The organism is Myroides pelagicus (assembly GCF_009711055.1).
GTDB lineage: Bacteria > Bacteroidota > Bacteroidia > Flavobacteriales > Flavobacteriaceae > Flavobacterium > Flavobacterium pelagicum.
Genome location: NZ_WMJY01000011.1, coordinates 1 through 57,671, shown reverse-complemented (window position 1 = coordinate 57,671; position 57,671 = coordinate 1). Strand labels below are relative to the sequence as shown.

The following is a 57,671-nucleotide window of genomic DNA, read 5'->3' as shown; positions in this document are numbered from 1 at the left end:
CCTAGCAAAAACACCAGAAGCAAATATTATTAAACTCCCTAATATATCTGCTTCTATTCCACAGTTAAATGAGGCAATAAAAGAATTACAAGCACATGGTTTTGCAGTACCAAACTATCCTGCAGATCCTAAAAATGATGAAGAAAAGGCAATCAAAGCTAAATATGCAAAAGTTCTTGGTTCAGCTGTAAACCCTGTTTTACGTGAAGGAAATTCAGATCGTAGAGCACCAAAAGCAGTAAAGAACTATGCAAAAAAACACCCTCACTCAATGGGAGCTTGGTCAGCAAATTCAATAACTAGTGTAGCGTCAATGCAAGAAGGTGATTTTTATGGTACTGAAAAATCAGTTACTGTAGCTGAAAACACTAATTTTAAAATTGAATTCGTTGCAAAAGATGGAAGTACTAAGTTGCTAAAAGATTACGCTCCTTTATTAGCAGGAGAAGTAATTGATTCATCAGTAATGACATTAAATAAATTAAAAGCTTTCGTTTCTGAATGTAAAGAAGAAGCAAAAGCAAAAGGAATATTGTTCTCTACACACTTAAAAGCTACCATGATGAAGGTGTCAGATCCTATTATTTTTGGAGCTGTTGTAGAAGGTTACTTTGCAGACGTATATGCTAAATATGCAGATGTCTTCGCTGAATTAGGAATCATACCAAACAATGGTCTAGGTGACTTATACGCTAAGATTGCAGGACACGTTAAAGAAGCAGAGATAAAGGCTGCTATTGATACTGCTATTGCTAATGGACCAGATATTGCAATGGTAAATTCTGATAAAGGAATTACAAACTTACACGTTCCTTCTGATGTAATCGTAGATGCTTCTATGCCTGCAATGATTCGTACTTCAGGACAAATGTGGAACAAAGAAGGTAAACAACAAGATACTTTAGCTATCATACCAGACCGTTGCTACGCTGGTGTTTACCAAACTGTAATCGAAGACTGTAAAGCTAATGGTGCATACAACCCTACTACAATGGGATCAGTTCCAAATGTAGGTTTAATGGCTCAAAAAGCTGAAGAATATGGTTCTCATGATAAAACATTCCAAGCAGAAGCCGCTGGTACTATACGCGTGTCTGATGATAAAGGAAACATCTTCTTCGAACAAAACGTAGAGTCAGGAGATATCTTCAGAATGTGTCAGACTAAAGATGCACCAATTCAAGATTGGGTTAAACTAGCTGTTAATCGTTCACGTTTATCTGATACTCCAGCAATTTTCTGGTTAGATGAAAACAGAGCACACGATAGAGAAATAATTGCTAAAGTAAAAAAATACTTACAAGATCACGACACAACTGGTTTAGACATTAGAATATTAAACCCTGTTGAAGCAACTAAAGTTTCAGTAGATAGAATTCGTCAAGGATTAGATACGATATCAGTTACAGGAAACGTTTTACGTGATTACTTAACTGATTTATTCCCTATCTTAGAAGTAGGTACTTCTGCAAAAATGCTTTCTATTGTTCCATTAATGAATGGTGGTGGGTTATTCGAAACGGGAGCAGGTGGATCAGCACCAAAACACATCGAACAATTTATTGAAGAAGGATACTTACGTTGGGACTCATTAGGTGAATTCTTGGCCTTAGGAGCATCTTTTGAGCACTTAAGTCAAACACAAAACAATGCAAAAGCATTAGTGCTAGCTGAAACTCTAGATGAAGCTACTGCTAAATTCTTAGACAATGATAAATCACCTGCTCGTAGAATTGGTTCTATTGACAATAGAGGTTCACACTTCTATTTAGCAATGTACTGGGCAGAAGCATTAGCCAATCAAGATAAAGATGCTGAATTAAAAGCTAAATTTACTCCTATCGCTAATGAAATGATTGCAAATGAAGTTGAAATAAATAAAGAACTTATTGAAGCACAAGGTAAGCACCAAGCTATTCAAGGCTATTATCAACCAAACCAAGAAGCTACTGCTAAAGCAATGAGACCTAGTTCAACATTGAATAAAATTGTTGATTCAATCGCTTAATAATTAAGCTTTACACAATACTAAAAAAGGAGGTTTGTATAAACCTCCTTTTTTCTTCTACTTACTACTTTGAATATATTTTATATATCTAACAATATCTGGTATTTACGCCCGATAGGTACTTCTTCATCATTATTCATAATTACTTTACTAGCTAAGCGTTTTTTAACTTGTTCCTTGTTAATCACAAATGAACGATGCACTTGAATAAAACTATCTCTTAAAAGTTCCGACTTGATTCCTATTAGTGAGCCATAGACAAAGTAACTCTTACGTCTACCTGTGGTAAACACTTTAATATAATTACCCGCACTTTCGATATATAAAATATCATCAAGATTAACTTTATAATCAACTCCATCTTCTTTAATACTAATAACAGAAGGTGCTTCTTGCTGTCCCCCTCTGTCTTTACAGAAAACTTTTGCTTTCTCTACTGCTTTCAGAAACTTTGCAAAAGAAATAGGTTTCAATAAGTAATCAACCGCATCATTCTGATAAGAATCTAATGCGTAGTCTGAATAGGCAGTAGTTACAATTGTAGTTGGCTTAACAGCAAGCATACCTAAAAACTCTATCCCTGATACTAAAGGCATATTGATATCAAGAAATAAAATATCAACTTCGTTCTCTTGTATAAAAGTTAATGCTTCTTTACCATTATAAGCATGTCCTACACAAATTAATTCAGCACACTGATTAATATGACTTAATAAAACCTGATGTGCAGGCTTCTCGTCATCTACAATTAAGCATTTATAGGTAATTCCCATAACTCTAGTTTGGTTTTATAATAGTTCTTAGTTTTGTTTCTTATAAATTTATAAGGCAATTTAGTTACTTCAAGACGTCGCTCCAAGTTTTTAATACCCACACCTGTACCATTCTGCACTAACTCATCAGAAAGGCAACTATTCTCTATTTCAAAAAACAATCGATTATTTCTTTCATAACAACGTAATTTCACATAAGGATTATCAGTCTGCAAACTAAACTTAATTGCATTCTCTACTAAACTAAAATACATCAATGGAGGAATCTTAAACTTACCTACAACTCCTTTGTAATCAATATCTACAATTAAATTATTACTTCGAAACTTGTAATAATTAAAATATTCATTAAGGAACTCTATTTCATCTTTTACATCAACAAACTCTTTCTTTGTAGCCTCTAACTGATAACGAAGTAAATGCGACAACTGCAAAATACGCTCTGGGGTCTCGTTAGGATTGGTTAATGCCTCCCCATAAAGATTATTCATTGCATTCAAGAGGAAATGGGGATTGAGTTGCATCTTTAAGAAATCTAGTTCTGCTACAGTACTCACTAGACGTTTTTCTCTGACTGTGATATCGTTAAACGTCCATAAATGGATAAAGTAAGCACCAGTACCCAGAAAAGCAAAAAACAATACATTAACTGTCTCTATCAACCAGGAATCAAAATCATGTGTGCGCATATTTACATACCCTTTACCAATAATAACCCCTGTCCAATAGCAAAAAGCTAATGGAAAAAACTTATCGTACTGTTTTGTTATGACATAGCGCTTAATCATCGTAAGGTTACTGACAATAATAGCACCATAAATAATAAAAAAGTCCGGTAGTAACTCTATCCATATCTGACTCAACGTACGTTCCCTTTTATCAGCAGATGCAGCAAATGTAAACACACAGACTAATAAAACGATAACGACTATATTCCTAAACCAAAAATTCGAATAAATCTTGCCTAATACTTTCATATATTCAAAAATACGAATCAAAAGACAATAATCAGCTACCAAATACTCCTAGTTATCTACAAACCATTAGTATAATTCTTTTCAAGAGCTAATACTTTAGCTTCTATTCAATTAATAAAGGTAAATCCCTGAAAGTAAATTAACTTGTAGATGCTACTATCCTATTACTTCTGCAAAAGTTCCTTTGCATGGAGTATTGCAGATTCAGATATATCAGCACCAGACAACATCTGAGCAATTTCGTTGACGCGTTTGTCATCTTTCAACTCTACTAGTTGCGATATTGTCCCTCCTTTGTCTTCTGACTTAAATACTTTGAAGTGAGTGTTACCTTTACAAGCTATTTGTGGTAAATGAGTAATAGCAAAAACCTGCATCTTTGAGCTCATATCCCTCATAATATTCCCCATTTTATCAGCAACTTCCCCAGATACACCAGTATCAATCTCATCAAAGATAATAGTTGGCAAATTAGAATAAACCGCCAACACCGATTTTATAGCTAACATTATACGCGACATTTCACCTCCAGAAGCTACCTTTTTGAGTAAACCAAAATCACTTCCTTTATTCGCAGAAAACATTAATTGAATTTGATCTTTACCATTTGATAGAAAATGTGCAGCTTCGATAAATTTAAATCTAAATCGTGACGCTGGCATTCCTACCAAACTAAGTATATCAATCAATTGCTTTTGCAAACTAGGAATCACATCTTTACGTGCTGTAGATATATTATTAGCTAACACACTCAAGCGGTCTTCTAAACGCTTGATATCCTTTTGAGCCTTTTCGATTTGTTCTTCTAAGCTATTTGCTTTAAAAACTTTAGAACTTAATTCTTCTTCGATTTTAAGCAGTTCTTCTACTGTAGATACTTGATGTTTCTTTTGTAACGCATATAACAATTGAAGGCGCTCATTGATTAACGTCATTTGTTCTGGATCTGAAATAACCGACTCGATTAAACTTTCCAAATCATTGGCTATATCACTTACTTCAATATCAACACTAATCACACGATCAGTTAATTCCTTATATTCTGCATCGAGACCTGAGATCTTTTGTAGTAAAGTACGTATTTCTCTTAAGTTTGAAATTACTCCTACTTGTTCCTCAGTAAACAAAGACGAAGCGTGAGTAAAACTTTCTCTAACATGTTCTACATTATTCAGTTTTTCATACTCTTGCTCTAACACTACTTGATTTAAACTAGTTAGATTAGCCTCTTCTAGCTCTTGTAATAAAAAGTTGTTATAATCTTGTTCTTTAACTAAAGAACTTTGTAATTCGATATAATCGGCTAATTCATTAACGCGTTGTTTGTACTCTTTTAAAGTTGTACTATATTCTTCAAGCAAGCTATGATTATCAGCAATTATATCAATAATTTGCAACTGGTAATTTTCATCTGACAATTCTCCCGTTTGATGCTGCGAATGAATATCTATTAAGTAACTACTTAAAACTTGTAAGTCAGATAAATTAACAGGACTATCGTTGACAAATGCACGGGATTTACCTGAAGGCAAAATCTCTCTACGAATAATTGTTATCTCTTCATAATCAACAGATAAACTATCAAACACCTCCTCTAAATTGTAATTAACTAGATTAAAGTGTCCTTCAACAATACACTTTTCTTCTTTATTTTTAAGCGAGGCTAAATCTGCTCTTTTACCTTGTAGTAATCCTAGAGCTCCAAGCAATATCGATTTACCAGCACCTGTCTCTCCAGTAATTATAGTAAAGCCTTCATCAAATGCCTGTTCCAACGACTCAATTAAAGCAAAATTCTTAATTGTTAATAAACTCAACATAACTTTTCCTTTTTTACTACAAATTATCCCATTTAGAAGTATTCAGAGGAGCTAGCTTTTTCAATAAACTAACTACTAGCTTTTTATTCTTATCCGTAATACCAGAATAGATACTATTTAACTCTTCTGTCTTTGCGTCAAAAAAAATGCGCATTAAAAAAGAATTAGGTCGTATTGCATGCAAAGCTTCCAATTGTTTAAGAGACTCATAGATACCATCACGTCCCATCTCTAGATTAGACGCCATCTGATCCAATCCTTTCAAATGATAAGTATACATTGCTTTTCGATACGCTTCACCTGTACCTGCAATAATATCATTTATCAAATAGTATCTATTTGCTGTACCATCTCCTTGTTTCCAACCTTTAGCTCCTGATTGTTGTGCTAATGATACTATACTAGCTGCAGCTTGCAAAGATTCGTTACCTCCATTCTGCTTAAAAGTATCTCCATCTAATCCAATTATAACATTGGCGTAAAATGCAATTAAACTAACCAAATTCGAATCAAACGAATTAGGGTTGTAAAACAAGTTCTCAAATTCAATATACGAAAATGAAATATCCTTATCATTAAAGTTTAAAATCGGTGTAGAATAAGATGAATTATAAACTGGTCGAGTCGCTTGTACTTGCAGACTACCACTCACTGTATTATTACTATAAGAGTTTACTGTAAGTATAAAAACGCAATCTATTTTCTCAATTGCCCCATATGACTCAGAAGACCAACGTGTATTATTAACAAACTCTTGTAAAGAGCGCTCTAATGTTTTAAAATAAGCCTGATTACTATTACCTACTTGACTATGATTGATATTTACAGTTGCTTGCAACTCTTGTCCATAAGAATTGATTAACAAGGATAAAAAAACGCATAGCCAAATTAGTTTATTCATAATGCTTTATTATTTTTTTCACAATATCGTTGGCGACTTCTTCCTTCGATTTCAAATCCATTGGTTGAATATTGAAATCCTTATCTATAAAGGTAACTTTATTTGTTGGTTTACCAAAACCAGCTCCTTTATCATTCAAAGAATTTAATACGATAAGATCTAAATTCTTTTTCTTAATCTTTTGCTTAGCGTATTCCTCCTCATTTTCGGTTTCTAAAGCAAAACCAACTAAAAACTGATGCTTTTTAATAGCCCCTAAAGAAGCTAGTATATCCGGATTCTTCTCTAATTCGATGACGAATTCTTCGCTATTCTTTTTAATCTTTTGATCTGCTACATACTTAGGTCTATAATCTGCTACTGCTGCTGCTGCAACCACAACATCTACTTCCCCAAATACACGATGACAAGCATCATACATCTCTAACGCTGACGTTACATGAATAATCCTAATACCAGCCTCTTTGGTAACAAGATGAGTCGGACCTGCAACTAAATATACTTCTGCACCGTACTTAGCTAAACTATTTGCAATATCAAATCCCATCTTTCCAGATGAGTGGTTACCAATAAAACGCACAGGGTCTATAGGTTCATAAGTTGGTCCCGCTGTTACAAGGACTTTCTTCCCTGATAGAGCTAACGATTTAGATAACTCCTCTTTAATGTAGTCGATAATATGTTCAGGCTCCGCCATTCTTCCTTTTCCTACTAAACCACTAGCCAACTCTCCTTCTTCAGCTGGTATAATTAAATTTCCATAAGACATTAAACGTTGTAAGTTCAATTCAGTTGATGGATGCGCATACATATCCAAGTCCATAGCAGGAGCTACATAAACCGGACACTTTGCAGACAAATACACTGCCATTAATAGATTATCGCAAATACCATTAGCCATTTTTCCCAATGTACTTGCAGTAGTTGGTGCAATAAGCATTAAGTCTGCCCATAGCGCTAAATCGACGTGATTATTCCAAGTCCCTCCTTCATCACCAGCATTGAAGAATTTGGTATAAACTGGTTTCTTTGATAAAGTAGATAAGGTATAAGGAGTGACAAATTGATGAGAAGCAGGTGTCATAAGTACTTGTACTTCTGCACCTGCTTTTATTAGTAGACGTACTAAGCTTGCCGATTTATAAGCGGCAATTCCTCCAGTGATACCCAGTATTACTTTTTTTCCGCTTAATACTGACATTTTCTTAGTATAAATTATTTAACTGCTTCTTTAAAAGTCACTTTTCCTTCTAACCATTCTTCAACAGCAAGTGCATGTGCTTTTGGAAGTTTCTCATAAAACTTAGATACTTCGATTTGTTCTTTATTTTCAAAAACTTCATCTAAACTATCATTATACGTAGCGAACTCCTCTAATTTCTCAATCAACTCTCCTTTAATCTCCGTGTTGATTTGACTAGCTCTCTTTGCAATAATTGTAATAGCTTTATAAACGTTACCTACCGGTTCCTCTATTGTATTCTTGTTATAAGTAACTGTGTTTACAGGAGCATTTGTTTTCTTTAAATCCATCTCGCTTAAAATTATTTTGAAAATTTTTCTAATTCTTTATTTATATCCTCTAGCATATCATCCGCCTCACTTCTATACTTCGTATCAGCATTAAAACGAATCAATCCTTCATACATAGTTTGTGCATTTATCAAACGCTCTTCCATCTTATACAATACACTATTCATTGCTAATTTATAGGCTGAATCTAACTTATAAAATAAAGCATCTTCTTTAAACTCTGTACCAGGAAAATCATATATGAAATTATCCAAAGCTATAATTGCCGCTGAATAGTTTCTAGTATATCCTCCAATAGTATTTAATTGCTTAGCATTCTCATAGGCTTTGCGTTCTAGCTTTTTATTCAAATCACTCATCAATGAATTAGCTTCAAACACAAAATCCGATGTTGGATACTGATCAATAAAACGTTGTAGCTTTTCAATTGTCTCATCAGTAATATACTGATCTAACGAGTATACTGGAGACAGTTTAATACCACACTTTATCTCTTTCAACAAGGCTTCTTCTCTCTTCTCACTACGTGGATAACTCGAAGCAAATATTCTAAATCTCGAACCTGCTGTCTCATAATCCTTTGTAATATATGTAGCCTCAGCAAAGTTAAAGTACATATCTTCAGCATCAGGACGCGCTCGATAAGCTGACTCTAGCTGCTCATATAAGCGTATAGCACGTCTATACTTCTTTTGTTCGTAATATTGGTTTGCTACCTCCTTTTTATATTCTAAATCCTCTGATTTCAATGCTTTTTGCATAGGACTACACCCAACCAGAAAAAGCATCAAAAGAGATAAACCGATATATCTTTTCATAAATAATTTTATAGTTTTTTAAACAAAAGTGCTTCTGCATACTTACTACAAAGCAATTGCAAATTTAGTTATTAATTGCATTATACAAAAACCTTTTTACATGAAAAAGAAAAGATGTCATTTTATAGACACCTTTTCTTAATATTCTAATTCTTAATAGACTACTAGATTGCCGTATTATTAGCTCCTTGTTGATTAAACCCTTTGATATCATTATCAAATAAGTATAATCCTCCCTTATCATCTCCAATCAAATTGATTTTGTCTAAGATTGTACGTGCAGTAGCCTCTTCTTCAATTTGTTCAGATACATACCACTGTAAAAAGTTATGTGTCGCATAATCTCTTTCTTCTAACGCAATATGAACTAACTCATTAATACTTTTAGATACAAATACTTCATGGTTAAACAATTGCTCGAATAATGTTTTGAATGAACTATGGTCTAATTCTGGTTTAGTAACCGCCGGTATTACAGCCTCTCCTCCTCTTTGATTAATGTATTTAACCAATTTCAACATATGTTGACGCTCTTCATCTGACTGTGCAAACATAAAAGTTGCAATTCCTTCAAAACCCTGAAGCTCAGCCCATGATGCCATTGCTAAATATATCTGAGAAGAATCCCCTTCTAATTTAACTTGTTCATTTAAAGCTTCTTGTAATTTATCTGATAACATATTGTCTTATTTTATTTTATTTTATTATATTCTCTCTCTATTCTTTCTTCCAAACACTTATCTACATTTACTAATGGTAAACGCAAATAAGCATCAGATATTTTAGCCAACTTCAATATTTCTTTTATTCCTGCAGGATTACCTTGCTCAAAAATCATATCGATTATAGGCATCATTTCATATTGTAATTCAAATGCTTCATCTACTTTTCTTGACAATCCCAAGCGAATCATTTCTGAAAACTTAGCAGGTATTCCCTGTCCAATTACAGATATCACTCCTGCTCCTCCAGCTAATACCAAAGGTAAAGCAATTGCGTCATCTCCTGAAACAACTAAGAAATCTTTTCTAGCTACTTTGCGAATGATTTCCATCCCCTGTACCAAACTTCCAGCAGCTTCTTTCACTCCAATCACATTGGTAAAATCATCAGCCAAACGTACTATCGTATCAGGACTCATATTACTCCCTGTACGTCCTGGAACATTATACAGAATAATAGGTAAAGGACTTTGTTCAGCAATCATTTTAAAATGCTGATATATACCTTCTTGTGTTGGTTTGTTATAGTAAGGAGAAACTGATAAAATAGCATCAAATCCTTCTAGATTCTCTTGTGTCAATTCAGAAACTACTTCCTGAGTATTATTCCCTCCTACTCCTAAAACTAAAGGCAAGCGTTTCTTATTAGCCTCCACTACGATACGTTTGACCAACTGCTTTTCTTCTGTCGTTAACGTTACAGATTCTCCCGTTGTTCCTAGGACAACAAGGTACTCAACTCCTCCTTCGATTACATACTCTACCAAGTTTTGTAGAGCTACTACATCTACTGAAAGGTCACTTGTAAAAGGTGTAATTAATGCTACACCAGTCCCTTTTAATGATTGCATAATAATTCTTGACTGTTAGTGTTTAAAAATATTTATATACTCAAATAATAATTTCACATAAATCTCCGCATCTAAATCATTCATATCTAAATTAAAATGATTTACAAATGATGTAACGGAGGCTAAACCTACTTTGAACTTTGCTTTTGACTGACTCGTCCCCCATAACATAGGAATAGCGTCACTCTTATAAAAACTAATTAAAAGATCAAATGGCTTTTCCACAAATACACGTAAGGATTCATTCGACGTCTTTAAACTAGACTCAAAATCTCTCAATTTAAAAACATACAAAGCTCGCTCATCTGCTTTAGAATTGCTGCTATCGTAATACAATACGTAAATGTTATCTCTAGAAATCCCTCTCTTTACCAACACATCAATCATCTTTTCCACCATCGCTTGTTCCTTCTTCTCCGATAATATACCAATTGTCTTTACTTGATAATTAAATTCTGAAGGTACAGACGGTAATACCGAACTCTCTACTGCTTTACGTAAAGCCTTTTTTTTAACTGCATCGAACAACATACCTCTGTGATTTTTGTGAATTTAAAAAAATTCGCAAACCGTGTTACAGTTTTAACATCGATTTATTGAATCATACTTAAAAATTCATCTTCATTCAAAATGGTAATTCCCAACTTTGTAGCCTTTTCCAGTTTAGATGGCCCCATTTTATCTCCTGCAACTAAATAATCAGTCTTTGATGAAATAGAACTACCATTTTTCCCTCCATTGTCTTCTATTGCTTGTTTCATTTCATCTCTTGACATCTTTAAAAAAACACCTGAAACAACAACTGTCTTCCCTTTGAGAATCTCTGACACCACTGTAGACTCTTTCTCTTCTAATACAAATTGTAGACCATAAGTCTTTAATCGCTTGATATTCTCTTTATTTTTTTCATTACTAAAGAAATCTATCACACTTTGCGCTATTCGTTCACCAATTTCATCTACCATTACCATCTCCATCAATGAAGCTTGCGCTAATACATCTATACTTTTATAATGAATAGCTAATTTCTTCGCAACAGTTTCTCCTACAAAACGTATTCCTAAAGCATATAGAACACGCTCGAACGGAACCTGCTTAGACATTTCTATCCCCTTAAGTAGATTATCAGCTGATTTCTCTCCCATTCGCTCTAAACCAAGCAATTGCTCTTTTTTTAACTCATACAAATCAGCATAGTTCTCTACTAAACCATTTTTGTATAAAAGAACAACTGTTTCCTCTCCTAAGCCATCTATATCCATAGCCTTACGAGTAATAAAGTGCTGTATCCTTCCTGCTATCTGAGGAGGACATCCATAAGTATTCAAACAATAATGTTGTGCCTCTCCTTCATTTCTCACTAACTTACTTCCACACTCTGGACATTCTTTAATATATATAGTTCGCTCAAGACTCTCTGGACGAACACCCAAATCAATCCCTACTATCTTAGGAATAATCTCTCCTCCTTTTTCCACATACACCATATCTCCTACTCGAATATCTAACTTCGCTATTTGATCTGCATTGTGCAATGAAGCTCTTTTCACGATCGTACCCGCTAACTGCACAGGCTCCAAATTAGCCACTGGTGTAATTGCCCCTGTACGTCCTACTTGATAGCTTATCGAATTTAATCTCGTTTCTACTTGTTCTGCTTTAAACTTATACGCTATAGCCCATCTCGGAAACTTTGACGTATAACCCAACTCCTCCTGATAATGTAATGAATTTACTTTTATCACCACACCATCTGTCTCATACGGTAACTCATGGCGATGTTCATCCCAATACGCTATAAATGCAAATACTTCGTCAATATTATTAGCTAACTGAGAAACTACTGGAACTTTAAAACCCCATTCACGAGCTTTCTCTAATCCTTTAAATTGACTTTCAAATCCTAAATCTTGTCCTACAATATAATATAACAAACATTCCAGTGGGCGTTTTGCTACCTCAGCGCTATTTTGTAGTTTTAAACTACCAGAAGCTGTATTACGTGGGTTTGAATACGGCGCTTCTCCAATTTCCATTAGCTCTTGATTCATTTTCTCAAAGCCCGCAAAGGGCAATACAATCTCTCCACGAATATCAAAACGTACTGGAAAATCTCCTTTCAACTTAATTGGCACAGAACGAATTGTTCGAATATTACTCGTCACATCATCTCCTTGTATCCCATCTCCACGTGTTACTGCTCTTACTAGCTCCCCATTCTCATAAGTAATACTGATTGAAGCACCGTCGTATTTTAATTCACAAGTGTACTCCAACTGCACATCACCTAAGTTCTTCTGTAAACGCTGCTCCCAATCTAATAAATCTTCTTTTGAATATGAATTTTCTAAAGAATACATACGATGATCATGAACAACTGTGGTAAAATTTTTCGTAATCATCCCTCCTACTCGTTGCGTAGGGGAATCAACATCAAAAAACTCTGGATGTGCCTGCTCCAAGCTTTCCAATTCCTTTAATTTTATATCAAAATCATAATCAGAAATGGTAGGGTTATCTAATACATAATAATTATAATTATGCAAATTCAATTCCTCTCTTAACGCAGTAATTTTTTCTTGTGTGGTCATCTCTAGCTACTTATAACTTCAACATTTCTTTAAACTGACCATATAACTCTCCCTCACTCAAAATCGCCCCCTGTTGAATAATATCAAAAATTTCTTTATTACGGTCATTACCAAACTCTTTCCCTCCGTGCTTAATTTCTACTGCCTCTGTAAATACAGCATCACTTAACCACTGCAACCCTTCTTTGGTCATAAAATCAATGTCATCTTGAAGAGATTTAATTACTATTGTATGAATATATTTATCATCAAAACTAAACAAGAATATATGATTTTTAGAATAGTGTTCTAAGAATTGTGCTTTATTTAAAACTCCTTCCCATACTAAATCTGAAAAGATATCAATTTCCTGCTCTGCTACTTCTGGCTTGTCCTCCTTTAACTTATCCCACTCTTGTTTATCAATCTGTTGTGAAGCCAAAAAGTTAGTAAACTCTGGGTGCATTTCTTCAAGCTGTTCCTTTGTAAGACGCGTATATTTCATATCTAATAAATTTCAAAACTCAAAAATAAGAATTAAAGACCACATAAGAATAAAAAGACAGAAGATCTAATATCAATCAACAAAAAAAAGACTAAAATAACCTAATCACAGCACCATAAAACACAAAAAAGCCCTCTAAAAATAGAGGGCTTTCTTATTTATATGTATCAATAAATTGATTACTCTTGCTCAGCAACTACTTCGTAGTCAACTTCAACTATAACGTCACGGTGTAAACGTACTGTAGCAGTATATTTCCCTAAACGTTTGATAACTCCAGATGTAATATATTTTTTATCTATTTCTTGACCGTTTTTAGCAAATTCTTGTGCTAAATCTTGATTAGTAACAGATCCAAATAATTTCTCCCCACCAGCTTTAACAGCGATTTTGATTTCAAGAGCTTTTAATGCTTCAGCAATAACTTTTGCATCAGCAACAATTTTAGCTTCTTTATGAGCTCTTTGTTTTAAGTTCTCAGCTAATACTTTCTTTGCAGAAGGTGTAGCCAATACAGCTATTCCTTGAGGAATTAAATAGTTACGTCCGTATCCTGGTTTTACAGTTACTACGTCATCTTTAAATCCTAATTTCTGAACGTCTTGTTTTAAGATAATTTCCATGTTGATGTCCTTTTTAAAGAAGTTAGGTTTCACAAAGGAAAACCAACAACTTATTTTTTAATTATTTTAATAAATCAGCTACGTATGGCATTAAAGCTAAATGACGAGCTCTTTTAATTGCTACAGAAACTTTTCTTTGGTATTTTAAAGAAGTTCCAGTTAAACGACGTGGTAAAATTTTACCTTGTTCGTTTACGAATTTTAATAAGAAATCAGCATCTTTATAATCAATGTATTTGATTCCTGATTTTTTGAAACGACAATACTTTTTAGTTTTGTTTGTTTCAATGTTTAAAGGCGTTAGATATCTGATATCTCCGTCTTTTTTACCTTTTGCAGATTGTTCTATACTTGACATAACAATTAAGCTTTTTTAGTTTTTAATTTCTCTCTTCTTCTTTCAGCCCAAGCTACAGCGTGTTTGTCTAAAGATACAGTTAAGAAACGCATAACTCTCTCATCACGTCTGAATTCAGTTTCAAAGTTGATAATGATATCAGCAGGTGCTGTGAATTGGAATAAGTGATAAAAACCACTTTTTTTGTTTTGGATTTCGTAAGCTAATTTTTTTAAGCCCCAGTCCTCTTTAGCTACCATCTCAGCTCCTCTAGAAGTAAGAAATTCTTCGAATTTCGCTACTGTTTCCTTTACCTGAGTTTCAGATAAAACGGGATTCAAGATGAAAACAGTTTCATATTGATTCATAAATAAAAAATTTTATTTGTTATAAAAATTGGGTGCAAAAATAACAACTTTATTCTTACCTTCCAAAAAAACTACCTCTCTTTTTTAAACAAAGGATAATAAAAAATCTTATTTCCTTCCCTTTCGATAGAAAAATAAGCATAAACGCTTATCCCATAATTTACAATTCCTAAAAAAAGAATAGTCAACATCAAATAATCCATATTTTCCACATGATTAATTTTCCCTATTACATAAGTCACCACTAATACAATTGACAAAAGTGTATAAATTATCTGATTGTAAACAACATGCTTTCCTAGAGTTAGGATCTCTAAACTCTTTTTCCTATTATTTATCCAGAAAATTAACGGAGCTATAATATTTCCTAAAGGCACTACAATCCCAACTAAAACGAGTATATACGACATTCCATCTACTGTTTTTTCGTCTGGCAATACTGCTAAATCATGTAAATCTTCTACGGGTATATCTAAAGCTTGACACAACAACTGTCGAGTAGTTCCCCTAGGCTCACTACCTCCTTTTTCTACCCTTTGGATAGTGCGAATACTAATTCCTGAACGCTCACATAGTTCTTCCTGTGAATACCCTTTTTGAACTCTTAGCTCTTTTAATTTAATCATAACTTTTTCATTTCATTCCTATGACTCAAAATTAAAACACAACCTTGTCTTTCACTAGCGACATATTACTGACATTGTGACGACATTTCACTCTATATAAAAGCTTTAGCGTTTATCGATCTATTTTTTTTCCCAATAATTCTTCTGCTTTTTGATACATTCCTTCAATAGACAGCACCAACAAATCACGATGAGTCTTCAACCAATTCGCGTTCAATGCAACCAAATCTTCTTTGATTGCATAAAAATCATCATTTTTTAAAGCATCTCGTGTTGGGTTCTCTCCAAAATAATCTGTTTCAATAAAAGCTTCTAGTGCAACCTCATCAAATTCTTTCAAAAAAGCCACTTGCTTCTGTAAAAACGCCAAGTGCTCCTTTGCTCCCATCTTTTCCATTCCCTGCATTACCAAATCAAAGAAATCGTAATCAACTTGAGTATTCCATACTAATTGAGAAAAATTACCATTATTATACTCTACCAAGTAATAATCTACATAATAACTAAGGATCGCATCTGGGTGGATATACTCTTCAGGACTCCCTTCCACCTCTTCTCTTAATAAATTAATAAATGTAATGTTTGAATAAACTACATCAAACACATCTTCACTATTTACAGATTTATCTGAAACTACAATCTTTAAATCTTTCATATTTTATTTTTATTGTTCAACACTAGCCTTATAGGCTCGCTCTGTATCTTTTATCTAAGGTAAGTTTTTTTGCATAACCACATAGACCTATCCTAATATTATTTTAATAAAAGTCAACATTAATCGTCACTTTTACTGAACGATACGCCCCTATCGCTTCAAAGCTTTTTAAAACCTGCTTAACCTGTGCTTTTGTTTGGTTTAATGGCACTTGTTGAGGAATTTTAATTAATATCACACGTATGTACTGATTCCGAATACGATTAATAGCAGGTTCTTCTGGTCCCAATACTGGAATATTAAACTGTTGTTTTAAACTATTATACACCCAAAATGAAGCTTCTTTTAATTTTTCAAATTCGCGATGACGCAAAGTCAACTTAACCAATCGATAAAATGGTGGGTACTTAAAACTATATCGTTCGTACATTTGCTCTTTAAACATCCCAATGTAGTCATTATTCGTTACTTGCTGAATAATATTGTGATAAGGATTGAAAGTCTGTACGACAACTTTGCCTTTTTTATCTTTTCTGCCCGCTCGCCCACTAATCTGAACTAACATTTGATAAGCTCGCTCATGCGCCCTAAAATCAGGATGGTATAGACTGTTATCCGCATTCATCACTCCTACTAAATTGACATTGCTAAAATCAAATCCTTTCGCTAACATTTGAGTTCCGACCAGAATATCAATTTCTTTATTTTCAAATGCCTCTACCAGCTTTTCGAATCCATATTTTCCCCTAGTCGTATCTTGATCCATACGACCGATACGTTTATTTGGGAACAACTCCCTTAACTCCTCTTCTATCTGCTCAGTCCCAAACCCTTTTGTATTCAAATCAACACTATGACATCGGTAACATTGTTTAAGCATAGGCAAGGTGTATCCACAATAATGACAGCGCAGTTCGTTGCGATATTTGTGATAAGTCAAACTCACATCACAGTGAGGACATTCAGGTACTGCCCCACAAGTCATACATTCTACAACGGGAGAAAATCCCCTTCTGTTTTGAAACAAAATCACCTGCTCCTCGAGTGATAATGCCATATTCATCGCATCAATCAAATAATCTGAAAAATGCCCTGTCATCTGCTTGCGTTTATACTTATCCTTTATATCTACTAAGACAATTTCTGGTAAATGTACATTCGTATAACGTTTACGCAACTCTACTAGGCCATACTTGTCTTGATTAGCATTATAGTAAGTCTCCAAACTAGGTGTTGCAGACCCCATCAATACTTTAGCACCGTGTTGCTTTGCTAAAACTACAGCACAATCCCTTCCATGGTAGCGAGGTGCTGGATCATGTTGTTTATAATTTTGCTCTTGCTCTTCATCAATTACTACAAATTGTAAATTATTGAATGGTAAAAAGGCCGAAAGACGTGTACCAATTACAATCTTCGACTTTTCTGATTGATTTAACACCTGATCCCAAACCTCTAAACGTTCATTATGGGAATACTTAGAGTGATACACTGCCACTTTATTTCCAAAGTAATTGGTTAATCGCTGTACCAATTGCGTTGTCAACCCTATCTCTGGCAATAAGAACAGTACCTGTCCTTCTTGTGCTAAGTATTTTTCTATTAATTTAATATATACTTCTGTTTTTCCTGATGCTGTCACTCCATGCAATAATACTACATCCTTATGCTGGAATGCTTGTTCGATTTCCCATTGAGCTTTTAACTGCTCGTCATTCAATTCGACAACATCCTGTGTTGCATCACCAAAAATTACACGATCTTGATTCAAATAATACTCCTCAAAAACACCTTTATCCAACAATGCTTTTAATACCGCATTCGTCGTCTCAGACTCCTCCATCAACTGTTTTGCTGTTATTGGTTTTTTGGTCACAGCATTCATTTGAAAATACTTTAAGATCATCTCCCTTTGCTTCTCAGCTCGAGAGACCTTTCCCATCAAATCAGCTAAACCATTCTCTTCAATATATTGTTCTGCTAATTTGATGTAACGTATTTGTTTCGGTTTATATTTTTCAACCATCTCTTCTTGTAGAAAGATCACCCCTTTTTCTAAAAGGGAATGAATAATTGGAAAAACCTTCTTCTTGTTGAGAATAGCAATAATCTCTTCAATTTTTAAGATAGCTTGAGATTGCAATGCTTCAAAAATCAAATACTCTGAATCATTTAACTCATCTGTTTGAATTGTTGTTTTATCGTTGTACTGCACCAAAGTTTCATTTTCCAAAAGCAAACGAGAAGGCATTGCACAGCGATAAACTTCCCCAATCGTACACATATAATATTCTGCCATCCACTTCCATAAGTCTATTTGCTTTTGAGTAACCACTGGAGACAAATCAATGATTTCATTGATCTCCTTCGCTTGATACAACTGAGGTAGGCGATTGTGCTTTTCAATAACCAACGCCGTATACACTTTCGTTTTACCAAAAGGTACAGCCACACGCATACCTACTTGGATAAAAGCGTACTCAGTTTCACTAACCTGATAAGTAAATGTTGGCTCTAAAGCCAATGGAATAATAACCTCAACGAAATAATACATCTCTCCTTTTTAATACGTTTCACAAAGATAATCCTTTCAATTTAACTCTATACCACACCATTCAATTAGCTCTAATTAATCACAATTTTATCATTACACCTATTTCCTGTATTGATCACTTTGGTCAGTTTAAATAAGGCTTCCGTAGATTATTCATAATTAAGAAGGTATTCCCAAATAAAACCTCCTAAATACTAAAACAGAAACAAAAAAGAAGGTTGTTTGCTATTAAGCCCAACAACCTTCTTTCTGATTTATTTCTATAAAACTATTCTACTTTTCAAAAGGAATCCATTATACCTAAAAGATAAAAACAACCTAGCCCTAACTAGATCAGCCCCTTTATTTTAGTCATAAGTAATTCATATCATTTTCCGATCTGATATTCTGCTTGATTTTAACTAATTTACTTATTTCAGTAAATCAGCAGCATTTGGAGCCGCCTTTTGTTCTTCGGTAGCATAAACCCATTCATATTTTTTGAAACCAAAAAGATTAGCAATCAAATTACTTGGAAACACAACTACAGCATTATTATAAGAAGTGATAGAAGCACTAAGAAATCTGCGTCCTGCTGCTATTTGTTCCTCACAGTCCATAAAGGCGTAATTCAATTGTGAAAACTGAGCATTAGACTTCAGCTCAGGGTAATTTTCTACTTGTACTAACAACTGCTTCAATGCTGCACTTGCCTCTTCAGGGTTCAAATAAGGATTATCAACTGCTGTTGCTACTACCTGTGAACGCAAAGAGGTAATTTTCTCCAATAAGTCTTGTTCAAAAGACATATATTTTTTCACTGTAGCTACAAGATTTGGTATTAAATCAGCTCGCTGCATAAACAATGCATCTAAAGATGATATCGCATTTTGTATTTGGTTTTTTCGTTTAGCCAAGCTGTTGTAGGCTGATACCATTATAAACAACTTAGATTCAAATGAAAAAGTAATCAAATTGTTTGGAAAGAGAACTATCAAGGTATCTACCTTTTCTACACCTAATGAATATACACTTAAAAAAATAAATCTGGTTCATACAAAAAATAAGACCACTAACTGTAGCTAGTAGTCTTTAGTATATACATTCCAAATGGTAATTGATAGTAAATACAATCACTTAGTTTGCTTTTATCCAGGTCTGAGTACGTCCTAAGAGAGAAAACCCAACATAGCCTCTAACATCTAATTTATCCTTTCCATTCAATTTAGCAGCACATTTATACTGCTTTCCACTTTCAGGATCTGTTATTTTTCCTCCTGTATATTCTCCTTCTTTTTTCTCGAGTCCTTTGATAATTACTAACCCTTCAATTGGTTTACCTTTTTCATCTCCTTCGCAATTATCACAAGTAGGATTAGGTTTACTTGGATTCAGTAATTTAATTACCTTACCATAATATTTGCCCCCCTTTTCATAGATTTCTACAATAGATTTTTCTTTACCTGTATTGTCGTCAATTGTCTTCCACTTACCTACAATCTCCTGTGCTTGTATCGTGCACACCGCAGTAAGCGTCACTGCTAATGTCATTAGAAAGTTTTTCATAATTATATGTTTTGGTTTAAGGTTTATAACCAAATATAACTATTTTTTTGACTTAAGTTTACTTATTGCCAAATTTAATTCAAAACCCAGCAATAAAATCATACAGTTAATCCACAAGTAAAACATTACCACTAACAAAGTACCTATCGACCCATACAATTCATTATATCTCGCAAATCGCAAAACATATACTCCAAAAAGAAAGGAAGTCAGGATATAAAGAATGGTGGTAAAAACAGAACCTATAGAAATAAACGAAACCTTCATGGTTTCTTTAGCACCAAACTTATACAAAATAGACGTTGTCAAGAGTACTATTAAAAGCAAAAAAACACTTCTAGACCACTGTATCAATGTATTATCTATCTCGAATTTAAACATCAATACCTCTAAACCTACATAAACAGCAACAGAAAATATTAATAAGAAGGCTAAAAGTACAGAAAGTACTAAGGCTACTAAATATTGACGAACAATATTACGAGAGATTGTAATATGGTAAGATGATTCAAATCCACCAATAATAGCAAATACACCATTAGTCATTAAAAATATTGATAGCAAAAACCCAGAAGACAACAAGGACTTATAACTATTGCTCATAATATCAGCTAAGGTGGACTCTACTGCATCAAAAGTCGTTGGAGGTACTGAATCCGCAACAAACTGCATAAAATCTGCCTGGAAATTATCTACGGGGATATACGGTATCAAATTCAATATAAATAACGCGAATGGAAATAATGCCATAAAAAAACTAAAAGCAATCGAACCAGCTCGATAAGAAAAAGCTCCTCTAACAATACCTACCACATATAATTCAACTAAGTCATAAAGTGAATATCCTTCCAAGAAAGAAAACTTTATACCTTTTAAAAAAGCCACTAACTGACTTATCACAGGTATTCGTTCTAACCTATCCTCAATACTTTTTGACATGTTATTTATACTTTATTTATCAAAGGTACTATTTAATTTCCTATCAACCATAGTGAGTTATCCCACATGTTTATCATACTATTAAGCTTTAAAAAAAGCTATTGAAAGAAAGAAAAATCAATTTAGTATTGGTTTTCTTTCTTTCAAAAGTTATTAATCCTACATCATTCTTTTAGAACTAGACAATTCAACCAAATTATAGATTATTCTTCTACAACTGCTTTTAAACTTAGATCTAAATTGTGTACAGAATGTGTCAATGCACCTGAAGACACATAATCTACACCACATAACGCATATTCCCTAACTGTAGTATGATCAATGTTTCCTGAAGACTCCGTTTGACATTGATTACCGATTAAAGCAACAGCTTCTCTTGTCATAGCATAGTCAAAATTATCTAATAAAATACGGTGTACATTATCACAAGCTAAGATCTCTTTAACTTCAGCAATACTTCTAGCTTCCACTATTATCTTTAAATCTCTATTCGTCTCATTTAAATACTGATTAGTCTTTGCGATCGCTTCTCTAATACCTCCCGCAAAATCAATATGATTATCCTTCAACATAATCATGTCATATAAAGCAAAACGATGGTTTCCACCACCACCGATCTTCACTGCCCATTTCTCAATAGCTCGAATACCAGGGGTAGTTTTTCGCGTATCTAAAATAGTGGTATTCGTTCCTTCTAACAATTGGGCAAAAGATCTCGTCTTCGTCGCAATAGCACTCATTCGTTGCATAGCATTCAACACTAAGCGCTCAGCCTTTAAAATAGCTTGAGAGTTACCTGTTATATACAAAACTATATCGCCTACCTCAACAGGTGTCCCATCTTCTATACAAACCTCTACTTCTAAACTAGGATCTACAAAAGCTAATACTTGCTTGGCAAACTCAACCCCCGCAATAATACCTTCTTCCTTCACCAACAATTTAGCTTTTCCACTAGCAGTAGCCGGAATACAAGCTAAAGAGCTATGATCACCATCGCCTACATCTTCGCGGATAGCATTACTAATAATGATATCTAATTCTTTCTGAAATTGTTCTGCTGTTATCATATAAAAAAAATTTGCGATGCTAAAATAAGAAATGTAAATACATTCCCTATTTATTACATCGCAAAGTATATTGATTTCAAGTTTTTAATTATCCTATAACAACCCCTAGTAATCTATAAAACTCCTTCAAAATAGCAGGATGTCCTGGCCATGCTGGAGAAGTAACTAAGTTGCCATCTACTACTGCTTTATCAGCTCCAACTTCTTCGTAATGTCCTCCTGCAACTGTAATATCAGGTCCTACTGCTGGATAAGCTGTCAGCTTTCTTCCTTGTAGCACGCCGGCAGGAGTCAATACCTGAATACCATGGCAAATCGCAGCAACTGGTAAATTCTGAGCAAAGAAATACTTGACAAAATCGATAACCTTTGCATTCAAACGGATATATTCTGCCGAACGCCCTCCACAAATATATAACCCTTGATAGTCGGCTTCATTCACATCGTCGAAAGATTTATTAATCACAAAATTATGCCCTCTCAACTCGGCATAAGTTTGATATCCTACAAAATCGTGTACTGCCGTAGCGATAACCTCCCCTTTTTTCTTCCCAGGACAAACTACATCTACTTCAACACCAATCGAAAGTAAAGCCTGATAAGGAACCATTACTTCATAATCTTCAACGAAATCGCCTGCAAGCATTAAAACTCTTTTTGCCATAATAATATTTTTTAGATTAGTAATACTCCCCTAAAATACTATTTTTATTTCATGTACTTGTTAAGAAGATATGAAAACTATCACTCTAACCACAAATAGCTATCTGCTCTTTCCTACACAAATTGACCAAACTAAAACAAATACCTATATATCAAACAACTTATCCACTCTATTCAAAGGGAATACAAAATATCTTTAGTACTTTTATAGAAAACTAAATAAACACAACAATGAAAAAATTAATCGCTTTGGCCATTTTAGTTGCATCAACAATTAGCTGTAACCAAAAACAAACACCCCCTACAACAGTGACAATCGAAGATGCTTATACATTAGAAATTCCTAGTAACCTTGCACCTATACAAGAACTTTTTCCTGGTGCGGATCTTCAATACGGAAATACCTATCTACAAACCTACTTGATTGGAAAGAAAAGCGTAAAAGCACAAACAAGTAATTTCCAAGCATTCGTAGATCAATCTTTAGCTTTATACAACAAAAGACCTAATTATGAAATTGTCAAAAAAGAAGATGTAACTATAAACGGGATAAAAGGGCAACAATACGAATTAAAAATGTCTCAAAAAGACGTTTATATGTATATGATCCAAACAATGCTAAATGGGGAAAAAGCAAACTACCTACTTATGGGATGGACAACAAGTCAAAATGCAGAAGTAGAAAGTCAAAAAATAAAAGAGACGATAAATACCTTTAAGGAATTATAATATTTTAATAAATATTTACCGATTAAAAATACACAAAACACATAATTATCGTACCTTTATACATAATTTATTTCACATAAATACTTTTGTTTAACTTAAAATAATTAATTATGAAAGGATTAAAAACTGTATTTGCATTAGCGATAGCTACAGTAATGTTTGTCTCTTGTGGAGATAAAAAACAAGATAAAGCATCTCAAGCAGAAGCTCCTACAACTGAGGCTAAAGCTGAAAAAGAAGAAACAGTTAGAATTTTAATCACGGGTGATGACCAAATGAAATTCAACAAATCAGAAATTAAGGTTCCTGTGGGTAAAAAAATCAAACTAACACTTAAACATGTTGGTAAGATGGATAAAAATGTAATGGGACACAATTGGGTGTTACTAAAACCAGGCACTGATATGACTGCATTCGCTGAACAAGCTGCTAAGGCATCAGCTACAGATTATATCCCTGCTAGCGAAAAAGACAATGTAGTTGTTCATACAAAAACTTTAGGAGGTGGTGAATCAGATACAATCGAATTTACAATCACTGAAGCTGGAACTTATGACTTCTTATGTTCTTTCCCTGCACACTTCGCTATGATGAAAGGTAAATTAATTGCTGAATAGTAATTAGCTAAAAAAGAATATACAAAGGGTCAGTTTCACGTAAATCTGACCCTTTCTTTTTTATTTACTTAATCTAGATTAATTAATTTTGAGTTTTAAGCCTTCGATGGTTGATTTTAAAAATTAACTATCGTATGTTTGTGTAAATATAATTGCATATACTACAAAAATGAAAAAAATCGTATTATCTCTAGCGGTTATAACTGCTATGACATTTGCATCTTGTGGAAACAAAAATGCTGATAAAACAAACACTGAAACGAAAACAGAAGCTGCTGCTCCAGTAGCGGACGTGACAAACTACAACGTAGTAACAGCTGAGTCTAACATCGACTGGGTTGGAGGAAAAGTATCTGGAAGTAACCATACAGGAACACTAGCTCTTAAAGAAGGTACTGTAAGTGTAAAAGAAGGAAAAGTAGTAAATGGTAAATTCGTAATTGATATGAACTCTATCGTAGTAACTGACCTTAAAGATCCTGAAATGAAAGCTGGTTTAGAAGGACACTTAAAAGGTTCTACTGAAGAGAAAGCTGATCATTTCTTCAACGTATCAAAATACCCAACTGGAACATTCGAACTAACATCTATTACTGATGAAAACGGAAAACAAATCGTAGCAGGAAACTTAACATTAAAAGATGTTACTAATGCTATCTCTTTCCCTGCAGTAGTTACTGTTACTGATGCTGATGTAACAATCGCTTCTGAAGAGTTTAATATTGACAGAACTAAATGGGGAGTTAACTTTAATTCAGGTTCAATCATTAAAGATTTAGCAGGAGACAAAATCATTAAAGATAACATTACTTTAAAAATCAACACAAAAGCTACAAAATAATAGCTTAGCGTTAACTGTTATATTGAGTTGATTATCATACTCAACAGTAGAAAAGCCCTTGTCCTAGGATAAGGGCTTTCTTTATCGGTGTAATTTCACAAGAAATGGATAATTTTGTACTTAATAGTAAAATTCAATCTACCCTATTAGAAATAAGAAACTATGAATCATTTTGACATTATCATAATCGGAGGAGGACCTATTGGAATTGCTTGTGGTATAGAAGCAAAAAAGAACGGACTCTCATATCTTATAATTGAAAAAGGATGTTTGGTTAACTCATTGTTCAACTATCCTGTCAATATGCAATTCTTTTCTTCTTCAGAGTTATTAGAACTAGACAATATTCCTTTTATCAGCAAAGAGAATAAACCGCGACGCAGTGAAGCATTAGAATACTACAGACGAGTTGTAACTACGCACTCCTTAAATATTCACTTATTTGAGACGGTAGTCAATGCTAAAAAAAACAAAGAAGACGTATTTCAAATTACAACGACAAAGGAAAACTATACAGCAAAAGATGTCATTATTGCAACAGGGTTTTATGATATTCCTAATCCGTTAGACATTCCCGGAGAAAATCTACCAAAAGTATCACACTACTACACGGATCCTCATTACTACGCTGGTATGGATGTAGTTGTAGTAGGAGCTAGTAATTCGTCTGTAGATGCAGCCCTAGAATGTTACAGAAAAGGTGCAAAAGTTACAATGGTTATAAGAGACAATGAAATTAGCTCTCATGTCAAATATTGGGTAAAACCAGATATTGAGAACCGTATCAATGAAGGGAGCATTACTGCACTATTCAATAGTAATTTAAAAGAAATAACAAAAAATTCAGTAGTTATTGACAACAATAACACAGAAATAACAATAAAAAACGATTTTGTTCTTGCACTTACGGGATATCGTCCTAACTTTGTGTTTTTAGAACAATTAGGAGTTACCCTATCAAAAGATAATAATCAAACTCCTACTTACAATACAGAAACTATGGAAACAAATGTGACGAACTTATATTTAGCAGGTGTAGTATGCGGTGGTCTAAACACGCACACTTGGTTTATTGAGAATTCTAGAATTCACGCTGTTACCATTCTTACCCACATCATCTCCAAATATCGATATTGTCGATTTTAGGACTTACATTCCTTACACACCCCTTTAGCTACAACGTCTATATCATCAAGCTGAAAACCAATTGGTACTTCAATTTTGGGAATAGATACTTGTGTTAAGCAGATTGTTTTTTTACAATTCCTACACACAAAATGTAGATGAGTATCGTGATGATGTTCTTCATCACATTCCTGAGCACATAACGCATATTGAGTAACATTATTTGTTGTAATACTGTGAAGTAATCCTTTGTTCTCAAAGGTCTTCACTGTTCTATATATCGTCACTCGATCAGATTGTTCAAAACTTGCCTCTATATCCGCAAGAGAAACAGCTCCTTTTTGTTTTTTAAGAAACTTAAAAACTAAAATACGCATTGCTGTTGGATTAATCTTCTTTGCAGTTAATTCCTGTTCTATACTCATTATTACCTATTTTGTTTTACTAACAAAGATAAGCATTGTTTATCAATCGAATTGTACCTTACCCTTAACATTATATTAGCTTAAATATATTTAAAAAAATACACAATAAAGAACCCTGTTTTATTATTAAACTAAAAAATAAAAACATATATTTATTTTTTCACAATAATAAAACTAATAAAATAACAAAAGTGAATAGTAAATTAATCGGAAGCACATTAATTATTGCAGGAACAGCTATAGGTGGAGGAATGCTTGCAATGCCAATTATATCCTCAGGAGTAGGCTTTTTCGTCATTACGGGTATAATGCTACTTATATGGTTAGCCATGTGCTATACAGCTATACTTCTAGTTGAAACCTATAGAGACCACTCTCCAGAAGACGGATTAAATACAATGGTTATGCGTTACTTAGGTAAAGCAGGACAATACATAACTGGAATAAGCATGCTTACGCTAATGTATGCCCTTGTTTGCGCTTATATCGCAGGTGGTTCTGATATTATCAAACTTAATATAGACAATTGGCTAGGAACAGATTTACCTCCTAGAGTTATAGCTATAGGATTTACACTGGTATTCGGAGGAGTAGTTGCTTTAGGAGCAAAAGTAGTTGATGTAACGACAAAATGGATATTCATGACCAAACTAATCTTCCTTTTTATCGTTATCCTTTTTATGTTTGGCTTCGTTAAACTTGACAACTTATTAAGTCTACCGATAGAAAAAGCCTTAGTTTTTTCATCTATACCGATTATTTTTACATCATTCGGTTTTCACATCGTCGTTCCTAGTATGGTGAATTACCTTAAGGGTGATCTCAAATTACTAAAAAAAGCTTTTATATATGGTAGTATATTGCCTTTGATTGTCTATGTTATTTGGCAAATATCAATTCTCGGAAGCGTGGATCAACAATCCCTATTCAGTATTATCAATGAAAACAAAGGCCCTTCAGGCCTAATTAAAGCAGTTAAAGGAATAACAACATCCAAATGGGTTAATATCCCACTAAACGTCTTCTTTGCAGCTGCTCTCTTAACATCATTCTTAGGCGTTGCATTAGCTTTATTTGATTACATCAAAGACTTATGTAAAAAGCAAAAGTATATAAACAACCCTGTCGCTACATATTTGATTACATTTATCCCGCCACTTTTATTTGTATTCTACTATCCTGATGGATTTATTATTGCTTTAGGATACGCTGCTATATCTGTGGTAATTACTTCTCTATTCATTCCTATTTTTATGTATATAAAAGTTAAAAAGACTAGAGGTGAAAAATTAACCATTGGACAAAAAATAGCTTTTATCGCTATTCTACTCTTTGGGGTAAGTATTTTGATTATTCAAACTTTAATGACTATAGGGGAATTACCCGTACTTGACTAACACAAACAAAAACTCACAACATTTAAAATATAGAAAAATGCAGAAAATTATCGGAAGTATTCTAATTGTAGCAGGAACTACTATTGGAGCAGGAATGTTAGCCATGCCCATTATCTCGGCCAATGTAGGTTTTACCTTTATGACATTTATTCTGTTCTGTATTTGGTTTGCTATGTATTATACTTCTATTCTATTAGTAGATGTTTATAAATACAACTCTCCAAGTGACGGGCTAAATACCTTAACTTTCAAATACCTAGGCAACACTGGAGCGATCGTTACTGCTATTAGTATGTTGACGCTTATGTATGCCTTAGTTAGTGCCTATATTACTGGGGGAGGCGACATCTTGCGCACCAATCTAGAACAATGGCTAGGTAAAGATATATCAGCTGAATTATCCGCTGTGCTGTTCGCCTTGTTATTTGGTGGCATTATTGCATTCGGAACAAAGATCGTTGACTTAGGTACAAAAGTCGTTTTTTCAATCAAACTAATATTCTTGTGTATTGTGATTGGACTATTATTGCCTAAAATAGAAACGCAATATTTAGCTTATATGCCGAACAATAGTATCCCTGTGTTGGCAACTATACCTGTTATCTTCACTTCTTTTGGCTTCTATGTGGTAATACCAACATTAGTAAAATACTTAGAAGGAAACACTAAGCAACTCAAGTTAGTTTTCTTCATAGGGAGTATACTTCCTCTACTATTATACCTTATATGGGAATTAACCATATTAGGTAATATAAATGAAACAGTCTTTAGTCGTATAATCGAAGAAAACACAAAATTAGAAGGGTTATTAAAAGCTATACAACAAATAGAAAACTCAAGTATCGTAAAAACGGCTTTCAATATTTTTGCTAGTGCTGCCATTCTTACTTCGTTTTTGGGGGTATCAATGGCACTTAAAGATTACATCAAAGACTTAGGTAAAAACAAACCCTTAATTCATAATAATACTAGTGCTATTTTACTAACATTTTTACCTCCTATTGGGTTTGCACTATTCTATCCTGATGGGTTTATTATTGCCTTAGGTTATGCCTCTATTTCGTTAGTTGTTCTTGCATTAGTAATGCCAATGCTTATGCTAACAAAAGCACAAAAAGAGGCAGGAATAACTCCTCCTTTTACCCAAAAAATTACTTTTAGCTATTTATGGATACTCACCATCTTAATTATATTATTGCAAATTTTAATGGCTATTAATGTTATTCCCGCATAGTAAGAACTTAAAAACAAAAAGCTGTATCGTAATTGATACAGCTTTTTTTATTTTACTTCGATAGAATATATCTCACAACTTGCTCTGCAGAGTTTAACCCAAATAATGCTGGCATCCAACTATTTGTACCAAAAAAAGACTTTTTAAAATTAGTACCATCTGTCATTTTTAAGCTACTCTCGTCTGGTTTCTCCGTCGAAAACACCGCTTTAACACCAGATGAAATACCTTCTTTCTTTAAGCGTTTTCTGATCTGCTTTGCTAATGGACAAACATCTGTTTTACTAATATCCTTTACAACAATCTTATTAGCCATCATTTTTCCTCCTGCTCCCATAGCACTGATTACTTTCACTTTTTTACGCTTAGCGGCTAAAATCAAATTGATTTTCGGAGTAATACTATCTATACAATCTAACACATAATCAAAATCTCCTGTTACAATCTCATGTGCACGCTCAGGTGAAACAAATTCTTCTATACGTACTAAGTTTAGTTCTGGATTAATATCCATCAATCGATCTCCAACAATCTGAACTTTTGGCTGACCAATGGTAGAATGCAATGCTGGTAACTGTCTATTTATATTTGTGATATCAACAGTATCTCCATCTACAATGGTCATATTTCCAACACCTGCGCGTGCTAAAAACTCTGCCGCAAATGACCCTACTCCTCCTAATCCTACAACTAATACTTTTGCATTCTTTAATTTTTCCAATCCTTCTTCTTTAAAAAGTAATTCTGCTCTTTCTTGCCAAACTGCCATCTATTCGATTTTTTGTATCAATCTAAGACTGATGTTATTTATTAAAAACTGTTTTATAATTCTGTTCTATCGTCGCTTCAATTGTTTTATCTAATGATATAGCTACCTCGTAAACCTCAGCTATTGTGATCTCTTTCGCCTCATCAGTTTCCAAGAACACTTGTGTTTTAGGTACCTTGACAAAGGTATTTCTCAAGCCTTCATTATTAATCAAATGCTTTCCAAACGAAAGATAAAAACCATGCTTCCAAAGACTTTCTGCTACTTGTTCTTTTTTATTAAAACCATGTATAATCAAAGGCACAGAGATATTCAATGCTTTCTTGATAGCGATTACTTCTTGAAAAGCAGAAACGACGTGCAAAACTACTGCTTTTTTGTACTTTTCTGCAAGTAGTAATTGCTTCTTAAACACTTCTACTTGAAGATTTAACGAAATATTGATTTTCTTATCGATACCACATTCTCCTAATGCTAAACAATTAGCCGCTTGTAGTTGTCTCTCTAATAAAACTAACTCCTCCCCTATTGTCTCCTCTTTAATATACCAAGGATGAATACCTACTGAATAAGCAGGTAATGTATCGTCTAAAGTAGTAGGATATTGATTAACAATCTGTATTCCTTCTGACTGTCCTTTGAAATAATGGGTATGTATATCAACTTTCATATATACGAAGATAAAAAAAAGCCCCTAACTAGCTACAGCTAATTAAGGGCTTTATATCGGAGAGATGACTAACTATTTTAATCCAGCTAAACTGTGTTCAATAGTAGCTATTTTAGCTAAAGCATCAGCTTCTTTCTTTCTTTCGTTCTCAATAACCTGAGCAGGTGCACCATTTACAAACTTCTCATTTGACAATTTCCCCTGTACAGATTTCAAGAATCCTTTTAAGTAATTCAACTCATCTTCTAACTTAGCAATTTCCTCTTCTAAGTTTACACTTCCTGTCACAGGAATAAAGTATTCGTTTGATTTCACACGGTAAGATAAAGCTCCGCTTACTTGATCCGTTACATACTCAATAACTACAACATTACCCAACTTAGAGATAATACTGTCAAAGTAAACAGATGACTTTTCATTATTGATAACTTTTAAATCAATCGCTTCTTTGAACGAAATATTTTTATCTTTTCTGATCGTACGAATTCCAGCAATAACTTCAGTAGCGAAATCAAAATCTTTAATCAGATCTTCATCAAATGATTTCAGCTCTGGCCAAGAAGATACTGTTAAAGCATTTGCTGCTGTACGCTCATTAATATGTTGCCAAATCTCTTCTGACAAGAATGGCATAAATGGATGTAACAGCTTCAGATTAGCTTCTAATAACTCAATGGTCTTGTCAAAAGTAGCTTTGTCAATTGGTTGTTGGTATCCCGGTTTGATCATTTCTAAGAACCAAGAACAGAAATCGTACCATACTAATTTATAGATAGCCATTAACGCATCTGAAATTCTGTATTTATCGAAGTGATCTTCTATCTCTACTAAGGTCTTTTGAAGTTTAGCTTCATACCACTGTAATGATACTTTAGCAGATTCTGGTTGCTCTAAAGTTTCAGACACTTCCCAACCTTTGATTAGACGGAATGCATTCCATACTTTATTAGTAAAAGCTTTACCTTGAGCACACAATTCCTCGTCAAACATAATATCATTACCCGCTGACGCAGACAACAATAAACCTACACGTACACCATCAGCACCAAACTTATCGATTAGTCCTAATGCATCAGGAGAATTTCCTAATGATTTAGACATCTTACGACGCTGTTTATCTCTAACGATACCTGTAAAATATACATTCGTGAAAGGTTGCTTACCTGTATACTCATACCCAGCCATTATCATACGTGCTACCCAGAAGAAAATAATGTCTGGTCCGGTCACTAAATCATTTGTTGGATAGTAGTAGTTATAATCTTTATTATCAGGTTGTGAAATTCCATTGAATACAGACATTGGCCAAATCCAAGATGAGAACCATGTATCTAGTGCATCTTCATCTTGTGTTAAATCAGCAATTGTCAATGCAGCATTGCCAGACTTTACTTTAGCTAACTCAACAGCAGCTTCCTTAGTCTCAGCAACTACGAAATCCTCTTTTCCTGGCCCATAATAGAACGCAGGTATCTGGTGTCCCCACCACAACTGACGAGAAATATTCCAATCGCGGATATTCTCTAACCAACTTCTATATGTATTATTGTATCTACTAGGATATAATTTTACTTCTTCCGTCTCTAATACAGCTTCAAGTGCTGGTTTTGCTAATTCCTCCATTTTAAGGAACCACTGATCTGAAAGTCTTGGCTCAATAACAGCTTTTGTACGCTCAGAAGTACCAACGTTGTTTACGTAGTTTTCTACTTTCTCTAAGGCTCCTATTTCTTGTAACTCTGTTTCGATTTCTTTACGAACCACAAAACGATCTTTACCAGCATAGTGTAATCCTAGTTCATTAAGCGTCGCATTTGCATTAAAGATATCAATGATCTCTAAATTATGTCTTTCTCCTAAATCCTTATCATTTACATCGTGTGCAGGAGTCACTTTTAAACACCCTGTTCCAAACTCCATATCTACATACTCATCAAAGATGATAGGAATAACTCGATTGCAGATAGGCACTATAGCTTTCTTACCCTTTAAATGTGCATAGCGTTCATCATTTGGATTAATACAAATAGCCGAATCACCCAAGATAGTCTCTGGACGAGTAGTAGCAATCACTAAAAACTCTTCACTTCCTTCAATCTGATACTTCAAGTGGTATAGTTTACCTTGACGTTCCTCATAGATTACTTCTTCATCTGATAAAGTAGTCAATGCCTCAGGATCCCAATTAACCATACGGTATCCTCTGTAGATTAATCCTTTGTTATATAAATCAACAAAAACTTTTATTACTTGTTCAGACATCTCAGGATCCATAGTAAACTTCGTACGATCCCAATCACAAGAACAACCTAATTTCTTCAATTGATCTAAGATTACACCACCGTACTCTTCTTTCCATTCCCAAGCGTGTGCCAAGAACTCCTCACGAGTCAAATCGTTTTTATTGATTCCCTGCTCTTTCAATTTAGCGACGACTTTTGCCTCAGTAGCAATTGAAGCGTGATCCGTTCCTGGTACCCAACATGCGTTAAGCCCTTTTAAACGTGCACGACGTATTAATACATCTTGTATTGTGTTATTCAACATATGCCCCATATGTAAAACCCCAGTCACATTAGGTGGAGGAATTACAATCGTATAAGGCTCTCTGTGGTCAGGAGTAGAGTGAAAATACTTATTTTCAATCCAATACTGATACCACTTTTGCTCTACTTGCTTCGCGTCAAACTGTGCAGGAATACTCATTCTCTAATAATTTTACTTGTTTTTAACGTTAAATACTCACAAAAAAACCTAAGCTCTTAATTAATTTTAGCTTACTTAAAAAATCACTAAACTTTTTTTTACGTACCTTTGTAACAGCAAAAATAGTTATTACTCGTTAATAATAAAAAAATTAGACTCAAAATGAGCAGTTGATTTTTTGGTTTAAGTGAAATAACTATTCTATATTTTTTTAAAAGTAAATAATTATTAAAACAGAGGTATAATGAAAAAATTTTTAGCCGTTATGGTATTAGTTTTGACAAGTGCAGTTTCATTTGCTCAAAAAGGACCTAAAATCGAATTTAAAGCTGAAAACAATACCATTGATTACGGTACAGTAGAAAGAGGTAAAGACAATGGTCTTAGAACTTTTGAGTTTACTAACACAGGTGACGAAGCATTAATCATTACTGACGTACGTTCAACTTGTGGATGTACAGTTCCTTCAAAACCAACAGAGCCAATCTTACCTGGTCAAAAAGGTAGTATTGAAGTTCAATACAATATGAATGTTGGTCGTATTAGCCGTACAATCACTGTAGAGTCTAATGCTGTAAACTATGTAAACGGTGTAGTTCCATTAAGAATTAAAGGAGAAGTAGTTCCTGCAAAATAATCAGTACTACTTTTATCAAATAAGTAAGCCTTCTCTATCGAGAGGGCTTTTTTGTTTCAATATCTTATACGGCATAAATTCCCCACTTCATATTCTAACTACTCATTTTCAACAACCTACACCTAATTAGCAAGAGCTGTTTACCTATTTACTTCTAATACAATATTTGCATAGAGGCACAAACGTTTAACATCAATTCACACCCTGAAACAATAAAAAACTCCTATACTTCCTCTGAGTTTTATTTAAAAAAATCATGTATCTTTCCGTTAAATGTACTTATGGAAAGTATGCGGATATTTCTCTAACTAGACAACAGATACTTACTTTTAAAAAAGACGGTATCCTACTCTTTATACTTTTCGAAAAATCACTTTTTTACTATTAAATTAGCGATAGAATACTGAATAGGCAGATGTCTTTTTTTAAAAATTAGAAGCCTATTTTTACTCATAGAGTTCTCAAGATATCAGTATTTGTTGCCAAGCTATAGCTATACTTGCAGAATAGGTGCAGTTTAGTAGCCCAGAAGTACGTTCTTGGCAAGGAAAGTGCAAGCATACTACACGTATAGGTCAAGAAAGCAAGGGAAAGCAATGTCTGTGAGTCTATTATCAATTGTAGCAATCTGATCGACTTTAAAAAACAATACGAACTAAAGCTACTAAGTGACAAAATCTACTCTTTAGCGTATGAATAAAATTACATCTACCTAGTTTGACCAAACAAAAAAACACCTTTTTCCCATAATTATTGAAAAAAGGTGTTCTTACTAGCTAATATGCCTTATAAACTTATCACTACAAGTTTGATACTAACGTATCGTACTAATCATTCTTTTATTCTCTAAAAAACTGATTATTAGCAATCGCTTTTTCAAAGTTCTTTATATCTTTTATTTGAACTTTAGACTCGAAACCTTTCAAGTGCTTATCGTGATGAATATCTGAGCCAACAAAGTCAATCATATCTTCTTTCAAAAGATAATTTGCAGCTTCCAAAACATGTCCTCCATAATAACCAGTTGTTGACAATAAATTCATCTGAAACTGACACCCCATTTTTTTCAACTTAGCATACATCGCTGTGTTCTTGTGATAAAAATTATATCGTTCTGGGTGCGCTAAAATAATTTCATAACCTCTTGACTTCAATTGAAACAAAATATCCTGTAACTGAATAGGTGGATTGATGTAAGACATTTCAACAAGTACATAATTATCTTTCAAAGTTAATAAAGCTTCCGACTCTAGACGCTTTAAAAAACTATCGTCCATCATGTATTCAGAAGCTACACGCAAATTAACGGAGCTTGTCAATTCTGGCAAAACCTCAATTGTCTCCTGATGTTTAGCTAAAATAGCTTCTTTATTATTATCCCACACTAAAGGAGTTGTATGTGGAGTAGCAATTGCTTGTTCAAAACCAAGAGATTTCATCGTTGTAATAATATGAGCAGTATCATCTTTGGTTTTTGCCCCATCATCAATACCAAAAAGCAAATGGGAATGAATGTCAACATAGCCAGAAGGAATTAAGTCCTTCAAGACAGGTTTAGATTTAAAAATTGAAAACATAGCTTATTTTTTGTTTACACTAATTCTATCTATTATTAGTAACCACAAAGTTAATAGATATATAGGGAGAGTAATAACTAATTTTTCAGAGGTTATATTCAGTACAACATAAAGTGTCAATGAAATCAATAAAAATAAACGGATACGCTTTTTCCAAACAGCCTTATGTTTTATAAACGGAAATAGTAAAAGTAACGGATTACACAGTAATAAAATAGTATTATACTGCACTTCCTCATGTAGTGAATAAAAATTCACAAATAGAAAAAACACACCAAATACACCAACCACTATTAATAGTATAGAACGAACTTGTCTAAACTTATAGGCTAAAAAAGCCAATCCTAAACATAAAAGACTAAAAACAAGATATGAATCCCACCATGCTGCTACGCCTTTCTTTGACTGATCAGCCGCGAATATGGTAAGCTTTTCCTTTACTATTGGTTTCCCCTTAATAATGGTTACATCAAGTCCTTTCATATATTTATCCGGTAAAAACTGTTTCGCATTTTTTTGATCAATAGCAGACCCTAAGATCATATTGATTCCTAACTTCAACAAATAGCTATCGCCTAGGTAAGAATTCAATACTTCGCGATAGGTGTATTGATTCTCGGGGATATCAACAGTTACTGCAGTACCACTATCAGCATTGACAATATCAACAACCTTTGTCGTACAGTTTTGATTAATAAACTTATAAACGTAGTATTTATTCTCTTCTTCCAGAGACTCATTTAAACTCTTCCAAACTTTATTCTTTTGATCTGAAGTTAGCGCTAACTTCTGCTCATACACACTTCTATTGTCATAAACATAATTCGCAATGAAATTCCTCATCGTCGTATAATCCGCAAAATACAACATATCACCCTTGATAAAACGCAAGCCAAAATTAGGCGTTGCAAAATCAAACATACCAAAATTATACACGCGATCGATACCTTGACTAGGATCAGACACACGTATAGCAGTATGTCCAAAGAGTTCGTGTAGCATAGGCCCTGTGCCAATCGTCAGTACGCTAACATCCGCATAATCGGAAAGTTGACGTGACTCCACCTGTCCCACACTGATTTGAATACTAAATAAAAAAACTAAAAGAGAATATAATATATGTTTCATTTCTAAAATTTTCATGTACAAGTACAATTTCCAACTCATACAAATATCACACTATTTTTCAGAGAATACCTAATGAATAATCATAGAATTAATAATATTAAAAGTCATAACAATTCAAAAACACATGCCTATCAACATGATTATCAACCACCTATAACTCAACCTACCAAGATCACTACTTTCAATACTTATTGTATATTACACCTAACACATTAGGTATTATAACGCTTAGTCTAAATTTCTTTATAATTTTTAGCGAATAGACTTCAATTAATAATTGTGTTAAGAATAGCCAAGACGTCACAACTTAAAAGTATAATTGATACATTTGTAAGTACAATTACCATCGTTTAAAAAGGTAAATACTCAAATAAAGTCTAAACAAAATGAAAAAACACATTCCCAATATTATTACATTATTAAACCTACTATCCGGGTTAATCGCTTGTATTTATGCATTCGATGACAATATTCAAATGGCATTTTTTTGGGTATGCATTGGAATATTCTTCGACTATTGGGATGGATTTGTAGCTAGAATTTTGAATGTAAAAAGTGAAATGGGATTACAATTGGACTCTTTAGCAGATATGGTAACGAGTGGAGTTGTACCAGGGTTAGTTGTTTATAAAATGTTAGCTAATATTCAGGAAAATCAAGAAATTTATAATCTAACGCCTGAAACATACTATATGGGAGTTGTTCCTTATTTAGGTTTTATCATAACACTAGGAGCAGCACATCGATTGGCTAAGTTCAATATTGACACTAGACAAACAGATTCTTTCATTGGCCTACCAACACCAGGAAACGCACTATTTATTCTTAGCCTGCCGATGATTATCAATACCACTTCATCAGAATTCTTGATTAACACTATCAGCAATCCTTATGTATTAGTAGTGATAAGTCTATTAAGTGCCTACATCATGAATGCAGAGCTACCACTATTTTCTTTAAAGATTAAGCCTAATAATTTAGGTGCATTCAAGCTACAGTTAGTATTCATCATATTATCCATAGTGTTACTAATTGCGTTAAAATATATCGCTATACCACTTATCATATTACTTTATATTTTCTTATCGATCGGTAAGAACTTAAGTACTAGCAAAGCATAACAAAAAAAATATATAATAAAGAGGGATTATTCGAATAGGATAATCCCTTTTTTGTTTTAATAGAGTAACAATTCAAACAAATACAACTTTCACCTTTACTTTTCAAAGTACAGTTTGAGACAAAAAACACCTAATTGGTATAATTATTGATATCTATTATATAACTTTTTTTTCATACTACTTTTTTAGCCCTACAGATCCCCCCTTTCCTGTAGGGCTATTATTTTACCGTCTATTTAAAAAACTAAAAGACAAACAATTAAACCAAAAATCACTCCATACACCGTCCCTTAAAACCACGCTAAACTTATCTTATTTTTATCACATACTACACAAATAAAAAATAGCAAATCATCAAACTTTAACTATAATAAAAACATTAAGTATGCATTAAGTTATTTTTTTTTATATTTTTAACCAAATTAATACTATACGACATGTTTAAGAATTTAGACCCCACAATTATTGCCTTTGCTTTTTATTTAGCAATTGTATTAGGAATTGGTATTGTAGCTTATTTACGTACAAAAAACTTTGATGATTACATTTTAGGAGGAAGAAGTTTTGGTCCTTTAGTAACAGCTCTTTCAGCTGGAGCATCTGACATGTCAGGATGGTTGCTTATGGGATTACCTGGAGCTATTTATCTTTCAGGTTTATCACAAAGCTGGATTGCAATTGGATTAATCATTGGAGCATACTTCAACTGGAAATTAGTAGCAGGTCGATTAAGGGTTCATACCGAAATCAACAATAACGCATTAACCTTACCTGATTTTTTCCACAATCGATTTGGAAAAGACGGTCAATTGGTCAAAACAGTATCAGCTATTACCATTTTGATATTCTTCATTATATACTGTGCTTCTGGTATGGTAGCTGGAGCACGCTTATTCGAAGCGCTATTCCACATGACATACCTAAATGCATTAATTTTAGGGGCTGTTGCTACTATTCTTTACACATTCATTGGAGGATTCTTAGCAGTGAGTTGGAGTGATACAATTCAGGCTACTTTAATGTTGTTTGCTTTAATCTTAACACCCGTAATGATTGTTATGTATATGGGAGGATGGGATGCCATTACATCTTTCACTACGGAAGCTGCACTTGCACGTAATATTCCCTATACAAGTTTGACACATAAAGTAGGTTTTGTAGCTATTATTAGTGCTGCTGCATGGGGGTTAGGATATTTTGGTCAACCTCACATATTAGCTAGGTTTATGGCTGCTGACAGTGTAAAGACAATGAAAAAAGCTAGACGTATAGGTATGACATGGATGATACTGTGTCTAGGTGGAGCAGTTACTATTGGATATTTAGGAATTAGCTATTTCTACAAACATCCAGAAGTTGCGGGTGTTGTTTCTGAAGACAGTGAAAAAATCTTCATTGAGTTAATCAAACAACTATTTAACCCTTGGATTGTTGGTATTTTATTATCAGCTATTCTAGCAGCTGTGATGAGTACATTAAGTGCACAATTACTAATGTCATCGAGTACATTAACACAAGACTTCTATAAAGCATACTTCAGAAGATCAGCAAGTCAAAAAGAACTTGTATGGACAGGAAGATTAGCAGTATTAGTAATTGCAGCAATAGCAATTGTCATAGCATTGGATCCAGACAGTAAGATCTTAGCTTTAGTTGCACATGCTTGGGCGGGATTTGGTGCTGCATTTGGACCAGCTATTTTATTTACACTATTCTGGAGAAAGACTACTGGTATGGGAGCATTTGCAGGAGTATTAGTAGGAGCTATTACAGTTATTTTATGGCCTATCATGTTTGGAGATGAATTATATGAAATCATACCTGGATTTGCATTCAGTGCATTAGCCATCTATTTAGTATCTAATTTCGGAAAACAAGCTTCTGCCGAAATGATTGAAAAATTCGACAAAGCAGACGCGATTTATCACGAAGAGAAATAATCAAGATATTTCATTAAAAACCTTAAGCTAGCCTTATCCATTCTAATAGATGAATAAGGCTAGTTTTTTTGTCTATTGTTAATACAAGATAAACATTGTACATACAAATGTAAACCAATAACTTTGCACGTCATTAATACAAGATACCGTGCCTAAATTAAACTCCCATCCAATATACAATACACAGTTTATGCTTGTTTGCCTAAGCTCACTATTGTTTTCTGCTAGTTTTAATATGTTGATTCCTGAATTACCAGATTATCTATCAAGCTTAGGAGGAGCTGAATACAAAGGGTTAATTATAGGTTTATTTACCATCACAGCAGGTATCTCTAGACCCTTCAGTGGCAAACTAACAGATAAAATAGGAAGAGTACCAATCATGGCTATTGGGTCGATAGTTTGTTTTGTATGTAGTTTACTATACCCAATACTTACTTCTGTATCAGGTTTTCTATTTTTGAGACTACTACACGGGTTTTCCACAGGATTTAAACCTACAGCTACAGCAGCATACGTGGCAGACATAGTCCCAAAAGAACGATGGGGCGAAGCTCTTGGACTCCATGGTATATGCTTTAGTACAGGAATGGCTATAGGTCCAGCTATAGGAAGTACAATAAAACTGTATACTTCCATTGACTTTTTATTTTATACCTCTTCCGCCTTTGCTTTATTGTCTATTGTAATTTTAATGAACATGAAAGAGACTTTAAAAGTAAAAGAGAAGTTTTCTTTTAAACTATTAAAAATTTCAAGTAAAGATATTTTTGACTTAGGAGTGTTTCCTGCAGCATTTGTCACTTTTATGTCATATATCGCCTATGGAGTGATTCTAACCCTTATTCCAGATTGGACTGGTCATTTAGGCTTAGAAAACAAAGGTATATTCTTTATGATCTTTACATTATCATCCCTATTAGTTCGATTTGTAGCTGGTAAAGTATCTGACAAATACGGTCGTGTTTTAATCATTAATACCGGACTAGTCCTTCTAGTACTATCACTCCTTATCATTGGATTTTATGCTAGTGCAAATGGATTATACTTAGGTGCTTTTGTATATGGTATTTCATTAGGAATCCTATCCCCTGCATTAAACGCTTGGACAATTGACTTTAGTCAACCAGATCAAAGAGGACGAGCGGTATCAACTATGTATATCGCCTTAGAAGCTGGTGTAGGTGGTGGAGCATTCCTAGCTGGTTGGTATTACAAAGACACAATTACACATATACCAACGATCATGTATGCAAGCGCACTGGTCATTATACTTAGCCTACTCTATATGTTGTTTCGAAATAAATTAAGTATTAAAAAAGCATAGTATTAATAAACTAAAAAAGACCTTTATAGATTAAATAAAAGCCTTTTTAGTTTGTATTCCAATAGCTTATTCAGATAACATAGCCATATAAGGGTCTGTTATACTCGTTTTTTCATTTTCTAAATGTCCAGCATAATGTTGTAAATAATTTAAGTCTCCTTCAATTGTAATCATAACATCGTACCATCCTTTAAACTTAGTATAATCAAGAACAACCTCTTCAACACTTGAGGGTGCTAATGTAAGTTTCTCTTTTATCTTCTTATATAAAGGATCCTCTAATAAAACATTACAACTGTGATTCCCTTTATTCTCTAAACGTATTTGAATCTGTTCATCAGGTAATACCTCAAAAAACAAGTCTAAATCAACATGTTTTTTAGTTCCCATAAACCTTCTATAAAAACCATTAGAACTATGTACAGATAGATCATAAACACCCTCGGTAAACTCCACTATTTTCCAATCATACGAAATAGACTCTTGCTCTCTTACAGCAAAATTCCAATTACGCCCAACTTCATTTTCATAGGGAGTATTACTGTAAACCTGAAAAGGAGCACTATATATCTTATTCTTTAATCCATTAGGTTTAACATCAAATACCAATTGAATGCCCGCGTCTGAAATCACAGCATTAACATTCGAATGGTATGGTAAGGCACAGGCTTTCTTTACACCTTTTTCTTGTTTAGGAAAATTTGCTTCTTTTACCCAAGCTTCGCTATTCTTACGATTATGAGACGTAAATTCTGCAAAGCCACCTGGGGCTACTTTTCCCTTTGCACCTAAAATACGAGCTATATATTCATCTCGATTAACATATGGTAATGATACGTGCTTTAAATCATCCGCTTGATGAAAAGCGGATGTTAAGTTTCCACATACCTCTCTCCTCCAGTCAGAAATATTTGTTTCTATTACTTTTTTACCAAACTTCTTTTCTATAAAATACTCTAAAAACTGAAGGTTTGATGTTAAATCACATACTTCTGAGTTAACCCAACCTCCTTTACTCCACGGAGAAGCTATAATCATCGGTACGCGATAACCTAAACCTATAGGACTACTTAATTCGCTTTTTTCATCACCTGTTCGTTTACGTTCTTGTTGCTTTGTTATCCACTCCGCTTGTGTATCCATACCAGCAGGTACTTTTCCTTGGTTAGTATCCGTTGACAAAGGTGGTACAAATGGAGGTATATGATCAAAATAACCATCATTTTCATCATAAGTCAAAACAAAGATTGTCTTTTTCCAAACGTTAGGATTCTGTGTAAGAATATTCAATACTTCAGAAACATACCATGCTCCGAACCAAGCCGCCGAAGGATGGTCCGAGAAATTCTGAGGAGCAACTAGCCAACTAACAGTAGGTAATTTATCATTCTTCACATCTTCACGAAAACGGTGAAATATGTCTCCTTTAGGTACGTTAACTTTTTTCTTCACACCATACTCTTCATACTCCATTTCGGTCAAATGATGATAATTAGGATCTTGCGTATTAGTTGTGAAGGCTTTTTGATGAATTGAACGATCAAAATCAGTAAGGTCTGCTAGTGATTTATCTCCATACTTTTCTAATAAAGGTTGAATGAATTTTAGTTTTTTCTGTATTTGTTGATGTCTCTCCTCTGTAATACTTCCATATTCTAATTCATCGTTTAATTCTTTAAACTCCTCTTTCAAATGGTTGATAAAAGGTTCGTGATACCAAACATTGTATTGTTTATAAAACTCTAAATTATTATCTGTAAAATTAGCCAACCAGCTTTCTTCCTCTCCTGATAAACCAACAGGTAAGCTTAACTCATTTTGATAAACACACCATGATACACCTGCTTTTTCTAGTAACTCTGGATAAGTACGCCAACTCACATCTTTGTAATTGATTTGACTATTATCTACACAAGCTGTAGAATCAGGGTTGTGCGGTTCTTCTCTAATAGCACCAGCCCAAAAGAAGGAACGATTAGCACTCGTTCCTGTTAGAGATGAACAAAAGTGCTGATCACAAACAGTAAAAGCATCGGCTAAAGCATAATAAAAAGGGATATCTTGACGTGTATAATATCCCATTGTCAGAGGTATATCTTTATACTTTTTATTCCCTGGTTGCTTTGCAAAGAGCCATTTATTCATTTGCCCATCATTCCGAGCTTCCACCATATCCCTCCAACTATGTGGCAAATCTCCTAACCAGGTTACATTTGTATTCTCAATATCCAAACGAAAGGGACCAAATACTTTCTTCTTCCCATCTTCTTGAAACCAAACAGGTAAACCATTTGCCATCTTCAAGGCTCTAGGATCATTAAATCCCCTAACTCCACTTAAAGTACCAAAACAGTGATCAAATGATCTGTTTTCTTGCATAAGAAAAACAATATGTTCTGCATCTAAAAACGTAGACCCAGTATCTGCTTGTATCTCTAATGCACGTTGAATAGATGCAGGAAACGCAGTTGCAAAACTTAATCCCCCTGCAAATAAACTTATGTTTTTTATAAATTCTCTTCTATTTGACTCCATTTTTAATTGTGTTTACTACAAAAATCGTTTAAAATTACTAGCTGTGTTTTAAGTAGATATTAAATTTAATGACAAAAAATAACGCCATAGAGTAATTAATACTCTAGGCGTCATTTTATTATACATTCGCAAATTTACTTTAACCACCAAACACTACCTCTAATATTATCATCTCCTCCGAACTGACGTTGAAGTGCTTCTTTTAAATTATTTCCATTTCTATTATATTCAGTATTTGGATATAACCAACGAGTCGGTGCTGTCACACCTTCTTGAATCTTTAACTTAGGAAAACCCGTTCGCAAGTAGTCATAATAAGCTGTCCAACCTGATTGATGAAACATCATAATGTATTTCTGTGTCAGTATTTGCTCTAACTCTATGTTAATATCGCCTCCTTTAAAAGCAACTTTCTCACCTACGAGATATTGCTTAACAGCATCTAAAGAACAATAACTTCCTAACTGTTTAGCATTCTTTTCATAAAAAGAAAAACTTGCCTTTATTCCCCTTTCATAAAACCCTTTTGTATCTCCACTTATCCAACCTCTAGCACTAGCTTCAGCTAAAATAAATTGTAACTCAGCATAACTTAAAATAAAATTAGGCTCTGTTGTAGGATCCGCATAATAACGACTATTTATCTTAGATATATTTTTTGTTTGTACTAATTTCTCATTCTCTGCATAAGGCACTATTGGGTCTCCTCCATTATAACTATCAAAATCACTAACAGGTCTTCCTTCTTCTAAAGCCTTTGCAGTCTGTTGAGCATAAATAAATAACCTCGGATCTTTCAACTCTTGTAATAAGTCAACAAAAGTTGATGACATATACATACTTGAACCGTATGAGCTTGAATTAAACTGAGGGTATCTACTTCCTGCCACATCATAAAACTTCAATTGCCCATTATCTAAATTACTCTCCATCAACACTTCCCCTTGATAGATACCTTTAAACTTTTGTGCAATTGCCATTCCTTTGACATTTTCTTTATTTGATAATGACATCAAAACTTTCAGTTTAAAAGAACTAATCAATTTTTTCCACCTTGTTAAATCACCTTCATAGATTATATCCCCTTTAATAATATCAGATGTATCTAGTTTTGCGCTTGCTAACTCTAGTTCTCTTAGAATACCATCAAATACTTCTTCTTGCGTATCGTATTTAGGAAATTGTATATCCTGCTCTCCTTTTAAAGATTCTGAGAAAGGAATATCACCAAAAGTTAATGTTAAGTCATAATACATTTTTGCCTTTAAGAAATGTCCCAATGCAACATAAGCTTCTTCGCCCCTTGACTCTGCTTGTTCCATCATTTTTTGAATTTCAACTAACTTCTCATATTTATCAAAGCTTCCACTGGTCCACTTAAAAAACTGATATGCATTCTCTCCATCTGTCATAATAATCATTCGTGAAGCATATTCTTTTGATATCCCTGGCATAGCAAAGGCACTTCGTTCTACATTTGTTAAAAGTAAATACGGCTCTGCATCCTTGATATTATTTGGATTCTCATTTAATTTATCCAAATCTTGACAACCTACTAAAGTGCTGATTGCACTAAGTAGAAGTATTGCTTTCTTATATATTTTCATAGATTGTTAAAATTTAATATTTAGTCCTAAACCTATCCAACGTGTAGCAGGATCCTGAATATCGTTACTTCCTCCTGTACTATAATCAGGATCTGAATATAATCCTTTAGACTTTTTCCACATTAATAAGTTATATCCTGTTAAAGTAGCTGACAAATGAGACACTCTCTTAGATTTCAATTTATCTGTAAAATCATAAGTCAACGCTAATGAACGTAATTTGAAATATGTTCTGTCAAACATATTTGCAAACGTTTTATTCTCATCTTCTGTAACACGTGCTCTATATGGGTAATTTTGTGCCCAACTTTGCCAACTCACTGTTCCTGTATGATCTTGGAATACACGTGTATCAGATATTACATTTCCATTGATATCTGTTTTAAGTTCACCAGAAACAATATTTACTCCATCAGGAACAAAAACAGGGTTGCCTGAAGCATATTCAGCATCTCTGTACATTACAGAATTAGGGTGTTTTCCTCCCCACCACATTTTTTCAACTACTTCAGAGCGCATGATACCACCCCATATACCATCGATAGACATATTCATTGCCCAATTCTTATATTTTAAGCTATTGTTCCAGCCCAACACCCATTTTGGATCCATATGTCCGATATATCTTTTATGAGGATCTCTAGTAGGCATACCTGTAGTCTTATCTAAAATCACCTTTCCATCAGGAGACTTCATCCATACATCACCGTAGTAAGCATCTGCTCGATCATTTAAATGTAGATTTCCATACTTTTCTCCATCATTATAAATCTTAGTCAATTTCTTTTCTCTCATACTCCAGTTTACTGTTGACTTCCATTTAAAATCATTATTATCAATTACTACTCCTGATAAACTTACTTCTACCCCATTTGTCGTATATTCATTTCCATTAACTAGCATATTTTTAAAACCTGATGCTTCAGATATAGGATATTCAATCAAAAAGTTCGAATCAACTACTCGATAATATGTTAGATCTAAACCTAGACGCTTTTTAAATAACGAAGTAGCTACCCCTAATTCAAAAGAATTAGATTTTTCTGGTAGTAAATTAGGATTCAATATAGAATTAGGATATTCAACCATTTGATTTCCATTAAATGCAGGAGTCACAGGTGAATATGTTGCTTGTAGTAGATAAGGATCCAAGTCACTTGATACCTGAGCCCAAGAAGAATATAGTTTTAAATAATCAAAAGATTCTGGTAAAGTAATCAAGTTTGACAACAAGACACTTAAAGATGTAGAAGGGTAGAAATATGACCTATTAGATTTTGCCATTGATGAAGACCAATCATTTCTACCTGAAAAGCTAAGAAAAAATGCATTATAAAAGTCAAATTCTACAGATCCATAAACACTATTTACAGCTTTTTTAACCACCTTATTTCTTGCAGAAACTGGACCTGTGGAATTTCCTAAGTTATAAACTCCCGGAACAGTCAAACCATCTGTCGCAGCAAAATCTTCATTAAACTGATAATATCTAGAAGATGCACCTGCATTTACACTCATTCCTATATTATCAGTTATAAATTTGGTATACATTGCTAAAAAATCATATTCTATATCTAAACGATCAGTTGCTGTATAATTATACCCTCCTTCTCTAGGTGCACTATAGTTAAAATACGATTTCGGACTTTGTACTTCTGTCTTGTTTTTAGTCACAATACCAGATGTACGACCCTGAAGTACCAAGTCGTCATTTACTTCATAGGACAACTGTAATTGTCCATTTACTACATCTTTATTCCATATATTTTTAAAGTTCGATGTACCGAACCAAGGATTATTATACCAAGCATAATTCCAGTTTGCTTGTCGATATCCTTCCATTCCTGGTACCCAATGATTGTTTTTCAAATCTTTACCATTGACATCATGACCCATCCATATCAATATAGTATACATATGTCCACTAGGGTTGTAATTATAATTTGGAACATTAGGTGAATAAACTTTATTGTATGCTAATTTAGAATCTAGCGTTAACTTGTCAGTTATTTTTGTTGTAGATTTAAAACTTAGATTTCCTCTATACATACTAGAACTAGGTACTCTATCCTTATTATAAGTAAATTCTCCACCTATACGGTACGACCCTCTTTCACCTTTATCTGTAACGCTAAAACTTGTTTTTGAAATTACAGCTGTACCTAAAAACTCTTTTAAATTATCATGATACTCCCAAGGTAGTGCAACGCGTTCATATCTAGACTTATCATTATATTTTGTTCCTTCCACATTACCATACCACTGTATCGTCTCTCCTGTAACCTTATCGCGAATAGGACTATTCCATTGAGGAATTAATAATCCTGTTCCCAACTTTGGCCCCCAGTTCATATCGCCATCACTTATTCCTCCATCTTTTCCATCCCAAAACTCATATTTACCATTAGATCCATTTCCATATGATGTTTGTGTCTCTGGATAAACTAAAAAACCTGCTGACATCATAGTGTTTTGAGAAACTGAAACCTCAACTCCTTCTGCTTTTGCTCCTTTAGTCGTTATAAGTATTGCACCATTTCGCCCTCTAGAACCATACAATACCGATGCAGAAGTCCCTTTAAGAACATTTATATCTGCTATATCTTCAGCTGAAACATCGAAAAAATCAGTACTCACTGGCATACCATCAATTACAACTAGTGGTTGCTTTCCCCTAAGTGAAAATTTTGGTGACTGTAACATTCCTGGAGGATTTGAAACTTCTAGACCTGCTACTTTTCCTGTCAGCATATTACCTACATTGGGAGTAGCTACTTCCTGTATAATTGCTGGATCAACACTCTGTGTGGAATAACCAATTTTCTTCTCTTCTTTTGTAATACCCAATGCAGTAATTACCAATTCATCTAAAGAAGTATTATCAGGCTTTAAATAAATTTTAGCTTCTGAATTTCCTTGAACTTTATATTCCTGTGTTACATAACCTATAAAAGAAACTAATAATGTCTCTTTGTCAGTAACCTCCAAACTAAAATCTCCTCCTAAGTCTGAGCTGGTTACAAGTCCGGATTCTTTTATCTGTATAGTTGCTCCTGGTAAACTAATACCCTGATCATCTAATACTTTTCCTTTAATAATACGTTTATTTTGTGCCCATGTAGTTAAGCTACTGACAATCAAAACAAAACTTAAAATAAATAGTTTTTTAGCCATTATATAATTGATTTTAACTTCAACAAAAATGACAATTATTGACCTATATTGTTTTAAGAGAATATTAAGTATAATTAAATATATATTAACTTTTTGTTTTAAAAATAATTAATTGATAACAATTGAATAACAGAGTTACAACTAACAGAAAACACTGATATTACGCATTTTACAAGATCTATTCATTAAGAATTGCTCTTATCTGATGTTGCAGTATTGGAATTACTTCTTGTTCAAACCACTTATTTTTCGCTTTCCAAATATTGTTTCGAGGTGACGGGTGTGGTAATGGAAAGTACATAGGTAGATACTTTTCAAATGAATATACATTTTCAGTTAATGTCGTATTTGACTTTAGATAATAGTCCTGTGCGTATTTGCCAATTAACAAAACCAGTTTGACAGAAGTTAATTGCTCGAGCAATAGAGGGTGCCAAGTTGGTGCACATATTTTTTTAGGAGGTAAATCTCCTGACTTCCCTTTCCCAGGATAGCAAAAGCCCATAGGAACAATAGAAAAATTATCTGTATTGTAAAACTCCTCTTGCGTGACACCTAACCAATATCGCAATTGGTCACCACTCTTATCATTAAAAGGAATACCTGTTAAATGAACTTTAAGACCAGGAGCTTGTCCTATGATAATTATTTTAGAATTTACACCAGTCAATACAATAGGATTAGCTCCTAATGGAAGCTCCTGTTCACAAAGTTTACATGCTCTTATATTTGACAATACGTGTTCAAACTCCTTCATACAACGATGATTTATGATTCTTTCAAATATTTGTAAGGTGTAATTCCAGCCAATCTTTTAAACAACTCTATAAAGGCACTATCCGATGAAAATTTCAACTCATCCGCGACTTCACTAATAGACATCCCTTCAGATATAAGCTCTAGAGATCGGCAAAATTTCCACTGCAGACGCCATTCCTGATATACCATTCCTGTCTCTTTTTTAAATATTCGGGAAATTGTTTTCTCACATGCTCCAACTTCCATTGTCAAATCTTTTAAAAAAGGAGGAATACGCTTTTGTATGACTATTTGCTCTATAACCATTTTTAATCGAGAATCTCTAGGAAATTTTAAATGGTAATCTTCTTCAACAGCAACAGACACTTCATTCTTAAACACAGTCAATAAAGCTTCTTGGTCCTCCGAATAAGTAGTCCAGTCCCAAAAACAAATTCGCTCTAATAGTTGTTCTAATAATGGATTAACTGATAAAACCTTAATTGCACCTTCTCTCCAAATTGCCTCGGCTTCCTTAAAATACACTGAACGATATGCTACAACATTTCTAAAAAACACACGATGTGAAATTCCTGCTGGAATAAATAACATGCGATTTGGTGGTAAAACAACTTGAATCTCTTCGGTTAATAAAGTCATACACCCCCTAGGAGCATATAACAACTGATGATGTGCTTTATGCAGATGAAAGCCAGAGTCGTGTTGAACTAAATCAGAAGCTAGTCCGATAACAGATAAATCTATGTTATCTAAATGAAAAGATTGTTTCGAATGCAAATAAGCCATCTGTCCGTAAATTAATATTTATTGTTTTTATAGTATTATAAAGATAACCCTAATTGACGAGACCTTTGTGAAAAAATTAAATAATCAATGAAAACTAGAAACAACCTTTCCTTAATGGTCATATTAATGATGTTTCCACAATTCGTCGAAACCATCTATAGTCCCGCACTTGTACATCTAGCTGCATCTTTTAAGGTTACACAAGAAAGGGCCCTACTAACTATTAGTATTTACTTTACAGCTTTTGCCCTAGGGGTCATTTTTTGGGGAATTGTAAGTGACTATATAGGCAGAAAAAAAGCAATGTTATATGGTATCATCACTTATACATTAGCATCCATTTTAGCATTATTTGCTACAAATTTTCAAACAATATTGTTCGCTAGATTTGTGGCTGCTATAGGGATATCCGTAGGGTCAGTCATCACGCAAACCATGATGAGAGATAGTTACACTGGAATAAAACTAGCTAAAGTATATTCAGTGATGGGAATTGCTCTTTCAATAAGCCCTGTAATTGGTTTATTAACTGGAGGAATATTAGCAAATCACTATGGGTACATAGGAGTTTTCACAACATTAACCATATTGGGAATTCTCCTACTTTTTTACTCGGCTTTATTTTTACGTGAAACTAAACAAGACACCACTAAGATAAGTCTTAAAATACTCACATTAACTGCGAAAAAAATCTACAACGACTTTATGATTATAAAATATGCTATTTTAGTAATGTCTTTCAACGTGTTACTTTTTAGTTATTATTCCTTTGCTCCCTTTATCTTTGAGGAAAAAGGACTTAACCCCACATTGTATGGCTATAGTGGAATTTTCCTTGCGATTGGATCGTTCATCGGAAGTACCGTAAATAAAAAATTGTTAGATAAAGACTTTCATCCAATTACATTAATTAAACTATCCGCTATTATAGCGCTTGGTTGTGCTTTTATAATGTCTATCATAGGCAACCATTTACTTTTTTTAATACCAATGCTATTTATTGTATCCTCTTTTGGAATAGCTATTCCAAACATACTAAGTCAAGCTTTACAGCAATATAAATCATCTATTGGTACTGCTAGTGCACTATTCGGATTATTGTACTACTTATTAATAAGTTTAGGTCTATATATAAGTAGTTTATTGCCCTCGATCAGTTATGTTATGATTGTATTCTCAAGTATCGCTATAATCACAGTCTTTAATATACCTAAAAGAAAAAGCTCCTTGTAACCCACCATCTATTATTACTAATCTAAAGATAACGTTGTTTGCTACCTTTTTAATCCTATTGCATTTACAAAGTACACCCGTATTCCCAATTATCTTGGAATAAATCAAAGCTCATATCTTTCTTATTAATACAAATCAAGCCTACAGTCAAATCCAAAAAAAGCAAACTCCCTACAATTTTGGTTTGTAGTTGAAAGGGTAATGTTACAAATATGATCGGGGTATGGTCGGGATATTTTTAGGGTAAATATCCCGACCATTACAGATACGAGAAAAAAACTAAAAAAAATTTCCATTTCTACAGAAAGTTAAGGAAGTTTTAATAAGCGAAGTTCATTTAATAATGGTTACAGAGCATTTTATACCCCATAAATTCGACAAGGTAGTATGATATACAACTCAATCAACTAAAGTTACAACTATAGACCTGGCTTCAATTATTCCTTCCTTTTAACATAGCCTATTCCTCGAGATGCAGGCCAAACCTCTTCAAATCCAAATTGTTCATATAGCTTGTATGCTTTACCATCTGCTATTAGGTTAACATAACATGAATGAGGCAAATGATCTTCAACAAAGGACATCAAGTGACTCATAATCATTTTACCAATTCCTTGTCCTTGTCCTTGATATTCAGGTAAAACACATATATCAACTACCTGACAATGACAACCTCCATCTCCAACTAATCTACCCATTCCTATAAATTTATTGTCTTTTGTTTTGTCTAAAATAGCTACACAATGTAGCGAATTAGCTAGACCAATGGTTGCAGCCATAAGAGTTTTCGCAGATAATCCACAAGTTACTCGCATATTTATATAATCTTCAGGAGCTATTTCATGAAAAACAATATATTCCATCTTTTTATTCCGTATTTTGGTTACTTATTATAACAAATATAGTATACCTAAAAGACAAACAATCGAGAACTATAGGCTAATGACATAAAAATAAAGTTATACCCAACAAAAAAAGACAGCTACTAAGCTGTCTTTTTAATTTATTTAGTTTCTTCTAAGTTAGTTTCACGATCTAATAATGAAAGTTCAACTTGTTCTACTGAGTTACGATACATTTTCAAAACTTTTCCTTCGTAATCACACAACTTGATAATGTCCCCCACTTTAACCTCATCACCAGGACACTCTTCACTGATCAAGCCTGCTAATGTATCATAGTGTTCACTCTCTTCAAACTTAATAGGCAATAGCCTGTTGATATCAGATAAGTTATAATGTGCACTCACAACATACTTTCCTTGTCCTAAACTCAATACTACAGGTTCTTCATTGTCATATTCATCTTGAATTTCACCTACAAGTTCCTCCAAAATATCTTCCATAGTAACAATCCCCGTAAACTCACCTACTTCATTTGTAGCAATAGCTACTTGTAAGTGTTTTGCCTGAAACTGCTTCATTACGTTTTTAATCAAGGCATTCTCAGAAATGTAAATCGGCTCTCTCAACAATCCTGCAATACTAGACTGATCAGGATCCTTCATCATCGCTTTCATTAAATCCTTTGTATAGATTACACCTTTAATGTTATCTAATGAATCGTCAAATACTGGATATCTCGAGTAACCTTCATTAATAGCATATTCAATAGCATCTTTGACCGATGTTTCAATATCAATAGCAGAAACATTCTTGCGAAGTGTTTGAATATTGTTGACACGACGATCGTCAAAGTCAAACACATTCTGAATAAGTAAGCGCTCAGTTTCTTCGATAGCTCCACCTTCTTGACTTTCAGTAATAATAACTTTTAATTCCTCTTCCGTATGAATATCAGAACCGTGGATTGGTGTAATACCAAATAAACGAAGTATACCGTTAGCTAAACCATTCATTAACCAAATCAACGGTCTAAATACAAAATAGAAAACACGCAACGGCAATGCAACTGTAAAAGTTGTCTTAGTTGGAAAGTGAATAGCCATTGATTTTGGAGCTAACTCACCAAACACAATATGTAGTATAGTTATTATAGCAAATGCTAAAGGAAATGATATACTTTTTGCTAGAGAAGCATACTCAGGACCTGTCATCCCAAAAACCTCAAATGCTTTATAAATTACAGGAGTTAAAGAACTCTCTCCTACCCAACCTAATCCTAATGACGCTAATGTAATTCCGAGCTGTGTTGCAGCCAAATAAGCGTCTAGATTGCTTACAATTCCCTTTGCTACACCTGCAACCTTAGAATTTAATTCTTGATGAACCTCTATTTGAGAGGTACGTACTTTAACAATAGCAAACTCAGCTGCTACGAAAAATCCATTTAGAAAAACTAAAAATAGTGTAAGTAATAATTTACTCACTGAAATCTCATGTTCCACAATGCCAACGCTAGTCAACATTGTGATGATCTGGGGGTATGTATCCATTTTTTTAAATTAAGAAGCCCTTGGTTAATCTCTTTTAAGGGCCCTAAAAAGCAGCCAATATCAATAGGCTCCATTTAGTAAGTCAAATGTAGTAATTAAATCAATATATACTAAAATTCTGTTAGCCTTTTTTTAGTCATAGCGAATACTATCACAAAAACAAAAAGTATTTCCACCTAAAATATCTTAATTAGATAACACTCTACAAACAATACACACATTTCATTAACAAAAACCCATTTACAAAGAATCTTTGTCAAAATGAAACGGTAATATATTAATTAATGAAGGTGAATAACGAACGACACCCTCTTCTCCCATAAAAAACATCTCTATTGGTGTATCTTGTTTCGTTTCATATTCTAATATACTTTGTCTGCAAGCACCACATGGAGGAATAGGCTGATTAGTTGTTTTTAAATCTGAAGCCGCAGTAATTGCAATCTTTAATATCTTTTTATCCGGATGAATAGCATTAGCATAAAAAATTGCTGTTCGCTCAGCACATAAACCAGAAGGATAAGCTGCATTTTCTTGATTTGATCCTTGTACAATAGTTCCATCTTCTAAAAGAATAGCAGCTCCTACTTTAAATTTTGAATAGGGAGCATAAGCACGTTTACGAATTTCAATTGCTTTATGCATCAAGTCTTGATCTTGTTGACATAATTCATTTATTGAATCATATTCAATAAATGTCGATACTAATTCTACCTTTTTCATAAACTGTAGTTGAATTATTTAGACAAAAAAATCCAAACACAATGTGTTGATTGCCGTTTGGATTGTATATACAAATATATTATTTTTTCTTAACCTTATTGATATGTTTTTCTACCCAAATCAAAAGTTAGTGATATACGTAATGTGTTTTCCAATGGATTATTAACTGATGATGTCGAGAACAAATACGACAAATCCACTGTTACCAAATTATACTTTACGCCCGCACCTAAAGTAGCAAACTGTCTAGCGCCTTTTTCTTTACTTTCATGAAAATACCCTGTACGAAAAGCAAAGCGATTGTCATACCAATATTCAGCACCCAAGGACCACATAACTTCTTTCATTTCTTCACTAAATCCTCCAGGAGCATCGCCAAAGGATTTAAACACTCCTTTAAACCAACCAATATCATTATACTTTAAATAAGCTTCATTATCTATTGGTGGGGTAGGAACCAATAGTTTTCCAACCTCTCCAGTCACAGTAACCGTACTATAAGGGTCTAATATAAAGTCAAAACCACCTCCTAGTTTCAATGAAGTAGGAATAAAAGATCCATTAGGTTGATCATCGTACTCTATTTTAGGACCAAGATTCTGAACATTAAATCCTGCACGCCAACGTCCGTCAAATCCACTAAAAGCAATAATATCCGATTCATAAAACCCCGAGACATCAACAGCCAAAGTACTTGCATTTGAGTTTCCTCCATCTCCTTCTGGATACTTTAAATTCGAATTAATAAACCTACCGACAATAGCCATAGCAAAACGATCGCTTAATTTCAAAGAATAAGATAAGTCAACCGAAAACTCGTTAGGCTTTCGCTGTATAGGTTGATCTCCATAATGCTGAAGCATATATATATCCCCCATTCCGAAATAACGTAAACTAGCCCCTACAGCACTACGTTCACTGTAACGATTATAATAAGTCAATTGTCCTAAAGACATTCCACTTGCTAGTTTTTCCATATAGGGAGTATAACTCATTGAAAAGGCCTGACTATTTTTTGCAAAGGCATATTTAGCTGGATTGTGCTGTTGAGAATATGCATCTGTCGAAGTTCCTACTCCCATATCTCCCATACCGGCAGACCTTGCATCTCCATTAATTGTCAAGAAAGGAACTCCTACAATAATTGGACGAATATCTTGTGCGAAAACACCTTGACCAAATAAAGCTGCTAATATAATAAGTGAAGTTTTTTTCATAAATTTTCATATAGTAAACAATACAAATATAGTTTTTTTTGCCTAATCCTATTAAAACTCATCTATCAATCTACAATAGCGGTCATCAACTATTAATTCTTACAAATAAGAAAAAAGCAGATCAGCTAACTATTTATTTGAACACCTAATATATAAATAAATGGTATAAACAGCTGTTCGCTAATCGAACTGTCTTTACAAAGCTCCTTTCCCAACAGTTACTACTAATTCATAAAGTCTTAATAAAACTAAAACAATAGCCTACTCAAAAAACACTAGCCTAAACACAAGAAATTCAGTACTGATTATACGATAAGTCACGAATTAAGATTATTTTGATATATATTTGCACTAAAATTGCTAAAGAGTACTTAAAAAATATTTTACCTTTAACCAAACAATAGATATCAATTATTCTCGTTATATAGCTAATAAGTTATATATGGAGAGATAATCTCAGAGAATATTTTTAAGTTATTCAAAGATATAACATTGCCAATTAAACGTTAATTAATAAATTGCGTAGAATTTTATGTCCATGATAAAAAAGATGAAAATTAATAAACTTTTAAATTTCCAAGTATTTGCAGGCTTAATTGTAGCTGCAAGTTTAGTGAGTTGTGGTAATTCCAACAACAATGTATCAACAGCTACAGGATGGAAAATCAACGATAGTAAGGGAGGCTTTCAATACAATACTAAGTATGTACAAAAGACACCTCATGGAATGGTACCTGTTGAAGGAGGGACATTTACCATGGGACGTGTTCAAGACGACATTATGGGAGATTGGAATAACAATCCAAAACAAATGTACGTACAATCTTTTTACATGGATGAAACTGAGACAACCAATCTTATGTACAACGAGTATCTTTATTGGTTAAGAACAGTTTACCCACAAGATAACGAAGTATATAGAGAAATCTACAAAAGTGCATTACCTGACACAACCGTTTGGAGAAGTAAATCAGGCTTCAACGAATCCCTAATTACTTCCTACCTTAGACATCCTGCGTATGCTAATTATCCAGTAGTTGGTGTAACATGGCTACAAGCAACTGATTACGCTAAATGGAGAACAGACCGTGTTAATGAATTAAATTTAGAACAAGCTGGTTTTCTTAAAAAAGACGCTAAGGTACAAGAAGCTTATGGAGAAGCTCATTTTAGCACTGAAACCTACTTACAAAGTCCTGAATCAGTATATGGTGGAAATAGCGATATTGTATTAAAGGGAAAAAACAATAAAGCAAATGAAGGTGACCGCAATTTATATGCAACACAAAACTACGGGCTTTTCATCTCTAAATTTAGACTTCCTACTGAAGCAGAATGGGAATATGCTGCTATCGGTCTTGTAGGAAAAAGAGAATATAACAACTACCAGGGAAAAGGAAAGTATCCTTGGGAGAAGACTAATAAAACAAAGAAAAGAGGCAGACCACAAGTCTTAAACACGAGATATGCCAACTACAAGCAAAGTAGAGGTGATTATGGAGGTATAGCTGGTTGGTCAACAGATAATGGTGATATCACAACACCAGTTAAATCATTCCCTGCTAATGACTTTGGTTTATATGACATGGCTGGTAACGTTGCAGAATGGGTAGCTGACATGTATGATCCTTTATTAGATCAAGAGGAAGCTGACTTAAACTTCTACAAAGGTTCAGTTTATTACAAAAATAAAATCGGTCCTGATGGTAAAGTAGTTATCGTCAATGATCAAAACATTAAGTTTGACACATTATCTACAGGAAAACTTAGGGTGCGTAATTTACCTGGTCAAGTAGCACAAGAGGAATTCGACATGTCTACTTTAAAGAATAATCCTTACACAGGTATTGTTAACAAAAAGGATCAATTACCTAAGAGTGATAAAATATCAAACCTATACGATGCTAAATCTCGCGTGATCAAAGGAGGATCTTGGAAAGATAGAGTATATTGGTTAGACCCTGCTACGAGAAGATATTATCCAGAAGATCAAGCTTCTGACTATATTGGATTCAGACTAGTAATGACTAAGGTCGGTCCTAAGTCTTCTAAACGAAAAACAAAGAATTAAAACTTGAATACTCAAAAAAGTCCTAATTATATTGAGGGCACTGAAAAAGTGAGCTAATTATGAGTTCTTC

The 57,671-nt window shown here is 33.7% G+C and carries 51 protein-coding genes (1 of these 51 running past the window's edge); 13 read left to right on the top strand and 38 right to left on the bottom strand.

All coding sequences use genetic code 11. The features are described 5' to 3' along the window. Positions 1 to 2,008: the 3' portion of an NADP-dependent isocitrate dehydrogenase gene (locus GJV77_RS06690; RefSeq protein ID WP_155035608.1), read on the top strand. It extends 215 nt beyond the left edge of the window; only the last 2,008 of its 2,223 coding nucleotides appear in the window; the start codon falls outside the window, past its left edge; its stop codon occupies positions 2,006 to 2,008. An 80-nt stretch (positions 2,009 to 2,088) separates the two neighbouring features. Here the strand turns inward: GJV77_RS06690 and GJV77_RS06685 are convergent, their stop codons facing one another. From GJV77_RS06685 to GJV77_RS06575, 23 genes are all read right to left on the bottom strand, one after another. After that, complete coding sequence (locus tag GJV77_RS06685) at positions 2,089 to 2,781, bottom strand: LytR/AlgR family response regulator transcription factor (RefSeq protein WP_155035607.1); 693 nt, start codon at positions 2,779 to 2,781, stop codon at positions 2,089 to 2,091. Further along, positions 2,757 to 3,758 (bottom strand): sensor histidine kinase, encoded by a 1,002-nt coding sequence (locus tag GJV77_RS06680; protein ID WP_155035606.1) that lies wholly within the window; start codon positions 3,756 to 3,758, stop codon positions 2,757 to 2,759. The genes GJV77_RS06685 and GJV77_RS06680 overlap by 25 nt, the downstream gene beginning before the upstream one ends. A 164-nt stretch (positions 3,759 to 3,922) precedes the next feature. Beyond that, entirely contained in the window at positions 3,923 to 5,578 is a 1,656-nt protein-coding gene (recN, locus tag GJV77_RS06675; RefSeq protein WP_155035605.1) for a DNA repair protein RecN, read from the bottom strand. 16 nt (positions 5,579 to 5,594) lie between these two features. Continuing rightward, positions 5,595 to 6,479 carry a type IX secretion system protein PorD gene (gene porD / locus GJV77_RS06670; protein WP_155035604.1) on the bottom strand — a complete coding sequence of 295 codons (885 nt, stop codon included), beginning with the start codon at positions 6,477 to 6,479 and terminating at the stop codon, positions 5,595 to 5,597. Next, a complete protein-coding gene (gene coaBC, locus GJV77_RS06665) occupies positions 6,472 to 7,680 on the bottom strand; it encodes a bifunctional phosphopantothenoylcysteine decarboxylase/phosphopantothenate--cysteine ligase CoaBC (protein WP_155035603.1) in 1,209 nt (402 codons plus the stop codon). The genes porD and coaBC overlap by 8 nt, the downstream gene beginning before the upstream one ends. A 14-nt stretch (positions 7,681 to 7,694) precedes the next feature. Continuing rightward, positions 7,695 to 8,012 carry a DNA-directed RNA polymerase subunit omega gene (locus tag GJV77_RS06660; protein ID WP_155035602.1) on the bottom strand — a complete coding sequence of 106 codons (318 nt, stop codon included), beginning with the start codon at positions 8,010 to 8,012 and terminating at the stop codon, positions 7,695 to 7,697. An 11-nt stretch (positions 8,013 to 8,023) separates the two neighbouring features. Further along, positions 8,024 to 8,830 carry an outer membrane protein assembly factor BamD gene (locus GJV77_RS06655; protein ID WP_155035601.1) on the bottom strand — a complete coding sequence of 269 codons (807 nt, stop codon included), beginning with the start codon at positions 8,828 to 8,830 and terminating at the stop codon, positions 8,024 to 8,026. 164 nt (positions 8,831 to 8,994) lie between these two features. Continuing rightward, positions 8,995 to 9,510, bottom strand: a complete 516-nt coding sequence (locus GJV77_RS06650) for a ferritin (protein ID WP_155035600.1) — start codon at positions 9,508 to 9,510, stop codon at positions 8,995 to 8,997. A gap of 11 nt (positions 9,511 to 9,521) precedes the next feature. After that, positions 9,522 to 10,403, bottom strand: a complete 882-nt coding sequence (gene dapA, locus GJV77_RS06645) for a 4-hydroxy-tetrahydrodipicolinate synthase (protein WP_155035599.1) — start codon at positions 10,401 to 10,403, stop codon at positions 9,522 to 9,524. 15 nt (positions 10,404 to 10,418) lie between these two features. Then, positions 10,419 to 10,934: a DUF6913 domain-containing protein gene (locus GJV77_RS06640; protein ID WP_155035598.1), complete on the bottom strand. Its 516-nt coding sequence runs from the start codon at positions 10,932 to 10,934 to the stop codon at positions 10,419 to 10,421. Between the two features lie 62 nt (positions 10,935 to 10,996). Beyond that, on the bottom strand, positions 10,997 to 12,994 hold the full coding sequence (gene ligA / locus GJV77_RS06635; protein WP_155035597.1) for an NAD-dependent DNA ligase LigA: 1,998 nt from the start codon (positions 12,992 to 12,994) through the stop codon (positions 10,997 to 10,999). Between the two features lie 10 nt (positions 12,995 to 13,004). Further along, a complete protein-coding gene (locus tag GJV77_RS06630; RefSeq protein ID WP_155035596.1) occupies positions 13,005 to 13,478 on the bottom strand; it encodes a DUF6495 family protein in 474 nt (157 codons plus the stop codon). Positions 13,479 to 13,657: 179 nt separating this feature from the next. Next, the gene (gene rplI / locus GJV77_RS06625; RefSeq protein ID WP_155035595.1) at positions 13,658 to 14,101 is read right to left on the bottom strand and encodes a 50S ribosomal protein L9; all 444 of its coding nucleotides are present in this window, start codon (positions 14,099 to 14,101) and stop codon (positions 13,658 to 13,660) included. Positions 14,102 to 14,162: 61 nt separating this feature from the next. After that, positions 14,163 to 14,459 (bottom strand): 30S ribosomal protein S18, encoded by a 297-nt coding sequence (gene rpsR, locus GJV77_RS06620; RefSeq protein WP_006260233.1) that lies wholly within the window; start codon positions 14,457 to 14,459, stop codon positions 14,163 to 14,165. A gap of 5 nt (positions 14,460 to 14,464) precedes the next feature. Continuing rightward, positions 14,465 to 14,806 carry a 30S ribosomal protein S6 gene (gene rpsF, locus GJV77_RS06615; RefSeq protein WP_155035594.1) on the bottom strand — a complete coding sequence of 114 codons (342 nt, stop codon included), beginning with the start codon at positions 14,804 to 14,806 and terminating at the stop codon, positions 14,465 to 14,467. A 71-nt stretch (positions 14,807 to 14,877) separates the two neighbouring features. Continuing rightward, complete coding sequence (locus GJV77_RS06610) at positions 14,878 to 15,432, bottom strand: helix-turn-helix domain-containing protein (RefSeq protein WP_155035593.1); 555 nt, start codon at positions 15,430 to 15,432, stop codon at positions 14,878 to 14,880. Between the two features lie 112 nt (positions 15,433 to 15,544). Further along, on the bottom strand, positions 15,545 to 16,087 hold the full coding sequence (locus GJV77_RS06605) for a DMP19 family protein (RefSeq protein WP_155035592.1): 543 nt from the start codon (positions 16,085 to 16,087) through the stop codon (positions 15,545 to 15,547). Positions 16,088 to 16,190: 103 nt separating this feature from the next. Beyond that, a complete protein-coding gene (priA, locus tag GJV77_RS06600) occupies positions 16,191 to 18,641 on the bottom strand; it encodes a replication restart helicase PriA (protein WP_155035591.1) in 2,451 nt (816 codons plus the stop codon). 410 nt (positions 18,642 to 19,051) lie between these two features. Further along, positions 19,052 to 19,558: a LemA family protein gene (locus GJV77_RS06595; protein ID WP_155035590.1), complete on the bottom strand. Its 507-nt coding sequence runs from the start codon at positions 19,556 to 19,558 to the stop codon at positions 19,052 to 19,054. 199 nt (positions 19,559 to 19,757) lie between these two features. Beyond that, entirely contained in the window at positions 19,758 to 20,186 is a 429-nt protein-coding gene (locus GJV77_RS06590; protein WP_155035589.1) for a DUF2147 domain-containing protein, read from the bottom strand. A 39-nt stretch (positions 20,187 to 20,225) separates the two neighbouring features. Continuing rightward, the gene (locus GJV77_RS06585; RefSeq protein ID WP_155035588.1) at positions 20,226 to 21,125 is read right to left on the bottom strand and encodes a YihY/virulence factor BrkB family protein; all 900 of its coding nucleotides are present in this window, start codon (positions 21,123 to 21,125) and stop codon (positions 20,226 to 20,228) included. Between the two features lie 203 nt (positions 21,126 to 21,328). Further along, positions 21,329 to 22,195, bottom strand: a complete 867-nt coding sequence (nadC, locus tag GJV77_RS06580; protein WP_155035587.1) for a carboxylating nicotinate-nucleotide diphosphorylase — start codon at positions 22,193 to 22,195, stop codon at positions 21,329 to 21,331. Positions 22,196 to 22,283: 88 nt separating this feature from the next. Continuing rightward, positions 22,284 to 22,859, bottom strand: a complete 576-nt coding sequence (locus tag GJV77_RS06575; RefSeq protein ID WP_155035586.1) for a DJ-1/PfpI family protein — start codon at positions 22,857 to 22,859, stop codon at positions 22,284 to 22,286. Between the two features lie 230 nt (positions 22,860 to 23,089). On the opposite strand from GJV77_RS06575, the gene GJV77_RS06570 reads away from it, so the two are divergent. The 4 genes from GJV77_RS06570 to GJV77_RS06555 all read left to right on the top strand — a co-directional run bounded on the left by GJV77_RS06570 (position 23,090) and on the right by GJV77_RS06555 (position 26,191). After that, positions 23,090 to 23,587: a hypothetical protein gene (locus tag GJV77_RS06570; protein ID WP_155035585.1), complete on the top strand. Its 498-nt coding sequence runs from the start codon at positions 23,090 to 23,092 to the stop codon at positions 23,585 to 23,587. A gap of 110 nt (positions 23,588 to 23,697) precedes the next feature. Further along, positions 23,698 to 24,204, top strand: a complete 507-nt coding sequence (azu, locus tag GJV77_RS06565; RefSeq protein WP_155035584.1) for an azurin — start codon at positions 23,698 to 23,700, stop codon at positions 24,202 to 24,204. 169 nt (positions 24,205 to 24,373) lie between these two features. After that, positions 24,374 to 25,045: a YceI family protein gene (locus tag GJV77_RS06560; RefSeq protein ID WP_155035583.1), complete on the top strand. Its 672-nt coding sequence runs from the start codon at positions 24,374 to 24,376 to the stop codon at positions 25,043 to 25,045. Between the two features lie 162 nt (positions 25,046 to 25,207). Beyond that, on the top strand, positions 25,208 to 26,191 hold the full coding sequence (locus GJV77_RS06555; RefSeq protein ID WP_155035582.1) for a YpdA family putative bacillithiol disulfide reductase: 984 nt from the start codon (positions 25,208 to 25,210) through the stop codon (positions 26,189 to 26,191). On the opposite strand, the gene GJV77_RS06550 is transcribed toward GJV77_RS06555, so the two are convergent. Continuing rightward, on the bottom strand, positions 26,188 to 26,595 hold the full coding sequence (locus tag GJV77_RS06550) for a Fur family transcriptional regulator (protein WP_155035581.1): 408 nt from the start codon (positions 26,593 to 26,595) through the stop codon (positions 26,188 to 26,190). The two genes, GJV77_RS06555 and GJV77_RS06550, sit on opposite strands and share 4 nt — an antisense overlap. A gap of 191 nt (positions 26,596 to 26,786) precedes the next feature. Here GJV77_RS06550 and GJV77_RS06545 point away from each other — a divergent pair, with 191 nt between their 5' ends. Together GJV77_RS06545 and GJV77_RS06540 are read left to right on the top strand one after the other, a co-directional pair. Further along, the gene (locus tag GJV77_RS06545) at positions 26,787 to 27,992 is read left to right on the top strand and encodes an aromatic amino acid transport family protein (protein WP_162521580.1); all 1,206 of its coding nucleotides are present in this window, start codon (positions 26,787 to 26,789) and stop codon (positions 27,990 to 27,992) included. A gap of 37 nt (positions 27,993 to 28,029) precedes the next feature. After that, positions 28,030 to 29,226: an aromatic amino acid transport family protein gene (locus tag GJV77_RS06540; protein ID WP_155035580.1), complete on the top strand. Its 1,197-nt coding sequence runs from the start codon at positions 28,030 to 28,032 to the stop codon at positions 29,224 to 29,226. A 52-nt stretch (positions 29,227 to 29,278) separates the two neighbouring features. On the opposite strand, the gene GJV77_RS06535 is transcribed toward GJV77_RS06540, so the two are convergent. From GJV77_RS06535 to GJV77_RS06525, 3 genes are all read right to left on the bottom strand, one after another. Further along, entirely contained in the window at positions 29,279 to 29,995 is a 717-nt protein-coding gene (locus tag GJV77_RS06535) for a tRNA threonylcarbamoyladenosine dehydratase (protein WP_155035579.1), read from the bottom strand. A 34-nt stretch (positions 29,996 to 30,029) separates the two neighbouring features. Continuing rightward, positions 30,030 to 30,665 carry a TatD family hydrolase gene (locus GJV77_RS06530; protein WP_155035578.1) on the bottom strand — a complete coding sequence of 212 codons (636 nt, stop codon included), beginning with the start codon at positions 30,663 to 30,665 and terminating at the stop codon, positions 30,030 to 30,032. Between the two features lie 72 nt (positions 30,666 to 30,737). Then, positions 30,738 to 33,371, bottom strand: coding sequence for a valine--tRNA ligase (locus GJV77_RS06525; protein WP_155035577.1), 2,634 nt, complete (start codon positions 33,369 to 33,371; stop codon positions 30,738 to 30,740). Positions 33,372 to 33,615: 244 nt separating this feature from the next. Between GJV77_RS06525 and GJV77_RS06520 the strand changes: the two genes are divergently transcribed. Further along, the gene (locus GJV77_RS06520; protein ID WP_155035576.1) at positions 33,616 to 34,008 is read left to right on the top strand and encodes a DUF1573 domain-containing protein; all 393 of its coding nucleotides are present in this window, start codon (positions 33,616 to 33,618) and stop codon (positions 34,006 to 34,008) included. A gap of 839 nt (positions 34,009 to 34,847) precedes the next feature. Here the strand turns inward: GJV77_RS06520 and GJV77_RS06515 are convergent. Together GJV77_RS06515 and GJV77_RS06510 are read right to left on the bottom strand one after the other, a co-directional pair. Beyond that, positions 34,848 to 35,585, bottom strand: coding sequence for a tyrosine-protein phosphatase (locus GJV77_RS06515; protein ID WP_155035575.1), 738 nt, complete (start codon positions 35,583 to 35,585; stop codon positions 34,848 to 34,850). A gap of 3 nt (positions 35,586 to 35,588) precedes the next feature. Next, on the bottom strand, positions 35,589 to 36,713 hold the full coding sequence (locus GJV77_RS06510; protein WP_155035574.1) for a lipoprotein N-acyltransferase Lnb domain-containing protein: 1,125 nt from the start codon (positions 36,711 to 36,713) through the stop codon (positions 35,589 to 35,591). 386 nt (positions 36,714 to 37,099) lie between these two features. Between GJV77_RS06510 and GJV77_RS06505 the strand changes: the two genes are divergently transcribed. From GJV77_RS06505 to GJV77_RS06495, 3 genes are all read left to right on the top strand, one after another. Continuing rightward, positions 37,100 to 37,834: a CDP-alcohol phosphatidyltransferase family protein gene (locus tag GJV77_RS06505; RefSeq protein ID WP_155035573.1), complete on the top strand. Its 735-nt coding sequence runs from the start codon at positions 37,100 to 37,102 to the stop codon at positions 37,832 to 37,834. A 437-nt stretch (positions 37,835 to 38,271) separates the two neighbouring features. Further along, on the top strand, positions 38,272 to 39,774 hold the full coding sequence (gene putP, locus GJV77_RS06500; protein ID WP_155035572.1) for a sodium/proline symporter PutP: 1,503 nt from the start codon (positions 38,272 to 38,274) through the stop codon (positions 39,772 to 39,774). 148 nt (positions 39,775 to 39,922) lie between these two features. Beyond that, on the top strand, positions 39,923 to 41,101 hold the full coding sequence (locus tag GJV77_RS06495; protein ID WP_162521579.1) for an MFS transporter: 1,179 nt from the start codon (positions 39,923 to 39,925) through the stop codon (positions 41,099 to 41,101). A gap of 66 nt (positions 41,102 to 41,167) precedes the next feature. Here GJV77_RS06495 and GJV77_RS06490 read toward each other — a convergent pair whose 3' ends face one another. The 5 genes from GJV77_RS06490 to GJV77_RS06470 form a co-directional block, all read right to left on the bottom strand. Next, complete coding sequence (locus GJV77_RS06490; protein WP_155035570.1) at positions 41,168 to 43,636, bottom strand: phosphocholine-specific phospholipase C; 2,469 nt, start codon at positions 43,634 to 43,636, stop codon at positions 41,168 to 41,170. Between the two features lie 134 nt (positions 43,637 to 43,770). Beyond that, complete coding sequence (locus GJV77_RS06485) at positions 43,771 to 45,243, bottom strand: SusD/RagB family nutrient-binding outer membrane lipoprotein (protein WP_155035569.1); 1,473 nt, start codon at positions 45,241 to 45,243, stop codon at positions 43,771 to 43,773. 6 nt (positions 45,244 to 45,249) lie between these two features. After that, positions 45,250 to 48,417: a SusC/RagA family TonB-linked outer membrane protein gene (locus GJV77_RS06480; protein ID WP_155035568.1), complete on the bottom strand. Its 3,168-nt coding sequence runs from the start codon at positions 48,415 to 48,417 to the stop codon at positions 45,250 to 45,252. A gap of 178 nt (positions 48,418 to 48,595) precedes the next feature. Then, entirely contained in the window at positions 48,596 to 49,174 is a 579-nt protein-coding gene (locus GJV77_RS06475; protein ID WP_155035567.1) for a uracil-DNA glycosylase family protein, read from the bottom strand. An 11-nt stretch (positions 49,175 to 49,185) separates the two neighbouring features. Next, positions 49,186 to 49,962 (bottom strand): AraC family transcriptional regulator, encoded by a 777-nt coding sequence (locus tag GJV77_RS06470; protein ID WP_155035566.1) that lies wholly within the window; start codon positions 49,960 to 49,962, stop codon positions 49,186 to 49,188. Positions 49,963 to 50,049: 87 nt separating this feature from the next. On the opposite strand from GJV77_RS06470, the gene GJV77_RS06465 reads away from it, so the two are divergent. Next, entirely contained in the window at positions 50,050 to 51,195 is a 1,146-nt protein-coding gene (locus GJV77_RS06465; RefSeq protein ID WP_155035565.1) for a multidrug effflux MFS transporter, read from the top strand. Between the two features lie 437 nt (positions 51,196 to 51,632). On the opposite strand, the gene GJV77_RS06460 is transcribed toward GJV77_RS06465, so the two are convergent. The 4 genes from GJV77_RS06460 to porV form a co-directional block, all read right to left on the bottom strand. Further along, positions 51,633 to 52,058, bottom strand: coding sequence for a GNAT family N-acetyltransferase (locus GJV77_RS06460; RefSeq protein ID WP_155035564.1), 426 nt, complete (start codon positions 52,056 to 52,058; stop codon positions 51,633 to 51,635). Positions 52,059 to 52,198: 140 nt separating this feature from the next. Continuing rightward, complete coding sequence (locus GJV77_RS06455) at positions 52,199 to 53,590, bottom strand: hemolysin family protein (RefSeq protein ID WP_155035563.1); 1,392 nt, start codon at positions 53,588 to 53,590, stop codon at positions 52,199 to 52,201. Between the two features lie 240 nt (positions 53,591 to 53,830). Continuing rightward, positions 53,831 to 54,313: a cytidine deaminase gene (gene cdd, locus GJV77_RS06450; protein WP_155035562.1), complete on the bottom strand. Its 483-nt coding sequence runs from the start codon at positions 54,311 to 54,313 to the stop codon at positions 53,831 to 53,833. 95 nt (positions 54,314 to 54,408) lie between these two features. After that, the gene (porV, locus tag GJV77_RS06445) at positions 54,409 to 55,530 is read right to left on the bottom strand and encodes a type IX secretion system outer membrane channel protein PorV (protein ID WP_155035561.1); all 1,122 of its coding nucleotides are present in this window, start codon (positions 55,528 to 55,530) and stop codon (positions 54,409 to 54,411) included. 550 nt (positions 55,531 to 56,080) lie between these two features. Here porV and gldJ point away from each other — a divergent pair. Next, positions 56,081 to 57,601 (top strand): gliding motility lipoprotein GldJ, encoded by a 1,521-nt coding sequence (gene gldJ / locus GJV77_RS06440; RefSeq protein ID WP_155035560.1) that lies wholly within the window; start codon positions 56,081 to 56,083, stop codon positions 57,599 to 57,601. Positions 57,602 to 57,671: the final 70 nt, after the last annotated feature.

Coding starts and splice junctions, on each gene's coding strand:
- GJV77_RS06685 (WP_155035607.1), bottom strand. CDS start 2,781: ATGGGAATTACCTATAAATGCTTAATTGTAGATGACGAGAAGCCTGCA.
- GJV77_RS06680 (WP_155035606.1), bottom strand. CDS start 3,758: ATGAAAGTATTAGGCAAGATTTATTCGAATTTTTGGTTTAGGAATATA.
- recN (WP_155035605.1), bottom strand. CDS start 5,578: ATGTTGAGTTTATTAACAATTAAGAATTTTGCTTTAATTGAGTCGTTG.
- porD (WP_155035604.1), bottom strand. CDS start 6,479: ATGAATAAACTAATTTGGCTATGCGTTTTTTTATCCTTGTTAATCAAT.
- coaBC (WP_155035603.1), bottom strand. CDS start 7,680: ATGTCAGTATTAAGCGGAAAAAAAGTAATACTGGGTATCACTGGAGGA.
- GJV77_RS06660 (WP_155035602.1), bottom strand. CDS start 8,012: ATGGATTTAAAGAAAACAAATGCTCCTGTAAACACAGTTACTTATAAC.
- GJV77_RS06655 (WP_155035601.1), bottom strand. CDS start 8,830: ATGAAAAGATATATCGGTTTATCTCTTTTGATGCTTTTTCTGGTTGGG.
- GJV77_RS06650 (WP_155035600.1), bottom strand. CDS start 9,510: ATGTTATCAGATAAATTACAAGAAGCTTTAAATGAACAAGTTAAATTA.
- dapA (WP_155035599.1), bottom strand. CDS start 10,403: ATGCAATCATTAAAAGGGACTGGTGTAGCATTAATTACACCTTTTACA.
- GJV77_RS06640 (WP_155035598.1), bottom strand. CDS start 10,934: ATGTTGTTCGATGCAGTTAAAAAAAAGGCTTTACGTAAAGCAGTAGAG.
- ligA (WP_155035597.1), bottom strand. CDS start 12,994: ATGACCACACAAGAAAAAATTACTGCGTTAAGAGAGGAATTGAATTTG.
- GJV77_RS06630 (WP_155035596.1), bottom strand. CDS start 13,478: ATGAAATATACGCGTCTTACAAAGGAACAGCTTGAAGAAATGCACCCA.
- rplI (WP_155035595.1), bottom strand. CDS start 14,101: ATGGAAATTATCTTAAAACAAGACGTTCAGAAATTAGGATTTAAAGAT.
- rpsR (WP_006260233.1), bottom strand. CDS start 14,459: ATGTCAAGTATAGAACAATCTGCAAAAGGTAAAAAAGACGGAGATATC.
- rpsF (WP_155035594.1), bottom strand. CDS start 14,806: ATGAATCAATATGAAACTGTTTTCATCTTGAATCCCGTTTTATCTGAA.
- GJV77_RS06610 (WP_155035593.1), bottom strand. CDS start 15,432: ATGATTAAATTAAAAGAGCTAAGAGTTCAAAAAGGGTATTCACAGGAA.
- GJV77_RS06605 (WP_155035592.1), bottom strand. CDS start 16,087: ATGAAAGATTTAAAGATTGTAGTTTCAGATAAATCTGTAAATAGTGAA.
- priA (WP_155035591.1), bottom strand. CDS start 18,641: ATGTATTATTTCGTTGAGGTTATTATTCCATTGGCTTTAGAGCCAACA.
- GJV77_RS06595 (WP_155035590.1), bottom strand. CDS start 19,558: ATGGTATCAGCCTACAACAGCTTGGCTAAACGAAAAAACCAAATACAA.
- GJV77_RS06590 (WP_155035589.1), bottom strand. CDS start 20,186: ATGAAAAACTTTCTAATGACATTAGCAGTGACGCTTACTGCGGTGTGC.
- GJV77_RS06585 (WP_155035588.1), bottom strand. CDS start 21,125: ATGTCAAAAAGTATTGAGGATAGGTTAGAACGAATACCTGTGATAAGT.
- nadC (WP_155035587.1), bottom strand. CDS start 22,195: ATGATAACAGCAGAACAATTTCAGAAAGAATTAGATATCATTATTAGT.
- GJV77_RS06575 (WP_155035586.1), bottom strand. CDS start 22,859: ATGGCAAAAAGAGTTTTAATGCTTGCAGGCGATTTCGTTGAAGATTAT.
- GJV77_RS06570 (WP_155035585.1), top strand. CDS start 23,090: ATGAAAAAATTAATCGCTTTGGCCATTTTAGTTGCATCAACAATTAGC.
- azu (WP_155035584.1), top strand. CDS start 23,698: ATGAAAGGATTAAAAACTGTATTTGCATTAGCGATAGCTACAGTAATG.
- GJV77_RS06560 (WP_155035583.1), top strand. CDS start 24,374: ATGAAAAAAATCGTATTATCTCTAGCGGTTATAACTGCTATGACATTT.
- GJV77_RS06555 (WP_155035582.1), top strand. CDS start 25,208: ATGAATCATTTTGACATTATCATAATCGGAGGAGGACCTATTGGAATT.
- GJV77_RS06550 (WP_155035581.1), bottom strand. CDS start 26,595: ATGAGTATAGAACAGGAATTAACTGCAAAGAAGATTAATCCAACAGCA.
- GJV77_RS06540 (WP_155035580.1), top strand. CDS start 28,030: ATGCAGAAAATTATCGGAAGTATTCTAATTGTAGCAGGAACTACTATT.
- GJV77_RS06535 (WP_155035579.1), bottom strand. CDS start 29,995: ATGGCAGTTTGGCAAGAAAGAGCAGAATTACTTTTTAAAGAAGAAGGA.
- GJV77_RS06530 (WP_155035578.1), bottom strand. CDS start 30,665: ATGAAAGTTGATATACATACCCATTATTTCAAAGGACAGTCAGAAGGA.
- GJV77_RS06525 (WP_155035577.1), bottom strand. CDS start 33,371: ATGAGTATTCCTGCACAGTTTGACGCGAAGCAAGTAGAGCAAAAGTGG.
- GJV77_RS06520 (WP_155035576.1), top strand. CDS start 33,616: ATGAAAAAATTTTTAGCCGTTATGGTATTAGTTTTGACAAGTGCAGTT.
- GJV77_RS06515 (WP_155035575.1), bottom strand. CDS start 35,585: ATGTTTTCAATTTTTAAATCTAAACCTGTCTTGAAGGACTTAATTCCT.
- GJV77_RS06510 (WP_155035574.1), bottom strand. CDS start 36,713: ATGAAACATATATTATATTCTCTTTTAGTTTTTTTATTTAGTATTCAA.
- GJV77_RS06505 (WP_155035573.1), top strand. CDS start 37,100: ATGAAAAAACACATTCCCAATATTATTACATTATTAAACCTACTATCC.
- putP (WP_155035572.1), top strand. CDS start 38,272: ATGTTTAAGAATTTAGACCCCACAATTATTGCCTTTGCTTTTTATTTA.
- GJV77_RS06490 (WP_155035570.1), bottom strand. CDS start 43,636: ATGGAGTCAAATAGAAGAGAATTTATAAAAAACATAAGTTTATTTGCA.
- GJV77_RS06485 (WP_155035569.1), bottom strand. CDS start 45,243: ATGAAAATATATAAGAAAGCAATACTTCTACTTAGTGCAATCAGCACT.
- GJV77_RS06480 (WP_155035568.1), bottom strand. CDS start 48,417: ATGGCTAAAAAACTATTTATTTTAAGTTTTGTTTTGATTGTCAGTAGC.
- GJV77_RS06475 (WP_155035567.1), bottom strand. CDS start 49,174: ATGAAGGAGTTTGAACACGTATTGTCAAATATAAGAGCATGTAAACTT.
- GJV77_RS06470 (WP_155035566.1), bottom strand. CDS start 49,962: ATGGCTTATTTGCATTCGAAACAATCTTTTCATTTAGATAACATAGAT.
- GJV77_RS06465 (WP_155035565.1), top strand. CDS start 50,050: ATGAAAACTAGAAACAACCTTTCCTTAATGGTCATATTAATGATGTTT.
- GJV77_RS06460 (WP_155035564.1), bottom strand. CDS start 52,058: ATGGAATATATTGTTTTTCATGAAATAGCTCCTGAAGATTATATAAAT.
- GJV77_RS06455 (WP_155035563.1), bottom strand. CDS start 53,590: ATGGATACATACCCCCAGATCATCACAATGTTGACTAGCGTTGGCATT.
- cdd (WP_155035562.1), bottom strand. CDS start 54,313: ATGAAAAAGGTAGAATTAGTATCGACATTTATTGAATATGATTCAATA.
- porV (WP_155035561.1), bottom strand. CDS start 55,530: ATGAAAAAAACTTCACTTATTATATTAGCAGCTTTATTTGGTCAAGGT.
- gldJ (WP_155035560.1), top strand. CDS start 56,081: ATGAAAATTAATAAACTTTTAAATTTCCAAGTATTTGCAGGCTTAATT.